The following is a 57,671-nucleotide window of genomic DNA, read 5'->3' as shown; positions in this document are numbered from 1 at the left end:
GTCGGAGCCCGCCTTCGACACGCTGATCGAGCACCTGCGGGCCAACGTGCCCTGCCTCGTCCTCGACGTGCCGCACCAGTGGAACGCCTGGACGAAGCGGGTCCTCGCAGCCTCGGACGAGATCCTCGTCGTCGCCGGCCCCGACCTCGCCAGCCTGCGCAACGCCAAGAACCTGATGGGCGCCCTGAAGCACGGCCGCCCCAACGACGCGCCCCCGCGCATCCTGCTCAACGGCAGCGGCATGGCCAAACGGCCGGAGATCGCGGCGGCCGAGTTCGCCAAGGCCCTCGACGTGCCGCTCGCGGCGACCATTCCCTTCGATCCGGCCCTGTTCGGCACCGCCGCCAACAACGGCCAGATGATCGCCGAGGTGCAGCCCGGTTCCAAGGTGGCCGAGCTGTTCAACGACCTCGCCGCCACCGCCATCGGCAGGGTCGAGACGCGGCGCAAGGGCGGGGGCGCCAGCCTGCTCGAGCCGCTGCTCGCCAAGCTCGCCGCCCGCCGCAAGGCTTCGTGATGCGGGTCCGCAACGATCATGTTCGGTAGACGGCAATCCGGTTCGACCGCCGCGCCTCCCCCCGTCGTCCCGGCGCGGGCGATGCAGCAGCCCACCCCCGCGCCGACCCTCGCGCGCGAGGCGCCTCCACCCACGCGCCAGGCGCCGGTGGTGGTCGAGGCCGCGCGCTCGGACGAATATTACCGCACCAAGAGCCTGATCTTCGGCGCCCTCATCGAGGCGATCGACCTGACGCAGCTCGCCCATCTCGACGCCGAGACGGCGCGCGAGGAAATCCGCGACATCGTCACGGAGATCATCGGGCTCAAGAACATCGTCCTGTCGATCTCCGAGCAGGAGGAACTGCTCGACGACATCTGCAACGACGTGCTGGGTTACGGCCCGCTGGAGCCGCTGCTCGCCCGCGACGACATCGCCGACATCATGGTCAACGGCGCCGGGCGGACCTTCATCGAGGTGTCCGGCAAGATCCAGCTCACCAGCGTGCGGTTCCGCGACAACCAGCAGCTGATGAACATCTGCCAGCGCATCGTGAGCCAGGTGGGCCGGCGCGTCGACGACGCCTCGCCGATCTGCGACGCGCGCCTGCCGGACGGATCCCGCGTCAACGTCATCGCCCCGCCGCTGGCCATCGACGGCCCGGCCCTCACGATCCGTAAGTTCAAGAAGGACAAGCTGACCCTCGACCAGCTCGTCCGCTTCGGCGCCATCTCCCCCGAGGGCGCGGAGGTGCTGAAGATCATCGGCCAGTCGCGCTGCAACGTCGTCATCTCCGGCGGCACCGGCTCCGGCAAGACGACGCTCCTGAACTGCCTGACCGCCTTCATCGAGCACGACGAGCGCGTCATCACCTGCGAGGACGCGGCGGAGCTCCAGCTCCAGCAGCCGCACGTGGTGCGCCTGGAAACCCGCCCCCCCAACATGGAGGGCCAGGGTCAGGTCACGATGCGCGACCTCGTGAAGAACTGCCTGCGTATGCGCCCCGAGCGGATCATCGTCGGCGAGGTGCGCGGCCCGGAGGCGTTCGACCTCCTGCAGGCCATGAACACCGGCCACGACGGCTCGATGGGCACGCTGCACGCCAACAGCCCGCGCGAGTGCCTGTCGCGTATCGAATCGATGATCTCCATGGGCGGGTTCACCCTGCCCTCGAAGACGCTGCGCGAGATGATCTGCGGCTCGATCGACGTGATCATCCAGGCGACCCGCCTGCGCGACGGCTCGCGCCGCATCACCCACATCACCGAGGTGCTGGGGATGGAGGGCGAGGTCATCACCACCCAGGACATCTTCCTCTACGACATCATCGGCGAGGACGCGAACAGCAAGATCATCGGCCGCCACCGGGCGACCGGCGTGGGCCGCCCGCGCTTCTGGGAACGCGCCCGCTATTACGGGCTGGAAGGCCGCCTGGGCGCGGCCCTCGACGCGGCCGAAGTCGTCGAGGGGGCGTGAGGCCATGCCCGACCTCTGGCCCGATCTCGACGCGCTCCTGCCCGGCCTGCCCGTCGCCGCGGGCCTCATGGGCGTCGCCGTCGCGCTGATCACCTATGCCGGCATCGTCGCCCTGATGCCGGGCGAGCGCCGGGCGACCAAGCGCCTGAAGTCCATCGCCGTGACCAACGTGGCCGCGGCCGGGCGGGGCGGCGGCGTGAACCGGCGCGATCAGGTCGCCAAGACGCTGAGCGAGATCGAGGCCAAGGCCAAGGGCGCGGCTAAGGTCACGCTGGAACTGAAGATCGCCCGCGCCGGCCTCGACTGGACCAAGAGGACCTACTGGACCTTCGCCGGCATCGCCGGCTTCGTCTTGGCATTCTTCCTGTTCCTCCTCACCGACAGTGCGTTCGCGGCCCTCGGCGGCGCCTTCTTCGGCGCCTGCGGCCTGCCGCCCTTCCTGCTGCGCTGGCTGCGCCTGCGCAGGGTGGCGAAGTTCAACAAGGAACTGCCCAACGCCGTCGACGTGGTGGTGCGCGGCATCAAGACCGGCATCCCCGTGGGCGATTGCTTCCGCATGGTCTCCCGCGAGGCGGAGGAACCCCTGCGCGGCGAGTTCCGCACCATCGTGGAGACGCAGGCGCTCGGCCTTTCCCTCGGCGAGGCCGTGGCCCGGCTGCACGAGCGGGTGCCCACCGCCGAGGTGAACTTCTTCTCGATCGTCATCAACATCCAGCAGCAATCGGGCGGCAACCTCTCCGAGGCGCTGAACAACCTCTCGCGGGTGCTGCGCGACCGCGCCAAGATGCGCGGCAAGATCCAGGCGATGAGCATGGAGGCCAAGGCCTCCGCCTCGATCATCGCCGCCCTGCCCTTCGGCGTGGCGGGCATCACCACCCTCACCAGCCCCGACTACATCTCGCTGCTCTGGACCACCGACGCGGGCAAGATCGCCCTGGTGGGTTCGGCGATCTGGATGAGCCTCGGCATCTTGGTCATCAAGAAGATGATCGCCTTCGAGATCTGACGGGGACGGGATGGTCGAGGAGATCGCCGCAAAGCTGTTCGACGCCCGCTTCGTGGGCACGGCGCTGGCCGCCCTCGCGGCGGCGGCGACCGCCTTCGCCGTGGCGCAGCCCTTCCTCGAACCCGACAAGCTCGGCAAGCGGATGAAGCTCGTGAGCGACGAGCGCGAGATCATCCGGCGGCGCGAGCGCGAGAAGCTGACGACCAAGGGCAGCCTGCGCACCGAGCCCAAGGCGTACATGAAGGAGGTCGTGGACCGGTACAACCTGCGCCGCTGGCTCGGCACGGACACCGCCAAGCGCAAGCTGCTGATGGCAGGCTACCGGGGCCAGGGCGCCGAGACCGCGTTCCTGTTCTTCCGCCTCGTGGCGCCGGTCGCCGCGTTCATCGCGGCGGTCTTCTACCTGTTCATCCTGGAGGCGTTCGACGTCTCCTACCTGATGCGCGTCGCCATGACGATCGGCGCCGCCTTCCTCGGCATCAAGGCGCCGGAACTGTTCCTCGTGAACGCCGCCAAGAAGCGCCAGACCGAGATCCGCAAGGCGTGGCCCGACGCCCTCGACCTGACGCTGATCTGCGTCGAATCCGGCATGGCCATCGAGAACGCCTTCCGCAAGGTGAGCACCGAGATCGCGGTGTCGTCCGTGGTGCTCGCGGAGGAGCTGGCGGTGATGGTGGCGGAGATGTCGTTCCTGCCGGACCGGCGCATGGCCTACGAGAACCTCGTGATGCGCACCGCCCTGGATCCGGTGAAGGCGGTGGCGACCGCCCTGAGCCAGGCCGAGCGCTACGGCACGCCGGTCGGGCAAGCCCTGCGGGTGCTCAGCCAGGAGAGCCGCGACCTGCGCATGATCGAGGCCGAGAAGAAGGCCGCCGCGCTGCCGCCGAAGCTCACCGTGCCGATGATCCTGTTCTTCCTGCCGGTGCTGTTCGTGGTGATCATCACCCCGGCGGTGATCCAGATCATGCGCACCCAGTGAGAGCGCGCCGCCCTCAATAGGTGGCGGCGAGGTAGGCGGCGATGGCCTTGGCGTCCGCCTCGCCGACGGGGGCGTGGTAGACCTTGACCATCTTGGTCACCTCGGAGTCCCAGAACCCCGCCCCCTTCTTCGACGGCTGCATGGCGATGTAGTCCACCGAGTGGCAGACCATGCAATTACCCTGCGCCGCCTCGAAGCCGGGCTGGTGCGCGGGGTCGGCGGGCGCCCTCAGCTGCGCCGTGGGTTCGGGCAGGGCGTAATCCTGCGGCGCGGCGGCGAGCGGGCCGCCCAGCGCGAGCAGGAGCGCGACGGATCCGGTCAGTCTCATCAGGCCGCCCTCACCCGGGTCGTCTCGACCACGTTGCGCATGTACCCGGCCGGGTTCCAGCGCGGCTCCATCGGCTGCGTGCCGCCGTCGTTGCCCGTCGCCCGCACCCGCAGGGCGTGCGCGCCGGGGGCCATTTCGACCTCGGCCGTCCAGGTGCGGAAGGCGTAGCGGCCGAGATCCTGGCCGAGTGTCGCCTCCGCCCAGCTCTTGCCGTCGTCGGTGGAGACCTCGACCGCGCGGATCCCCGAGCCGCCGTCGAAGGCGATGCCGCGCAGGGGCAGCTTACCCGCCTTCACCTCCTGCCCGTCCGTCAGGTTCGTCACGAAGGAGCGGACGTTGAACCGCCCGATCGGCACCGTCTTGTCCGCCGCCTTGCCGGGCTCGGTGCAGGCGCAACCGTTGTCCGGGATGCGGTAGGCGGTCTTCATCCAGAAGCCCTCGAAGGGCTTGTCGAGGACGCTCACCGCGTTGAGGTGCTTGACCCAGTAGGTGCCGTAGTAGCCCGGCACCACGAGGCGTAGGGGGAAGCCGTTGAGCCAGGGCAGGTCCTGCCCGTTCATGCCCCAGGCCAGCATCACCTCGCCGTCGCGCGCGTGGTCGAGGGTGAGCGCCTTGGCGAAATCGGGCGTTTCCGGCAGGACCGGCCCGTCGAGCCCCTCGAAGGCGACCTGCACCGCCCCGCCCTTCACGCCGGCCTTGTCGAGCACCGCCTTCAGCGGCACCCCGGTGAAGCGGGCGCAGCCCATGGCGCCGTTGGCGAGCTGCCCGCCGGCCATGCGCGGTTCGAAGAAGCCGCGCGAATTGCCCGAACACTGGTTGACCGCCACCACCTCCACCCCCGGCATCCCCTTGAGGTCGGCGAGGGAGAGGGAGAGCGGGCGCTCGACATGGCCCGTCACGTCGAGGCGGAAGGCGTCCGGGTCGATGCGGGTGGGGATGTCGGCGAGGTGGTAGCGCACGAAGAACGCGTCGTTCGGCGTGATCGCCCCGTGGTCGAAGACCGAGAACGGCGTTTCCAGCTGCGGCGGGCGCGCCGTCATCTGAAGGAGCGGGCGCTTGCCGGGAAAGGCGACCAGCGGACGCTCGCCGTTGCCGAAGGGCAGCATCACGTCCTCGGCGTGAAGGGCGCGGGCCGAAAGGCCCACCCCGCCGAGCCCGAGGGCCATGCCTCTCAGGAGGTCCCGCCTGTCGATCATCGCCCGCTCCCTCCTGCCGCTCATGTGGGCGCCCCGCAGGCGACCTTGCTCCCGGCGCCGGCCTGGCCGTCCCCGGTCTCGGCGAATTCGTCGAGGCGGCGATTCCGCGTCTCGGGGGTGAGAGCCAGGGCCGCCACGGCGATGACGGCGTAGATGCCGTAGACGACGGGAATATAAAACCAATTCCCCGCCACGTCCTGCCCGATGAGCCCGGCGAGCAGCGGCGGCGCGATGCCGCCGCCGAGGATCGCCGACAGGCTGTAGGAGATGCCCGCCCCGGAATAGCGGTACTTGGTCGGGAAGCTCTCCGAGGTCAGGATCGGCGCGAGCCCGTGCAGGATGCCGACGCCGGTCAGGGTGATCACGAATTGCAGGCCGAGCACCAGCCAGACCTGCTGGTGCAGGATGGCGAGCGCGTAGGGCACGGACAGCACGGCCGTGAGGATCACCGCGATGTAGCCGAGCTTCTTCCGGGTCATGAAATCCGCGGCCGGGCCGCTGATCACTACGCCGAGGACGTCGCCGATCCGCGCGATGAAGATGATCACCGCCGTCGTCGCCAGCGGGATGCCGGCCGACTTCATGAAGGAGATGGCGTAGGTGCCGCTGACATAGCCGTCCATCTGCTGGAAGGCGCAGAACAGGGCGAGCAGGAGGATCGGCCGCCAGTGCTTCCGCGTGACGTCGAGGCTCGGCATCTTGGACAATTCGTCCTTGGCCTTCAGCTGCTCGAAGAGCGGTGAATCCGCGAGCTTGAACCGGGCGAGCAGGCCGGGCACCACCACGACCACCGAGAGCAGCATCGCGATGCGCCAGCCGCCGGTCGAGAAGCTGTCGGCCAGGACGTAGAGCACCGCGCTCGCCGCCATCGCCCCGCCGGGGATGCCGAGGTTGGCGAGCGACACCCAGAAGGCCCGGTGCTGGCGCGTGGCGCCGAACTCCGCGAGCAGCGAGGCCGCCCCGCCGAACTCGCCGCCGAGGCCGATCCCCTGGACGATGCGCAGGGTGACGAGCAGGATCGGCGCGGCGATGCCGATCGTCTCGTAGCCCGGCAGCAGGCCGACCATGAAGGTCGTGGCGCCGACGATCAGGATGTTGATCAGGAACGAGGTCTTCCGGCCGGCGCGGTCCCCGAAATGGCCGAATAGGTAGGCCCCGAGGAGGCGGGCCGGGAAGCCGGCGCCGAAGGTCAGGTAGGAGAAGATCAGCGCCCAGGTCGGCGAGATGTTCGGGAAAAAGGTGTGCGGGAAGGCGCTCGCCGCCGCGTAGCCGAAGATGAAGAAGTCGTAGAACTCGACCAGCACCCCCGATGTCGCCGAGAAGGCGAGGAGGGAGATGGTCTTGCGGTCCGTCGCCTTCGGTACGGGCGGTGCGGGCTGGCGCGTGGTCATGGCTCGACATCTCCGGGCTGGCGGTCTCGGCCGCGAGGAGCCCCGGCCCCACCCGTCCTTGCCGGGAGGGGCCGGAGGCGCATGTCGGAAGGCCCCGCGAGTGCGGAGTCTCTGTCAGCGATGTCGGTCTTTGGAATGACGGCGCGTGCGCGCGGGACGGGGGGCCCCGCCGGTGCCGGCTTCTCGCCTCATCGCTCCCTCCCAGGAACGCTTGTGATAAAACCGGCGAGGCCGGTTCGCCTGCCCCCTTTGCGAGGGTCTGCCACTAAGCTGGTCGGGAGGTCTTATATAAGATATCTGACGCAGTCAAGGCAGCGCACGCCGCCCTTCCGACGCCCCCCGAGCCTGCGATGAACGACCACCCCGCCGCGACCTTCAAGCCGGAGCTAAGGCCGCTCTACGTCCAGATCCAGGGGCTCATCACGAAGCGGATCGCGGACGGGGCCTGGAAGCCCGGCGACCTCCTGCCGACGGAGCACGAACTCGCCGCCGAATACGGGGTGAGCCAGGGCACGGTGCGCAAGGCGCTGATCGCGCTGGAGGGCGAGAAGCTGATCGTGCGGCGCCAGGGGGTCGGCACCTATGTCGCCCGGCACGCGCGCGACACCGTGCTGTTCCGGTTCTTCCGCATCGTCACGCCGGAGGGCGCCCGGCTCTCCCCCAAGAGCCGGCTGATCGCGCAGGCGATCCGCCCCGCCACGGCAGAGGAGGCGCGGCAATTGTCCCTTCCCGAGGGCGCGCCCCTGCACGCCGTCACGCGGGTGCGGACGCTCAAGGATGCCCCCGCGATCTACGAGTTCGTCGTCGTGCCGGCCGCCATCATCCCCGTCCTCGACCTCCCGGCGACGGAGGAGATGAGCGAGGAGATGTACGTCATCTACCAGGAGCGCCACGGCATCCTGATCACCCGCGTGCAGGAACGGCTCCAGGCCATCGCCGCCGGGCCGGAGGAGGCGCAGGCGCTGGCCGTGCCGGAGGGATCGCCCCTGTTGGAGATCGTCCGCGTCGCCTTCGACGTGAGTGGGCGTCCCGTGGAACTGCGCATCAGCCGCTGCGACACCCGCGAGAACCGCTACTCGGCCGACATCGTCGACACGGACGGCGCCAGCGCCTGAGACCGCGCCGCCGCCCTTGACCGCCTATTCTTAGGTCTTATACAAGACCGGCGGACCAAGCAGCGGGAGGCACGCAATGGGAGTTCCCCAACTCCTCGTCCACGACCCCAAGGATTCGGTGGGCGTCGTCGTGGTCGAGAACCTCAATGCCGGAACGGAGATGCTGTGCGTGGTCACGCACGACAATTCGGACTTCCGGCTGACGGCGAAGCAGGAGATCCCCATCGGCCACAAGGTCGCCCTGCAGGACATCAAGTCCGGCGACACGGTGTGGAAGTACGGCCAGGACATCGGCAAGGCCGTCGCCGACATCGCCAAGGGCGAGCACGTCCACACCCACAATCTCAAGACGAAGCGTTGGTGAGGATCCCATGAGCTTGCAGGCCGCCTTCGAGCATTCCATGCCCGCCGCCTATGCCGGCGGGGCCCCCGATCAATTCACCACCCAGGCGCTGCCGAGCGGGCGCGCGTCGGAGGATTACGCCGGTGCCACCTTCATGGGCTGGCGGCGGGAGAACGGACGGGTCGGCGTGCGCAACCACGTCGTCCTCCTGCCCCTCGACGACCTGTCGAACGCCTCCTGCGAGGCGGTGGCCAATAATGTGAAGGGCACGATGGCCCTGCCGCACGCCTACGGGCGGTTGCAGTTCGGCGAGGATCTGGAGATCCACTTCCGCACCCTGATCGGCATCGGCTCGAACCCGAACGTCGCCGCCGTGGTGGTGATCGGCATCGAGGACGGCTGGACGTCCCGCGTGGTCGAGGGCATCGCCAAGACCGGCAAGCCGGTGGTCGGCTTCGGCATCGAGGGCCACGGCGACATCGCGACCATCGCCAAGGCGAGCTACGCCGCCAAGCGCCTCCTGCAATGGGCGAGCGAGTTGCCCAAGGAGGAATGCCCGATCACCGACCTGTGGGTCTCGACCAAGTGCGGCGAGTCCGACACCACGACGGGCCTCGCCTCCTGCCCGACGGTGGGCAACATGTACGACAAGCTGATCCCCCACGGGATCTACGGCGTGTTCGGCGAGACCTCCGAGATCACCGGCGCCGAGCACCTGTGCCGCGAGCGCGCGGCGAGCCCTGAAATCGCCGAGAAGTGGTACGCGATGTGGAAAGCGTACCAGGAAGACGTGATCGAGGCGCACAAGACCGACGACCTGTCGGATTCGCAGCCGACCAAGGGCAACATCGCGGGCGGCCTGACCACGATCGAGGAGAAGGCGCTCGGCAACCTCGAGAAGATCGGCCGCGAGTGCCGGTACATCGACGCCCTTCAGCCGGCGGAAGCCCCGGCCAAGGGTCCGGGCCTCTACTACATGGACACGTCCTCGGCGGCGGCCGAATGCGTGACGCTGATGGCGGCGGCGGGCTACGTGATCCACACCTTCCCGACCGGCCAGGGCAACGTGATCGGCAACCCGATCGTGCCGGTGATCAAGATCAGCGGCAACCCGAAGACCCTGCGCACCATGGGCGAGCACATCGACGTGGACGTGACCGGCGTACTGCGCCGGGACATGACGCTGGATGCGGCGGGCGACGCGCTGATCGACATGGTGGTGCGCACGGCCAACGGCCGGCTTACGGCGGCCGAATCCCTCGGCCACCGGGAGTTCGTGATGACGAAGCTCTACCGGAGCGCGTGATCCCATCGCCCCTCTCCCCGCCAGCGGGGAGAGGGGGAGGACACTCCAACCCCCGAAGCGCCATGGCCGACATCCTCACGATCCCGGACGCCGAGATGGTGGTCGCCGACGCCCTCGTCCGGGCGGACACCGCGCCGGGCAACGCCCGGCACGTCGCCGCCGCCCTGGTGCGGGCCGAGGCGGACGGCTTGAAGGGCCACGGGCTCTCGCGGGTGCCGAGCTACGCGGCGCAGGCCAAGGCCGGCAAGGTCGACGGCCACGCGACCCCCACCCTCGCCAAGCCCCGCCCGGCGGTAGCAGCCATCGATGCGGCGAGCGGTTTCGCCTACCCGGCCCTGGCGCTCGCCCTCGACGCCCTGCCCGGCATGGCCCGCGAGAGCGGCCTTGCCGCCGCCGCCATCCGGCGTTCGCACCATTGCGGCGCGGCGGGGCTGTTCGTGGAGGATCTGGCGCGCCAGGGCCTCGTCGCCCTGCTCTTCGCCAACACCCCGGCGGCCATCGCCCCCTGGAACGGCAAGCGGGCCGTGTTCGGCACCAACCCCATCGCCTTCGCCTGCCCCCTGCCGGGGCGGGAGCCGGTGGTGGTCGATCTCTCCCTGTCGAAGGTGGCGCGGGGCAACATCGTCTCGGCCAAGCAGCGCGGCGAGCCGATCCCCGAGGGCTGGGCCGTCGATGCGGAGGGCCGCCCGACCACCGACGCCACCGCCGCCCTCGCGGGCACGATGCTGCCGCTCGGCGACGCCAAGGGCACGGCGCTCGCCCTGATGGTGGAACTGCTGGCCGCCGGCCTGACGGGCGCGACCTTCGCGGCCGACGCCTCCTCCTTCCTCGACGACAAGGGCGGCCCGCCCGGCACCGGCCAGCTCATCCTGGCCTTCGACCCGGATGCTTTCGGGAACGGCGCCCTGGACCGCTTCGCCCTCCTCGCCGCCGCCATCGAGGACCAGCCCGGCGCGCGCCTGCCCGGCCAGCGCCGGCTCGGGCTCCGCCAGAAGGCCGCGCGCGACGGGCTCGCGGTGGACGCCAAGCTCCTGGCCGAGATCGCCGCGATCTGACCCATCCAAGGAACAGAAGATGCCGGACGTCGTCATCACCGAATTCATGGACGAGGACGCGATCCGCGATTCGCTGTCGGGCTTCGACGTGGCCTACGATCCGACCCTCGTCGACAGACCCGACGACCTGCGCGCCGCCCTGTCCGGGGCGCGGGCGCTCATCGTCCGCAACCGGACGAAGGTGAACGCGGCGCTGCTGGCCGCCGGCCCGGCCTTGCGCGTCGTCGGACGCCTCGGCGTCGGCCTCGACAACATCGACCAGCCGGCCTGCCAGGCGCGAGGCATCACGGTGATCCCGGCGACGGGGGCGAACGACGTCTCGGTGGCCGAATACGTCGTCGCCACGGCGATGCTGCTGCTGCGCGGGGCCTACGGCGCCACGGCCGACGTCGCCGCCGGGACTTGGCCGCGCGGGCGGCTGATGGGCCGGGAGATCGCCGGCAAGCGGCTCGGCCTCGTCGGCTTCGGCTCCATCGCCCGCGAGACGGCCCAGCGCGCCGCCGCCCTCGGGATGCGGGTGAGCGCGCACGACCCCTTCCTGCCAGCCGACCATCCGGCCTGGGCGCAGCCCGGCGGCCGCGTCGCCAGCCTGCCCCTGCACGACCTCGTGGCGGAGGCGGACGTGCTCTCGCTGCACGTGCCCCTGACGGACGCGACGCGCGGGCTCATCGACGCGCGGATGATCGCGCGGCTGCCGAAGGGGGCGATCCTCATCAACGCGGCGCGCGGCGGCGTCGTGGACGAGCCCGCCGTGGCGCAGGCTCTGCGGGAGGGCCATCTCGGCGGCGCGGCCCTCGACGTGTTCGACGCCGAACCCCTCTCGGCCGAGGCCGGGGCGGTGTTCGCGGACTGCCCGAACCTGATCCTCACGCCCCACATCGCGGGGGTGACGGTGGAATCGAACGTGCGGGTCTCGCGGATGATCGCCAAGGCCGTGGCCGAGGCGTTGTAGGCGTCACCCATCCTCCCGCAGCGCGAGGCGCCTCACGCTGCGGCGGTGAACGATGGCCAGGATCAGAACGCCGTCGTCCACGCTCTCGTATAGGATGACGTGAGAAGCATGCTCGTGCCGGTGAACGCCCGGCCTAATCACGTCGGCCTTCCGGCCCATCTCGGGATTCTCAGCGAGGAGTTCGAACGCGTGCTCGAGTCCGGCGGCGTAGGCTTCCGCTTGGCGGGCGCCGAACTGCCGGTAGCCGTGAACGGCGATGTCGAACAGGTCCGCCTCCGCTCGCTTGGTGAGGCGGTAGTCACTCATCCGGCGGCGGGTCGCCCTGCACATGCGTCCTGGCGCGCGCGAGGATGTCGCGGACCTTGAGCGCGCTCGGTCCGCTCGCCCGCGACTCGTCCACGATTCTGCGAAGATCCTCGAGGGTCAACTCGGGCTTGGCCCGCCGCTCCCGGTCGCGGCGCACCAGATTACGGACATAGTCGCTCGTGCTGGCGTACTCGCCTTGTCTGATCTGGGCCTCGATCCATTCCTTCATCGGATCGGGGAGGGAGATGGTCATTGTCGCCATGGCGCCCCTCGGCAGCGGCTGACGCTCATCGCGATAAGCGTTTTTCACACATGTTCTTATCACGAAAGCCGAGGCGCTTTAAGCCGCCTCGCGCCAGTCCTCCCCCCGCCGGAAGCGGGCGAAGCGCAGGGCGAGGATCGGCAGGATCAGGAGGTTCAGCACCGTCGAGGTGACGAGGCCGCCGAGGATTACGGCGGCCATCGGACCCTCGATCTCGCGGCCGGGCTCGCCCGCGCCGAGCGCCAGCGGCAGCAGGCCGAGGCCGGTGACGAGGGAGGTCATCAGGATCGGCACCATCCGGTCGGCGGCGCCCTCGAAGGCTGTGTCCCGGTCCCAGGGGCGGCCCTCGCGGGCGACCATCTGCTCGTAATGGGCGATCATCATCACGCTGTTGCGGAGCGAGATGCCCGACAGGGTGACGAAGCCGACGATGGAGCCGAGCGACAGCGTGCCCCCCGTCAGCAGCACCGCCGCGACGCCGCCGACGAAGGCGAAGGGGAGGTTCGCCAGCACCAGGGCGAGGTTCGCCCCCGAGCCGGTGACGATGGCGAGCAGCACCACGATGCCGAACCCGGCCAGCGCCGTGTGGAACAGGAGATCGCGCCGCGCCTGCGCCTGCGCCTCGGCGGCGCCCGCGAAGGTGATGTAGACCCCCGCCGGCAGACGCACCTCCTTGGCGATCTTGCGCTTGGCCGCCGCGACGAAGCCCGCGATGTCCCGCCCGACGACGTTGGCCGTCACCGCCTGCACCCGCTGCGCGCCTTGGTGCTGCACCTGATAGCGGCCGGTGCTCTCGTAGACGTCCGCCACCTGCGACAGCCGGAGGTAGCGCCCGCCCGGCGTCCGAAGGGGCAGGTCGCCGATCGCGCTCAGGCGCTCCCGCGCATGGGCCTCGAGCAGGACGATCACGTTGAACACCGCGTTGCCCCGGTAGGACTGGCCCACTGTGTCGCCCTGGTAGGCGGTGCGCACCGCTTCCAGCACGTCGATGGCATCGAGCCCCCAATGGCGCAGATCGACCTGCCGCAGGGCAACCGTCACCTGCGGCAGGCCGGCGGGGGCGGCCTGCTGCACGTCCCGCGCCCCCCGGACCTCGGCGAGTTCCCGCGCGACGGCGCGGGCGGCGGCCTCGATCCGGTCGAGGTCGTTGCCGACCACGTTGACGACGACCGGCGCCGTGAAGCCGGAGATGACCTCCTCGATCCGCTCCGTGAGGAAGGATTTCAGCGAGAAGGCCGGGCCGGGGAAGCCCGCGATCAGGTCGCGGATCCGTCCCTCGATCCCGCGCTGCGCCGCCCCGCCGAGGCCGGGTTCGAGATCGATGTGGATCTCGCTGTAATGCGGCCCGGCGGTGTCCTCGCCGGCCTCGGCCCGGCCGATCTGCGAGGCCACCGCGCGCACGCTGGGGATGGCCTTCAGCTCGGCGGTGATGAGGGTGCCGAGGCGCTGCGATTCCGTCAGTGAGGTGCCGGGCGCGGCCACCATGTGGAGGATCAGGTGCCCCTCCCGCAGGTCGGGCAGGAAGGACAGGCCGAGGCCGGGCACGAGCGCCGCCCCGGCGAGCGCGGAGACGATCCCGAAGGCGACGACACTACGCGGCGCGCGGCCGGCGCGGCGCAGGAGCGCGAGATAGAGCCGGCGGCTCCAGCGCACGGCGGGCGGGTCGATCGCCGGCCCGGCGCGCCCGGTCCTTCCGCCGAGGAGGACGAGCGACAGCGCAGGCGTCACCGTCAGGGCGATGAGGAGCGAGGCGACGACGGCGGCGACATAGGCCAGCGCCAGGGGTCCGAACAGCCGCCCGGCGACGCCGGTGAGCGCCAGGACCGGCAGGAACATCAGCAGCACGGCCAGCGTCGCGTAGGCGACGGAGCTGCGCACCTCCAGGATGGCGTCGCGCACCAGCCGCGCCCGCTGGCCGAGGGTGGCGCGCCCGGCCTCGCGCAGGCGGCGGGTGACGTTCTCGACGCCGATCACCGCGTCGTCCACCACCTCGCCGATGGCGAGCGCGAGGCCGCCGAGCGTCATGGTGTTGAGGCTCTCGCCCCAGGCTTGCAGCACCAGGGCCGCTGCCACGAGGGAGAGCGGGATCGCCGCCGCGCTGATGAGCGCCGTGCGCCAATCCCCCAGGAAGACGAGGAGCACGATCACCACCAGCCCGCCGCCGAGGCCTAAGGCGAACAGCACGTTGCCGGTGGCGACGCCGACGAAGTCGGCCGGGCGGAACAGGTCCGGGCGTAAGGACACGCCCTCGCGGTCGAGGGCGGGGCGCAACTCGTCGAGGGCGGCTTCGAGCCGGGCGGTGACGGCGAGGGTGTCGACGCCGACCTGCGCGCCGACCATCATCAGCAAGCCGGGCTTGCCGTCGACCAGGGCGGCGCTGATCGCGGGCTCCGGCGCGGCGGTGACGGTGGCGACGTCGGCCAGGATCACGCTGGCGCCGCCCTCGTTGGCGAGCACCGTGCGGCCGAGCGCCTCCGGGGTGAGGGCCTGCCCCTCGGTGCGCAGCACGACGCGCTGGTTCGGCGTGTCCACGAAGCCCGCCCCGCGCACGCCGGTCGCCTTGCGGGCGGCGGCGAGGACGTCGTTGAGTCCGATCTGGTGGCGGATCAGGTCGTCGGGGCGCACCTGCACCTGGAGGGAGCGCACCGCGCCGCCATAGACCGAGACCTGGGCGATGCCCGGCACCGCCTGAAGGCGCGGGCGCACGGTCCAATCGGCGAGGGTGCGCAAGTCCATGGCGTCCCGCCGCGCGGAGGTGAGGCCGACGAGGAGCACCGTGAGGGTCGAGGAGGTGAGCGGCGTCATCGACGGCGCCGAGACGCCCTGCGGCAGGCGCCCCGGCAGGGCGGCGATGCGCTCGTTCACCCGCTGGCGCAGCTGATCGACGCCGCTGCCCGCCCGGAAGGTGGCCGTGACCACCGACAGGCCTTGGATCGAGGAGGAGCGCAGGGTCTCCAGCCCCGGAAGGCCGGCGACCGCCCCCTCCACGATCTGCGTCACCAGCACCTCGACCTGCTCCGGGTCGAGGCCCGGCGCCTCGGTCTGGATCGTGGCCGTGGGCGGGGTGAATTCGGGGAACACGTCGTAGCGCGCCCCGGCCAGGGCGTAGAGCCCGAAGACGAGGAGGGCACAGGCCAGCGCCAGCACCACGCGGGGCAGCCGCACCGAGGCGCCGACCAGGGCCGCCTGAAGGCCCGAGGGCGTCTCCTCAGTCATCGTCGTCGCCGACGACGCGGATGCGGCTCCTCAACTCCTCCGACAGGACCGCCTGCGCGCCGGAGAGGACGATCTCGCTGCCGTCGGGCAGATCCTCCACGACGAAGCTGTCGGCCGACATCGGCGCATCGGGCCGCACGGGGTGGCGCACGTAGGAGTCGTCGCCGAGGCCGCGATAGACCCAGGTGCCGCCCTCGGCGTGGACCACCGCGTCCTCCGGCACCAGCACGCCCGTGGCCGCCTTGCCGGTGGGCAGGAAGGCCATGACGCTCATGCCGGGCAGGAGCCCGCTCTCGCCGGAGACGAGATAGTAGAAGCTCTGGCCCTGGATCCTGGGATCCGTGCGCGTCGCGGGGGAGACGAGGCGGAGCGGCACCCGCACGCTCTGCGGCGGCACCTCCGCGAAGGCGGCTTCCGGCGGCTTCGCCACGGCTTCCCCCGGCGGCAACGTCACCTGCATCAGCAGGTCGTCGCGCTCGATGAGCCGCGTCACCAGGGCGCCGCGCTCGATGATCGCCTTGCCGATCACCGCGCCCCATTCCTGCCGGGCAGTGGCGGCGAGCGTGCGCACCTGCGATTCCGCCGCCGCGACCGCCGCCTGCTCGGTGAGCGCCGCACCCTCGGCGGTCTCGATCTGCGCCGTGGCGACCGCCGCCGCGCCGAGGCTCCGCAGCCGGCGCGCGGCGCTCACCGAGACCTCGGCGCGGGCCTTGGCGGTCTGGAGGGCGGCCACCGCCCCGGCGTAGCTGTTCGTGAGTTCGGTGACGCGGGCGAGGTCGAGGAGGCTGCCGTAGCCGGTGGCCTCGCGCGGATGCGGCTCCGCGGGCAGGACCTTCGTGACGATGCCGACCCGCGCCCGCTCGGCGGCGGTGAGGCGGACGATTGTGCGCCCGTCCTCGACGGCAGTGCGCGACGCGGGCAGCCGGGCGGCGGGGGCCGGCGGGCGGCCGGGCAGGAGGGCGTCCAGGGAGTCGCGCCACCCGGCGAGGGCAGCGGTGGCGCCCGGCCGCGTCATGGCGAAGGCGCCCCCCGCGACGAGGGCGAGCAGCGTTCCGGTGAGCAGGACCGTGCGCGCCTGGCCCAACGCCAATCCCCTTCCCACCGATTGCCGAATCGTCCCGATTCCCAGCCGATACACGAAAACGGCGGCGCTGGCCTACCCGGCCCCGCACGGAGGATCGGGAAACTTGAGCGCAGTCTCGGGGGTAGCCAACCCGAGCGGCCTGCGGGCCGCGTCAGTTTCGGGACCACCGGCCATGCAGCACAAACCCCTCGCGGACCAGACGATCGTCGTGACCGGCGCCTCGTCCGGGATCGGGCTGGCCACGGCGCGGCGGGCCGCCGCCCAGGGCGCGCGGGTCGTGCTGGCGGCCCGCAGCGGCGCGGCCCTCGACCGGATCGCCGCCGACCTCGTCCGCGAGGGCGGGCAGGCCTTGGCCGTCGGCGCCGATGTCGGCGAGCGGGAGCAGGTGGAGGAGATCGCCGCCAAGGCGGTGGCCGAATTCGGCGGCGTCGACACCTGGGTGAACGTCGCGGGGCTGACGATCTACGGCCCCCTCGGGGTGGTCAGCCAGGAGGATCACGAGCGCCTGATGCGCACGAACTTCTGGGGCACCGTCCACGGCTCGCTGGTGGCGGTCGAGTTGATGAAGAGGCGGGGCGGCGCGCTGATCAATGTCGGCTCCATCGCCTCGGACCTCGCCTTCCCCTTCCAGGGCATGTACTCGGCCTCGAAACACGCGGTGAAGGGCTTCACCGACGCCCTGCGCATGGAACTGCGCCTCGACGACGCGCCGATCTCGGTGACGCTGGTGAAGCCCGCCTCCATCGACACCCCCCTCCCCCGCCGGGCGCGCAACTACCTCGACAAGGAACCGATGCTGCCGCCGCCGGTCTACTCGGCGGACGAGGTGGCGCGGGCGATCCTGCACGCCGCCGTGCGCCCGCAGCGGGACATCGTGGTCGGCGGGGCGGGCAAGATGTTCATCGCGGGCAAGGAGTTCGCGCCGGGGGCCTACGACCACCTCGCCGGGCAGATCGCCGCCCTGCAGAAGCGCACCATGGCGCCCCGCCGCCCGGCCGGGGCGCTGCACGAACCGCAGCTCGACGACACCGGCCATGTCCACGGGGACCAGCCCTTCCCGGTGCTGCGCCGGAGCGCCTACACGCGGGCGAGCCTGCACCCCCTCGCCGCCGCCTCGGCGGTGGTCGGCCTCGGCCTCGCCGCCGCGACCCTGCTCCGGTCGGGGCGGCGCTCCTGACGCGCGTCAGCGCAGGGCCGAGAAATCCGTCGGGGCGAGGAAGGTGTTCTCGATCCGCGCCACGATGGGCTTGTCCTTCTCGGTCTCGGCGCGCTTGGCGATCCATTCGGGATCGGCCTGGAAGGCGTTCCACTTCTGCTCGCGATCGGCGAGACTGTCCCACTTCAGGAAGTAGGTCAGGGCGTGGTTGTCCGGCCCGACGAGGGTGGTGAAGAAGCCGACCTGCTCGATCCCGTACTTCTCGAAGAAGCCCATCGTGACGGTGCGGAACCGGTCGAGGAGGGCGGGAAGCCGGGTCGGGGCGCAGTAATAGACGCGCATTTCGACGATCATCGCTCGGTCCTTCGCGAGGGAGGCGGAAGAACCCGGGCGTAGGCGCCGGCCGCGCCCGCGTCAATTTCCCCCGCACCCCCTTTCAGGCGGCGAGGGTGCCGTCCTCCGGCGGATGGGTAAGGTGGGCGAAGGTCGCGATCCGGCTGGGGCGGCCCATCAGGAAGCCCTGCACCGCCGAGCAATGCTCGCCCATGAGGAAGTTCAGCTCCTCCACCGTCTCGACGCCCTCCGCCAGGACCGGCATCCCGAGGCCCCGGCCGAGGCCGAGCACCGAGCGGACGATGGCCGCCGTCTGCTCGTTGGAATCGACGGTGCGGATGAACGAGCCGTCGATCTTGATCTTGTCGAACGGGTAGGCGCGCAGGTTCGAGAGCGAGGAGTAGCCGGTGCCGAAATCGTCCATGGCGATGCGCACGCCGAGGGCCTTCAACTGGCGGAGCGTGAGCTGCGCGCGGGCGGGCTCGCGGATCAGGGCCGTCTCCGTCACCTCGATCTCCAGGCGCTCGGGGGCGAGGCCGGTCTCGCGCAGGACCTCCTCCACCAGGGGCACGAGGTTCGGCGCGTGGATCTGCACCCCCGACACGTTCACCGCCACGGTGAGCGGGCTGGTCCAGCCCGCCGCCTCGCGGCAGGCCTCGCGCAGCACCCATTCGCCGATGGGCAGGATCAGGCCGCTCTCCTCCGCGATGGGGATGAAGACCGCCGGCGAGACCGAGCCGCGGACGGGATGCTGCCAGCGCAGCAGCACCTCGAACCCGATCACCCGGCCCGAGGCGACGTCGCTCTGCGGCTGGAAAACGAGGTGCATCTCGTCCCGCGCCACCGCGTGGCGCATGTCGTGCTCCAGGTGCCGCCGGTCGCGCACCTGCGCGCCCATCGTCGCCTCGTAGAAGCGGTAGGTGTCCCGCCCCTCCGATTTCGCCCGGTAGAGGGCGGTGTCGGCGTAGCTGAGGAGCAGCGCGCGCTCGTCGGCGTTGTCCGGGTAGATCGCGATGCCAAGGCTGGTGCCGGCGGATGGCCCGACCATGTCGCGGTTCTCCGCGCGCAGGGCATCGAGCACCGCCTCCGCGAGGCGGCCCGCCGCCACGGCGTGGTCGCAGGGCATGAGGATCGCGAACTCGTCGCCGCCGAGGCGGGCCATCAATTGGTTCTCGGTCAGGAGCCCGGTGATCGTGCGGGCCACGGTGACGAGGAGCGCGTCCCCCGCCGCGTGGCCGAACAGGTCGTTGACCTCCTTGAAGCGGTCGAGGTCGAGGCACAGCACCGCGAGCTTGCCGCCGGTCGCCGCCGCGAGCTTCATCTCCCGGTCCAGGCGCAGGTTGAAGCTCGCCCGGTTGGCGAGCCCGGTGAGCGCATCGTGGTGGGCGAGGAACTGGATCTGCCCCTCGGCCTTGCGCCGGGCGCGCAGGTCGCGCACCGCGACGGCGAAATGGGGCTCGTTGCCGTAGGTGACGGGGCGGACGATGAGTTCCACGGGGATCGTCTCGCCCCCGGCGCCGCTCAGCTCGGCCTCGATGGGCTGCTCCGGCTGCCCGGTCAGGACGAGCTGCGCCCCGGCCCCCGGCAGGAAGCGCGCCAGCGGCACGCCGCCGAGATCCGAGGCGGGCAGGCCGACGAGGGCGCCGAAACTGTCGTTGCCGTTCACGATGGTCGTGCCCCGGCAGACCAGAAGCCCCTCGACGGCGGCGTTGGCGAGGCTGTTCAGCCGCTCCCGCGCCAGGATCGCCTGCCGGCGCTCACGCAGGTCGAGCAGCAGCGCCGCACCCGCCATCAGGAGGATCGCGACGCTCGCGAGCGCCACGCCGACGCCGAGCCAGCGGGACGGCAGGGCGCTGTCGGTGATGGCGACCGACGGATCGGGCACGATGGTGATCGCGCCCATGGCGGTGAAATGGTGGCTGCAGATCGCCGCCAGGAGCAGGACCGTGCCGACGACCTGCCCAGTCTTCCCCTCGCGCCCCAGCCCCACCTGAAGCGCGGCCGCGCCGAGCACTCCGCCGAGGATCAGCGAGACGGCGACGAGGGTGTGGTCCCACCGGAGGTGGCCCGGCACCTCGAAGGCCGCCATGCCGGTGTAGTGCATCGCCGCGATGCCGCCGCCGAGGACCAGTCCGCCGAGCACCGGCGCCGCCGGCAGCCGCCGCGACAGCGCCACCGCCAGCCCGGCCCCGGTGAGGGCGATGGCGTAGGCGAGGGAGAGGATGGTCAGCCGGGTCGCGTAGCCCGTCGGCAGGCTCGGCTCGAAGGCGAGCATGGCGATGAAGTGGGTCGCCCAGATTCCCGAGCCGCCCGCCACCGCCGCGACGGCGATCCACGCCCCCTGCCAGGGCCTCTGGCTCCGCCGGGCATGGTGAAGCAGGGCGACGCAGGCGGCCGAGGCCAGCGTGCAGATGAGAGCGGCGAGCGCGACCAACCAGAGGTCGTGCTCGCCGAAGAAACATCCCAACACGGTGAGCATCAGGCAACCAGAGGTAGCTTTGTCGTTGCCGCTTACGTTACCTCTCTGACCTTAACTTCCTTTTACGTTCGACACGGTGGCCGGCGCGATCGATGCAAAAAACGTGACGCGTTTTGTCGCGATGCCCCATTCGACCCGCGCTATAGCCTGCGCTCAGGAATGGATCTGCTGAATCACGTTGCGCAGGGTACCGAGTCCGACGATCTCGGTCTCCATCACGTCGCCGGGCTTCAGGAATTCCGGCGGCTTGCGGGCGAAGCCGACCCCGGGGGGCGTGCCGGTGGCGATGATGTCGCCGGGCACCAGCGTGAGGCCGCGCGACAATTCCGAGATGATCCGCGCCACCTTGAAGTACATCTGCTTGGTCGAGGCGTCCTGCTTCACCACGCCGTTGACGCGCAGGAGCAGGCGCAGGTCCGTGGGGTCGATGTCCGAGGCCGGGACGATCCAGGGTCCGATCGGCCCGTGGCCGTCGAGGCTCTTGCCCTTGAACCACTGGCCGCCGTGCAGGGTGCGCTGGATGTCGCGGGCGGTGGTGTCGTTCAGGACGCTGTAGCCGAAGACGTGGTTCAGGGCGTCGGCTTCCTTGATGTTGGTTCCGCCCGTGCCGACGATGATCGCGAGTTCCGCCTCCCAGTCGATCTGCGTCGAGACCTCGGGATTGTAGGGAATCGGGTCGTAGGGGCCGTTCACCGTGTTCACGCCCTTGGTGAAGAACACGGGATGGGCCGGGTATTCGGTCTTGGCGAGGCTGGTCGCCTGCCCTTCGGCGAAGTGTTCGAGGTAGTTCCAGCCCACCGCGTAGACGTTGCGCGTCGGGGCCGGGATCGGCGCCAGCAGGCGCACGGTCTCCACCTTCGGCCCGTCGCCGGAGACGGCGGCGCGGCGCACTAGGTCGAGGGCCTTCGGACCCGCCTCGATCAGCGAGACCATCCGCGTCGTGTCGAGCCCCGGCACGGCGACCTGCGAGAGGTCGATCACGCGCCCGTCACCCGTCACGGCGCCGAGGCGCGCGGCCTTGCCCGCATCGGGGACGAAGGTGACGAGGCGGAGCATGTCACCGCCGCTGGGTGGGATCGGCTGCCCCGGTCCGGTGGCCGGGCTCTGCGCCCTGGCCGGTGCCGCCAGGGCGCCGACGGCGGTGGCCGCCGCGGTGAGATGCAGGAAGTCGCGCCGTGTGCTCATGGAAACCGTCTCCTCCGGCCCACCCTTCGTTGGGGCGGTACCGGAGAAGCTTCTGCCTCGCGCATTCAAAATGCAATGCGCTGTTTCACGTCGGCGCCGGCTCGGCCTCCCGCGCCTTCTCCGCCGGCTTTGCGTCCTCGTCCTTCGCCTTGTCCTTGCTGCCGAGCAGGCGCTCGAAGGCGACGTAGAAGGTCGGTGTCACGAACAGGGTGATGAAGGTCGCCACCACGAGGCCGCCGATCACCACCGTGCCCATGGAGACGCGCGCGTTGGCGCCCGCCCCCGAGGCGATGGCCAGCGGGATCGAGCCGGTGATGAAGGCGAAGGAGGTCATCAGGATCGGCCGCATCCGCAGCCGCGCCGCATCCTGCGCCGCCTTGAGGGCGTCCTCGCCCTGCCGCCGCAGGTCCTCGGCGAAGGAGACGAGCAGGATCGAGTTCTTCGCCGCGAGCCCGACGAGGAGCAGCAGCCCGATCTGCCCGAAGATGTCGAGGTCGAGCCCGCGCAGGGCGAGCGCCCCCACCGCGCCGAAGATCGCGATGGGCGTCGCCAGCAGGATCACGAAGGGCAGGCGCAGGGATTCGTACTGCCCGGCCAGCAGCAGGAAGATCATCAGCACGCCGAGGCCGAAGATCAGCGGCGCGTAGCCGCCCGCGACCTTCTCCTGATAGGCGACGTCGGTCCATTCCACGGCGTAATCCGAGGGGAGCTTGCTCTTGGCCAGCGCCTCGACCTCCTTCAATACCGTGCCGGAACTCGCGGTGGAGGCCACCTCGATGGCGACCTCGATGGCCGGATAGGTGTTGTAGGACAGGACCGCCGTCGGCCCGGTGGTGAACTCCGCGCGCACCAGGGAGCCGATCCGCACCGGCTCGCCGCGCCCGTTGAGGACCGGCAGGGCCTCCAGGTCCTGGATCGTGCGCCGGCCGGTAGCCTCGCTCTGCACGTAGACCTGATAGACGAAGCCGAACCGGTTGAAGAGGTTCACGAAGCTCGACCCGACATAGGTGCCCAGCGCGTCGAACAGGTTCTGCAGCGGCACGCCGAGCTGTTCGGCCTTGGCCCGGTCGATCTCCAGCCGGATCTGCGGCACGCCGTAGCTCGTGGTCGGCAGCGCCTGGCCGACATTGGGGTTCTTGCTCAGCTCGTCGATGAAGGACTGCGCCGCCTCCGCGAGCTTGATCCCGCCCGTGCCGCTGCGATCCTGGATCTCCAGGGTCAGGCCGCTGCGGGTGCCGAGGCCGGGAAGCGGCGAGGGGTTGACCACCCGCACCTTGCCGTCCGGATCGTGCCTAAACTCCTTCTGCACGCGGGCGATGACGTCGTCGGCGGTGGCCGTGCGCTGGCCCCAGGGCTTCAGGATCGGGATCTGGAAGCCGTAGAACGGCGCCACCGCATCCGCGAGGATGCTGCGGCCGATCACCCCGATCGTGTGCTCCGCCTCCGGCATCTCCCGCAGGGACTTGCCCAGGCGCTCCACCATCCTGTCGGTGCGCGCCACCGAGGCGCCCTTCGGCAGGGCGACGTCGGCGAAGAAATAGCCCTGGTCCTCGTTCGGCACGAAGCCGGAGGGACGCTGCATCACCAGCAGCACCGTCACCGCCGCGAAGGCCGCAAAGGCGAGCCCCACGAGGACGACGTGGCGGCTGAGCGCGCCGATCATCGTCGTCAGCCCGTTCGCCGCCTTCTCCAGCGCCCGGTTGAACCAGCGCAGCGGCGCCTTCCAGCGGCTCTGGCGCTTGTCCGCCCCCTCCGGCCGGTGCTTCAGGATCATCCCGCACAGGGCCGGCGTGAGGGTGAGGGAGACCACCGCCGAGATCATCACCGAGATGGCGATGGTGAGCGCGAACTGGTTGTAGAGCTGGCCCGTCAGGCCGGGGATGAAGGCCACCGGCACGAACAGCGCGGCGAGGACCAGCGTCGTCGCGATGACCGGGCCCGCCACCTCGTTCACCGCCTCGCGGGCGGCCGGGCGGGGCTCCATCACCTCGTCCATCAGCCGCTCGGTGTTCTCCACCACGATGATCGCGTCATCGACCACGAGCCCCACCGCCAGCACCATGCCGAGCAGGCTCAGGGTGTTGAAGGAGAAGCCGAGCAGGGCCATCGGCCCGAACGTGCCCACCAGCGCCACCGGCACGGCGATGGAGGGGATGAGCGTCGCCCGCCAGTTCTGCAGGAAGATGTAGGTGACGACGACCACGAGGATCAGCGCCTCGAACAGGGTGTGCACCACCTCGGTGATCGCCTCGCGGACGAATTCCGTGCGGTCGAGGGCGATCTTGTATTTCAGGCCCGGAGGAAAGCGCCGGGCCAGTTCCTCCATCGTCGCCTTCACCCCGTCCATGACGTGGACGGCGTTGGCGCCGGGGGTCTGGTAGAGGCCGAGCGTCGCGGAGGGCCTTCCGTCGAAGCTGGAACGGACACCGTATTGCTCCGAGCCCAGTTCCACCCGCGCCACGTCGCGCACCCGCACCACCGAGCCGTCCGGGTTGGCGCGCAGGAGGATGTTGGCGAATTCCTGCGGCTGGCTGAGGCGCCCCTGCGTCACCACCTGCAACTCGAACGGCGTCGGCTTGCCGTCCGTCGGCGGCTTGCCGAGCGAGCCGGTGGTGATCTGCTCGTTCTGCTGGCTCACCGCCTTGATCACCGCGTCGGGGCTGAGGGCCAAGGCCTCCATCTTCACGGGGTCGAGCCACAGCCGCATGGCGTAGCGCTTCTGCGAGAAGTTCTGGATGCGGCCCATGCCGTCCACCCGACGCAGCGGCTTGATGACCTGCGTCTCGGCCCAGTTCGCCAGGAACAATTCGTCGTAGGGCGAGCCCGGCTCGGCATAGAGCACGATGTTGCCGAGCTGCTGGCGGGTGCTCTTCTGGATCTCCAGACCTTGCGAGCGCACCGAGGCCGGCAGCCGCGCCTCCGCCCGGTTGGCGCGGGTCAGCACCTCGGCGGCGGCGGCGTCGAGGTCGGAGCCGATCTCGAACGTCGCGTCGAGGTTGACGCTGCCGTCCGTGTTGCTGGTCGAGGCGATGTAGAGCAGGTGCTGCGCGCCGTTGATCTCCTGTTCCAGCGGCGTCGTCACCGCGTCGTAGGCCTGCTGCGCGCTGGCGCCGGGATAGGTCGCCTGGATGTTGATGATCGGCGGCGCGATCTCCGGGAACTGCGCGATGGGCAGGGTCAAGCCCGCTACGGCACCGATCAAAGTGATCAGCACCGAGATCACGCCCGCCAGGACGGGACGATCGACAAAGCGGGCGAACATCGAACCTCGCCTGGACAGGGATGGCCGCGAAAGCCGGGCATGCAACGCGATCCGGTTTGGCGTGTTCCCCGTCCTGTTCGACGCGGGGGGTTCAGCGGCGTGCGCAGGGGTGTGAAGGTTGGGCTGGTGGGCGGTGGGCTCGCCCTCGCCCTGGCAGGCGGCGGCTGGTACGCGGCGGGCAGGCCCTCGCCCTCCGCGATGCTGGCGATGCTGCCGGGGGGGCAGGCGCCCGCCAAGGCCGACGAGGCCGAGCCCACGCTCACCGTGACGGTGGTGCCGGCGCACCGGCAATCGGTGCCGATCAGCTTCGTCTACACGGGCACGATCATTTCGCAGCAGGACGCCGCCCTGCAGGCGCGGGTGACGGGCGACGTGACCGCGCGGCCGTTCGAGCCCGGCAGCCACGTGAAGAAGGGGCAATTGCTCTTCCGCATCGACAAGCGCCCCTTCGAGGTCGCCCTCGCCCAGGCCAAGGCCCAGGAGGCGCAGGCCAAGGCACAGCTGCAATTCGCCCAGGCCGAGGTGGACCGCACCGATTCCCTCGCGGACAAGGGCTACGCCTCCGAGCAGCGCCTGCAGCAATTGCAATCGAACGCGGCCTCCGCCGCCGCGCAGGTGCAGGGCGCCGAGGCGTCCATCGCCCGCCAGAACCTCAACCTCGACTACGCCGAGGTGAACGCCCCCTTCGACGGCCGCGCCAGCCTCTCGATCGTCAACCCCGGCGACCTCGTCATCGAGAACCAGACGCAGCTCGTCACCGTGGTGCAGCTCGATCCGATCGACGTGCAGATGGCCCTCTCCACGGAGGATTCGGAGGCCCTGCGCGAGGCGATGCAGAAGGGTCCCGTCGCCGTCGAGGTGCTGGACGAGTCCGGCAAACCGATCCGCAAGGCCAGGATCTACCAGCTCGACAACCGCTTCGACCCCCGCACCGCCCGCCGCCTCGTGCGCGCCCTGCTCCCCAACGAGGACGAGCGCTTCCTGCCCGGCCAGTTCGTCCGCGCCCGCGTGACCCTCGGCACGGAGGACAAGCTCCTCGTGCCCACCATCGCGCTCTCGGCCCGCCTCGCACAGCAGATCGTCTACGCGGTCGATGACCAGGGCATCGTGCGCCAGAAGCCGGTGACGACGGGCGACAGCTTCGGGGAGAACACCGCGATCATCGCCGGCCTGAAGGAGGGCGAGCGGATCGTGACCGACCACCTTCAGGACATGCGCCAGGACCTGAAGGTCGAGGTCCGCGCCCCGCAGGACGCGAGCCAGGGCATGAAGGCCGACGAGACCGGGAGCACGCGCCGTGACTCGCAGTGACGCCCTCCGCCTCGCCCTGGTCGCAGGGGCACTGGCCGCCCCCCTCCCCGCCGCCGCGAAGGGGTGCCGGGTGGACAAGGCGCATTACGCCGCCCTGCACACGGGCATGACCCTCCACCGGGTGACGGAGCATCTCGGCTGCAAGGGGCGCCGCGTCTCCCACCTCACCATCGGGGACAATCACCGGGCGACCTATAGCTGGGCCGGGCACGGCACCTACGGCGCGAACCTGACCCTGACCTTCCGCAACGGCCGGCTCACCGACAAGGCGCAGCTCGGCCTGCGGTGAGCCTCGCGGCCCCTCAGAAGGCGAGGTTGAAGGCGCCGCGCACCCCCTGCCGGTGCGCCCGCTCGCCGACCTCGCCGGTGTAGGACACCGACAGGTTGACGCCCTGCGTGACCTGCGCCCCGATCCCGAGATCGCCGACGAGGCTGTCCTCGTCGAGGGGCACGCCCAGGACCGGGAAGGGGCCGGTTCCCGCGAAGCGCATCGTCCGCACCGGGACCACGTCGCCGAAGGCGTGGCGCCAGCCGAGGGTGCCGGTGGCCTCCACCGCGACGCCGCCGACATCGAAGCCGAACCGCCCGCGCAGGCCCAGCGTCGCGAAGCCGGTGTCCCTCTCGCTCCGGTCCACCGCCAGGGCGGCGAGGCCGCCGCGCTCGGTGAAGCCGTCGGAGGCCACACGCACCCCCGCGAGCCCGGCCAGCGGCTCCAGCGCGGCCGTGAAGCGGTCCGTGACGCTCATCTCGAAGCGGTAGGCGATCTCTCCGAAGGCCTGCGCCGTGCCGGATTCGGAATGGCTGCTCAGCCTGTCCGAGAAGCCGGGAAGAGCCACGAACCGGCTCGCCTTCCCATCGTCCCAGGCATAGGACATCCCCGTCCGCAGGCTGAACCGGCCCCAGTCCGCGCTGCCATAGGCGCCGACGATGGGCGCCTCGGCCGAGGCGGAACCGCCGCCACGCGCGCCCGTGAGCGTCTGGCGCTGGTAGCCCGCGAACAGGCCGAGGCGGCTGCCGGTCCAGATCGAGGCATCGAGACCCGCCAGCACGCCGCCGAGGCCGGATCGGAAGCCCTGCGCCTCGGCGGTGCCGCCGCTCCGGCCCCAGCTTTCGAGACCCGCCACCCAGATCGCCGGGCAATCGCGCCGCGAGGCCTCGGGGCGCCGGGGCTCATCGAGGCAGGTCGCGCTGCCGTCGCCGCGCATCCGGCCGAGGACGATCTCCCGCGAGGCGGCGCTGCCGGCCGCCTGCAGGCCCATCATCGTGGCATGGAGGCTCCCGGACAGGGCGCTGAACGCCGCCCGCGCCGTGGCGGCGTTGGGCAGGCGCTCGGCCGCGGCGCGCAGGGGCGAGGTGGTCGGCATGGCTTCGAGGCTCAGGGCGACGCCGCGCTGGTTGGCGGTGCGGGCCACATCGACGAAGGTGCTCACCCGCTCCACTTCGAGATAGACCTCGTTCGGCCCATAATGGTCGCGCAGGCCGTAGAAGGCCGAGACCATCGTGTCGCCGGTGAGGGTGAAGGTGCCGCTCACGCCCCCCGCCACGTTCATCAGCGTGTAGCGCGTGTTGGGCCGGAACGCGTCCGTGCCGAGGCGGGTCACGGCGAGCATGGCCCCGCTCTCGATCACCGCCCGGCCGCCGATGGTGATCCGGCCCGTGATCGTGCCGGCCGCCGCCAGGGAGACCGCGTAGACCGAGCCCGCCTGCTGCAGGGTGGAGCCCTTCACCGTGAGGCCGTCCGGCGCGAGGGTGGAGCCCGCCCGCGCCACCACGGCCCCCACGAGCCCCGACCCGGACAGGGTCGTGCCCGACAACGCCGTGATCTCGGAGCCCGCCAGCGCGCCGTTCACCCGCAAGCCGCCCCCGACGAGGGTGGTGGGGCCGGCGAAGGCCCCGGAATCCCCGGTGACGACGAGGGTGCCGGCCCCGCGCTTGATGAAGCTGCCGGTGCCGAGGATCGTGTTGGCGAAGGGCGCATCCGTGCCCTGATCCAGCACCAGCGTGCCGGCGTTCGTGATGGCGCCGCTGCCGAAGCTCCCCGCCGACCCGACGAGCGTGCCGGCCTGAATAGAGGTGCCGCCGGTATAGGTGTTGGCCCCCGCCAGCGTGGTCGTGCCGGCCCCGATCTGGGCGAGGCTCCCCGATCCCGCGATGGGGTTGGCGAGGGTGAGCGCATCGCCCCGGTTGACCGCGAGGACGCCCTCGTTCGCCACGGGGCCGGTGCCGAGCGTGCCGCTGCCGGCGAGTTGCACGGTGGCGCCGGGGGCGATGGCGGTGCCGCCGCCATAGGTGTTGGCGCCGGCCAGGACCTGCGTCCCGCCCGTCACCGCGAGGCCGCCCGGTCCGTCGATGCGGCCGGCGAACGTGTCCCGCGCGTTCGTCAGGGTGAGCGTCCGGGCGCCGAGCGTCACGGTGCCGGTGCCCGCGAGCGTCGTGATCGCCGCGCCCGACGCGGTGCCGGCGATGTTGAACGTCCCGTTGTCGACCACGCCGGACGCCGCCGCGATGCTGCCGGTGCCCGCGAGCGCCAGGGTGCCGCCGGGGGCGATGGTGGTCGCGCCGGTATAGGTGTTGGCACCGGTCAGGGTCTGCGTCCCGCCCGCGACGGTGAGGCTGCCCGCCCCGTCGATGCGGCCGTCGAAGCTGTCCTGCCCCGCCGTGATCGTGAGGGGCTGGCCGCCGAGCGCCACCGTGCCGGTGCCGGCGAGGCTTCGGATCGACGCGCCCGAGGCGGTCCCCGCGAGGTCGAGCGTCCCGTTGTCGATGACGCGCGACGAGGCCGCGATGCTGCCAGCGCCCGTGAGCGCAAGGGTCGCGCCGGGGGTGATGGTCGTGACGCCCGTATAGGCGTTGGCCCCCCTTAGCGTCTCCGTCCCGCCCGCGACGGTGACACCGCCCGCGCCGCCGATGCCGCCCGCGAAGGTATCCCGCGCGTTCGTCAGGGTGAGAGTCCGGTTGCCCAGCACGACATTGCCGCCGCCGGAGAGCGAGGTGATCGCCGCCCCCGTATTCGTGCCCGCGATGTCGAACGTGCCGTCGTCGGTGACGCCCGACGACGGCGCGATGCTGCCATCGCCCGCGAGCGCCAGGGTCGCGCCGGGCGTGAGGGTGGTCGCCCCCGTATAGGTGTTGGTGCCGCCGAGGGTCTGCGTGCCGCCCGCGACGGTGAGGCCGCCCGCGCCGCCGATGGTACCGCCGAACGTGTCCTGCCCCGCCGTCACGGTCAGAGTCCGGCCGCCGAGGACGACGGTGCCGTTGCCCGCGAGGCTTCCGACCGAGGCGCCCGCGTTCGTGCCCGCGATGTCGAACGTGCCGTTGTCGATGACGCGCGACGAGGCCGCGATGCTGCCGTTGCCCGTGAGGGCGAGGGTCGCGCCGGGCGTGAGGGTGGTGGCGCCCGTATAGGTGTTGGTTCCGGTCAGGATCTCCGCCCCGCCCGCGACGGTGAGGCCGCCCGTCCCGCCGAGGGTGCCGGCGAAGGTGTCGCGCGCGTTCGTTAGGGTCAGCGTCCGGTCGCCCAGCACCACATAGCCGCCGCCGGAGAGCGTCGTGATCGCCGCGCCCGCATTCGTGCCGGCGATGTCGAACGTCCCGTCGTCGGTGACGCCGGACGAGGCCGCGATGCCGCCGCCGCCTGCGAGCGCCAGGGTCGCGCCGGGGGTGACGGTCGTGGCGCCCGTATACGGATTGGCTCCCGCCAGGGTCTGCGTGCCGCCCGACACGGTCACACCGCCCGTCCCGCCGATGCCGCCCGCGAAGGTGTCCCGCGCATTCGTCAGGGTCAGCGTCCGGTCGCCCAGCACGACATTGCCGCCGCCGGACAGCGAGGTGATTGAGGCGCCCGTATTCGTGCCCGCGATGTCGAACGTCCCGTCGTCGCTGACGCCGGATGAGGCCCCGATGCTGCCATTGCCTGCCAGCGCCAGGGTCGCGCCGGGGGTGATGGTCGTGGCGCCCGTGTAGGGATTGGCACCCGTCAGGGTCTGCGTGCCGCCGGAAACGGTCACGCCTCCCGTCCCGCCGAGGGTGCCGGCGAAGCTGTCCCGCGCGTTCGTCAGGGTCAGCGTCCGGTCGCCCAGCACCACATTGCCGCTGCCGGAGAGCGTCGTGATCGCCGCCCCCGTATTCGTGCCCGCGATGTCGAACGTCCCGTCGTCGGCGACGCCGGACGAGGCCGCGATGCTGCCATTGCTCGCCAGCGCCAGGGTCGCGCCGGGGGTGATGGTGGTGGCGCCCGTATAGGAATTGGCCCCCGTCAGGGTCTGCGTGCCGCCGGTCACGGTCACGCCCCCCGTTCCGCCGATGCTGCCAGCGAAGGTGTCCCGCGCATCCGTCAGGGTGAGGGTCCGGTCGCCGAGCACGACCTTACCGCTGCCGGCGAGGCTCTTGATCGACGCGCCCGCGTTCGTCCCTGCGATGTCGAAGGTCCCGTCATCCGTCACCCCCGAGGAGGCGGCGATGCTGCCGGTGCTGGCGAGCGCCAGGGTGCCCTGGGCGATGGAGGTGCCGCCCGTGTAGGTGTTGGCCCCCGTCAGGATGAGCGTGCCGAGGTCGGATTTGAGCAGGCCGTTGCCGGCCAGCACGCTGCCGATCGTGGCCGTCATGCCCGCGCCGGCCGCGGTGCCGTCGCCGACCCGGATCGGCGTCGCTGCCTGGCTGAGGGTGACGGGATCGCCGACGATCCGGTAGCCATCGACGGCGAACTGGATCCCCGTGACGCGGATCGCCCCCGCGCCGCCATCCACCGTGACCGTGCCGGGCTGCGCCTCGAACAGGACATAGGTGCCGTTGGAGAAGGCCGCGTTCGGGGTCCCGTTGGTGGTGGTCCAGTTGTCGGTGTTGGGCGCGCCGAGCGCGGCCGAGGCGGTCCACACGCCGTCGCCGCCCTGCACGATCCCGTCGTTCTTCACGCCCGCCGTGCCGTCCCAGACGCTGAAGGTCATGCCCTGGCTGTTGATGAGGTTGACCTGTCCCTGCACCGTCGTCTGCAGGGTGTTCGCCGAGCCGGTGGGCATGGTGCCGAGGGCGAGCCCGTTGTTCGTCAGCGTTCCGCCATAGGTGAACAGGCGGTAGACGCCCGCGCCGTAGATGCCGCCCGTCGCCTGGGTCACGTTGAGCGTGCCCGCCAGGGTGAGGTTGCCGCCGACGGCGACGAGATCGTTCAGCGATCCGCCCACGACTCCCGCCTGCCCCAGCTCGAAATTGAGGATCGAGGCCGCCGACAGGACGAGATCGCCCGCGATGGTGAGGGTACCGGGGCTGTTGCCGGCGGCGAGGACGCCGTCCGCGACGCTCACCGAGCCGCCGAGCGTCCCCCCGCCGCCGAGGGTGCCGCCGCTCGCGACACTCACCGTGCCGCCGAGCCGGCCGTTCACGCTGAGCGTGCCGGCGGTGATGTTGGTCGTGCCGGCGAAGGCGGACGAGTCCCCCGTGAGCCGGGTGTTGCCCGCGCCGCGCTGGACGAGGGTGCCGCTGCCTGAGATCGCCGTGCCCACCTCGACGGTGTCGGCGCGGTTCAGGGCGAGGGTTCCGTCGACGGTCGCCGCCCCGCCGAGCGTCCCCGTCCTGCCGCCGTCGCCGATCTGCAGGGTCGCGCCGCGGCCGACGCCGGTCGTGCCCGTGAAGCGGGAGGAATCGCCCGTCAGCACCGCCGTCCCGCGCAGGACGCGGAACGCCCCCGAACCGAGGATCGCGTCCGACAGGGTGGACCTGTCGGTGCGGTTGTAGGCCAGCGTCCCGTCGGCGGTGACGCTGCCACCGAGGGCGCCACGCGTCCCACCGTCGCCGAGCTGCACGGTCGCGCCGTTGGCGATACGGGTGGTGCCCGCGAAGCCGGAGGAATCGCCCGTCAGCACCGCCGTCCCGCCGAGGACTTCGAAGGCCCCCGCGCCGGAGAGCGTGACGGGCAGGGCGGACGTGTCATTCCGGTTGAGGGCCAGGGTGCCGCGATCGACCACGCTGCCGCCCAGGGCGCCGCCGGCGCCCCCATTCCCAATCTGCAGCGTCGCGCCGTTCGCGACGCGGGTCGTACCGGTGAAGCCGGAGGCGTCGCCGGTCAGGACGGCGCCGCCGCTCACGTCGAACGTGCCCGCCCCCGTCAGGGTCGCGGACAGGATGGCGCTGTCGCTCCGGCGGGAGGCCAGGGTGCCGTTGATGGCGACGCTGCCGCCTAGGGCTCCGCTCGTGCCGCCATCGCCGAGTTGCAGCGTCGCGCCGTTGGCGACGCGGGTCGTGCCCGCGAAGCCGGAGGAATTCCCCGTCAGCACCGCCGTCCCGCCGAGGACGTCGAGGGCGCCCGAACCGGAGATCGCGCCGGCCAGCGTGGACGCATCATTCCGGTTGTAGGCCAGTGTGCCGCTGTCGGTGATACCCCCGCCGAGGGCGCCACCGGCATCGATCCGGAGCGTGGCCCCGTTGGCGATCCCGGTCGTGCCCGCGAATCCGGAGGAATCACCCGTCAACGCCGCCGTCCCGCCGAGCACGCTGAGGCGGCCCGAACCGGAGATCGCGCCTGGCAGCGTGGACGTATCGTTGCGGTTGTATGTGAGGGTGCCGTCGGCGGTGATGCGGCCGCCCAGGGCGCCGCCGGGATCGAGCTGGAGCGTCGTGCCGGTGGCGATGCGGGTCGTGCCCGCGAAGCCGGACGAATCGCCCGTCAACGCCGCCGTCCCGCCGAGGATCTTGAAGGCTCCCGAACCGGAGATTGCGCCGGCCAGCGTGGACGCATCGCGCCGGTTATAGGCGAGGGTGCCGTCGTCGGTGATGTTGCCCCCCAGGGCGCCGCTCGTGCCGCCATCGCCGATCTGCAGCGTCGCGCCGTTGGCGAGACGGGTCGTCCCCGTGAAGCCGGAGGAATTGCCGGTCAGCGTCACCGTTCCGAAGTGCAGTTCGACGGCCCCCCCGCCGGAGATCACGTTCGAGGCGGTGATGGAATCGATCCGGCCGAAGGTCAGCGTGCCGCTGTTGGCGATCCGGCCGCCGAGCCGGCCGCCGGTGCCGCCGTCGTCGATCCGCAGGGTCGCGCCGGCGTCGACGGTGGTTTCTCCCGCGAAGGCCGAGGAATCGCCGGTCATGAGAACGATCCCGCCGCGCGTGGTGATTGTGCCCGAGCCGGACAGGGTGCCGGCGAAAGACGACGCGTCGGCACGGTCGAAGGCCAGCGTGCCGTCATTGGTGACGGCACCGCCGAGCAGCCCGCTCCGGCCGCCGTTGCCGATCCGCAGGGTCCCCCCCCTGGCGATGGTGACCGTGCCCGCGAAGCCCGAGGCGTCGCCGGTCAGGGTGCCGGCTCCGGTCGCGACGACTTCGAGCAGGCCCGCGCCGCCGATCGCGCCGCCGAAGACGGCCGTCCCGCCCGTCGCGGCAACTTGCAGGACCGCGCCGTGGGCGACCGTCGCGGTGCCGGTGTAGCCGGAGGAATTATTCACGGCGATAATGCGGCCGCTGTCCAGCGCGAGCGACCCCACCCCCTCGAAGTTGAGGAAAGATGTGGCGGTGCTCGCATACCGGAACTTGCCGTCGACGTGAACGGTCCCGCCGAACGATCCGCTTGTGGCGACCTGCAGGGTCTTGTGACTGTCGATGCGGGCTGTGCCCGCGAAGCCGGACGACGCGCCCGTCAGACGGACGGTGTTCGCCAGCACCTCCAAGGTGCCCGCGCCCGCGAGAATGCCCGCGTAGGTCAGGTCCGGCGCGGTGGTGCCGGTGTCGTTGCCGAATTGCAGCTTTGCCCCGGCGTTGATGGTGGTCGTGCCGGTGAAGCCCGACGGGTCGGCGGTCAGGATCGTCTTGCCCGCCACCAGCGTGATCGCCCCCCCGCCCGACACCTGCGGCGCGAATTCGTAGGCGTCGCCCGTATGGTTGAAGTTGAGTGTGCCGGTCCCGTTGCCGAAGGTGAGAACGGGGACCTGCAACGTCCCCGCCGCCACCGCCGTGGCATTGGGCGCTGCACCGATGTTGATCGTGCCAATGGAGCCGGGGCTCTTGGCGAGGAAGGCCATCGTTGCGGTAGCCTTCCCACCATTGGAAAGCGTCAGCGTGCCCGTTCCCAGGTTGCCGACTGTTAGGCCGTTATTGTTGGTCCAGGTAGAGTTATTCCCGTCAACGGAAGCGTTACCGACCCCATTCACGTCGCCGCCCAAGGATCCGTTCTGAGCGGAAAGAGATCCGCCATCCGTAATAGTCAGTCTTCCGTTACCGCCTGCGCCGACAGTAACGTTGGATGACGCAGCCCAGTTCGAACCGGTACCGTCAATACTGACAGTGCCGCTGCCTCTGATGGCAGAGCCATTAGGTGTAAAGCCGATGTTTGCTTTTGTACTGGAAACTTTTCCGCCACTCATAATATTTAAAATACCAACTTCAAAATATCCAAGATCGATTTCATCTCTAGATGTTAATTTACCGCCGTTTGCAATTTCTACAACGCCCGTTCCGTAAACACCGATGTTTACGATCCCACCGGCCGCTATCTTAGAGTCCACTCCATTGATACCAATGAATCCACTTGACCCAGTATGCTGACCGACGAATAAACTCGGTACGCTCGATTCCGATATATCGAGAGACTGACCACTTCGCACCAGTAATGTGCCGCTATTGTCTTTACCGACAATGATTTGATTGGCGCTTGCTCCAGCAGTCTCAACCACGCTTTGGCGCGTGACATCGATCTCGACAGTATCGACGTTCAGCCTCGGCACGCTGCCTGAACTCCAGTTGCGCGCATCCGCCCAATCGGAGCTGATCGTACCCGTCCATAGGGCAGGCGAGGCGGCATGGGCTGGAGTCAAGGCCGTCGAGGACAGCAGGCAGACGGCGACCGCGAACCGCTGTGCTTGTAGCGGCAGGCTGCGCGACGCCGCAGTTGAAATGGCAAGACGGACGCGTACCGCAAGACGTGCGGGCCCGTCGAACTTCATCCAGCCCATGATGTGATCTGCTCTCACAACGCCATCGAACGCGATGCGACAAGCGCCGACCGCGAGCCGGCCCCTGTCTCCACATGCCGCTTAGCATATGACTCAATGTATTTCAGAGTCGTTTAGGGATAGAACGATGATCATCCGACCCATTTGTTGCGCCAATGTCACGATAAATTTCCTATATACATCTAAAGTCTCCATCACATCCCTACTAAATCTGCAAAATCGGCATTCATCACAAAAAACTCAGACAGTAATAATGTAGATCAGTTTTCTAATTTACGCGCTATCGGATAAAATATGAAAACTGTCGAATATTCGATTTCCTTTCAACGCCACGGCGCCCAGCAAGCCTTGCATGAAAACTCAGCTCCGCCGCAATTTCCTCATCGTAGCTATGAAGCAATATGATCGGATCGGGCGAAATCAAATCAAAGCTTTCTAGACCCCTGCCCGCCCCGATCAACACGGCAGGCGCAAAATGTTACAATTCGTATGGATTTGAGCGCCGAGCACCCGTATGATACTTATCGAGATGCATGGCTTGGCATCTAAATGGCCGGTCAACTCCGCACATGTTGCTGAGCAACCTTAGAAAAAACTGAAAATATTTGAATATTTACTTTGTATTCTCAAACATATGAAGCCAAAGGTTAGCTGACGAATGATGCAATCCGGGGCCGATCTACGCGTTCTGTTCTACGAAGACCCTCTGACCGACAATGCCTCGTTCTTCCGGTGGTCGGCCCATCTCGGCTGCGATGCACCCTGGCTTCGGGCGCTGACGCGAGATGGCCATGACGCGCGAATGCTGGTTCACGAGCGTTTCCTGCCGGTCACGCGAAAGGTCGGCATCCCCCGTCACGCCGTGATCACGATCAGCGAGGACGAGCTCGTCAACCGGCTCTGGAACCCGCATGGCGATGTGAACACCCTGCTGCATCGTCATTTCGATCCGCTGTCTGCGGACGCCGTCGAGGCGCTGGCCGACAGCCTGGACCGGCCCGCCGCCCTGGCCACGCGAGCGCTCTTGGCAGACGCGCTGGAGAAGGCCCTTGGAGATTTCCAACCGGACATCATCATTACTTGGTGTCCGGCGCCTCATCTGCGCGTGTTGTTTCCGAATGCGCTCATCCTCCATAAAGAAACGTCGATCTTCTCACGACCGCCCCTTCCCCTGACCTACACGCTCGATCCGCGCGGTTTCCACTTCTGGTCGGTCCCGGCTCAGCCGACCGAGCCAGCCTCGACGAGCGATCAGGCGACAATGGACGCCACCCGCGAGCTACGCTCGGCCCTGGAACTCGCCTACCGCCTCCAGGACGCGGCTTTCTCGGAAATCGAAGACCACATCGGGACCTACGAGACCTCGCTGCTGGTCGTCGGCCACGAGAACGGTGCGTTCTTCTTCGACGCGAGCTGTTCCTACCGCTCGCAGGTCCACCAACTGCTCGACGTTCTCGAGAACGCTCCGCCGCATTGGGCGGTCGTGGCCAGTGAGCATCCCGATTGCCGCCGGATGACCCCGGCCGAGAAGGATTTCATCAAGGAGCGGCATCCGAACTTCATTCCGATCCCCGAAGCGCTGGCCCCCCTGTGCTCGGGGCAGAGACTCGCCCGCCGCGTCGATCGGGTCGCGGCCGTCAGTTCCAGCGTCGGCCTTCATGCCCTGTTCTGGGGCACGCCACTCCATGCGCTGGGGCACAGCCACCTGAATCGCTTCGCTGCCGGGCAGGGGGTCGCCAGTTTGGCGGAAGGCTCTCGCCAGAATGCGTTCACCGACGGGAACGCGGCCTGGTGGGCTTTCCATTACAGCTACCCGAACAGCCTCGCGGAGAAGCCCGGATGGCTCTCCTCGCACCTGCGCACCAAACTCGATCATTGGCAGGCGCACGGGGTCGTCGGCTACTTCGCCGAGCCGATCGCGGACATGGACGAGATGCGATCCCGGCTCACGGGCCGGTCTGTCGAGGCGATCCACGCCCGACTCGGACCGCCCCTGGGCCTGTCGACAGTCCCGGACCGGCTGGATTTCACGAATGCCGCGTGGTTCGGCCCAGGCTGGGCTGCCGCGGAAACGAACGGTGAGCTCGTCTATCGCTGGACCACGTCTCGGGAGGCGGAACTGATCCTCCCGCTGCCCGTCGGACATGACGTCCTCATCACGATACAGGTGGGCACGCATGGCAGCTGCTCCGGGCAGACGGCGGAGCTTCGCCTGGGAGACCTCACTCTCGCGGCCGAACAGGTCGGCCTCGACGGCGCGGCGCGGCTGACGGCGCGCCTGTCCAGGACCTTGATCGTCGATCCCGCGACACGGCTCGTCGTCCAGGCGCAGGACCTCGCCCCGCCTTCGGAGGGGGCCACCCCGCTCGCGCTCATTTCGACCTCCATCACGATCGAAGCGGCCCCGCCCCTGCCGTCGCGACCGGCGATCGGCACGCACGTACCGCCACGGCATTCCGTGCTGATCCCGACCCTGAACGGGCGCCAGACGTTGGAGGTGGTCCTGCCCGGCCTCCTGTCCCGGATTCCGGACGGCGTCGAGGTTGTGGTCAGTGACAACCACTCCGAGGACGGCACCTGGGAGTTCCTCAACGGCCTAGGCGACGAACGGCTCACCGTCCTGCGACCTCCGGAGCGCGTTGATTACGCGAGCAACGCGGACTGGGCGTATCGCCATGCCCGAGGTGAATGGCTGGGACATCTCGGCGACGACGACCAAATCCTGAGCTCGCGCTTCGCGATGATCGACCACGTCGCATCGCATTCCGACGCCGAGATAATCTACGCGAATCGGATCCGGTATTACTGGCCGAACTTCATGGCCCTGGAACTCGCCAATACTCTCGATAGCGCCACTTTCAGCGATACTGTCGTCTTGATGGAAGGCGACGATGTTGCGCGCCGCAGCATCAACTCCGGGAATGTCCGGCATACCGGCGCCGTGGTCCTGCATCGCAACCTCATCCGGCGCGTTCGGGCCGCGATGGGCGGCCGCTTCATGGTGCAGCGGCTCGGTGAATATCTCGGCTACCGCGTTGCGGCGGGATTGTCGGCCGGCGTAGCCTTCGTCAACCGGCCGATCGTCGTCATCGGCCGTCACGACAAGAGTATCGGGACGTCGATGCATCACGACAGCGCCGCGGGCACGGCCTTCGGGACGGATCTGGAAAGGGATATCGGCTCCCATCACCAGGGGACGGGGTTCCACTTCCTGGGGCAGCAACCCTTCTCGTTTGAGGCCGCGCTCGCGGCGGCATCGACCCTAGCGCCCCGCATCGGGCCCTGTCCGATCGATTACGCCCTCTGGCGCGAGCGGGTCGTCGCCGACCTGGCCAGCCAAGTCGCGAAGGGCAGGATCTCCCCGGATGCCGCCGCCGGCATTCAAGCCGCGGGGGACGCCGCGCTGGCCGAAGCCATCGGGACCCAGACGGCCTCGCCCGGCCCGATCGGTACACCCGTGCCGATCGAACCGAGTTGGGGGTGGCGCGGACGGCTCGGCGGCGGACGGATCGGAGCTGCCTCCATCACGGAAGTAGGCGACTGGTTCGAGGACACCTTCGCCCTGCGTCAATCCCCGACGTCACTCGGCTTCAAACGCAGCGACGAGGTGCCCGTATCCTGGGTGGACGCGTAGCGGCGAGGGCGCGTCAGGACGCTGGGGCCGGAGGATCGTAACCGAGGATCACTCCGGTCTTCACCATCCGTTGCGACGAGCCCTTGCGCCGCCACAGGCGATCCATCGCGGGCTCGCCGTCGTCCACCGTCGCGAGGAGCGAGCGCGAGGACGGCGTCACGCCAGCAAGCGCAGGGGCATCCGTCACAGGGCCGTCGCGATGAGCCCTGGGCGCGCCGTAGTCCCGCCCCTCGGCCAAGCCGAATTCCAGGAAATGCATCAGGGGGTTCACCCCGGCCTCGCGAACGTCCGGGTTGGCGTGCAGGTACCGCGACAGGCTGAACCCCAAGGATGGGTCGCGCCCTTCCTTCCAGCCGTATTCGAGGAAATGCGCCTGCGGATCGCGGCCGGTCGCCTTCACATCCGGGTTGTTGGCCAGGTAATACGCGCGATCGAAGCCGGGAAGCGCCGTGACTGGTGCAGGCGTCTTCCGTCGCAGCGACTTGAGAAAACCCAGCATCGGTACCGCCTTCCGTGAATGGCCGAGCCTGCGGCCTCACAGAGCGACTGCGTTCTCCGTTGGGCCAGCAAAATCCGGCGCGCGCGCCGGATGAGATGTCGAAAACGCTGGAATGCAGCGCCACACTTAGTCCGGCCTGCTCCGGCGCACCATGATGCTGTGCAAGAGCGCGGAGAGTTTTCTCGGATCGAGAATGCTGCCGTCGGCGGCCACGACCGGCTCCGCGGACGCGAAGTCGAGCTCGACGTGCCAGGACGCGTCGGGATAACCCACCGCCGGCAAGGGCAGCACGACCGTCTGGCGATTGCCTGTCAGGGTGACCTCGCTGCACCGGACGCCGTTGACGGACACCGTGCAGCGCTGAGCCTGTCCATCGTTCGCGGCCCGGCCCGTCATGTCCAGGACGAGTTCGGCCGCGCCATCTTCTACGCCATCGATCTGGAGAGCGAGCGCGGCATGCGTCCCGTCGATCCAGATGGCCTCCGGCTCCGCCGTCGAGAATCCGTCGATGAGCAGGGGTAGTCCGGCAGCGCCGGCCTTGGTTTCCAGCACCTCGTCGAGCTTGACCCGAGGTGCGGCGCACACCACGGCGAAATCGGCGAGGGCGATGCTGAGGCGTCGTCCGTCGAGGACGGCGCCAGTCGCGTCCTTGATCGGCTCCGGCCAATCGGGAACGATCGCAATCTTGAAGTCCTCGCTCGCCCCGACCAGCTTCGGCGGCAGCGGGAAACTCAACGTCCGGCGGGTCTGGTCGATCTCGGCATAGGCGAGCGGCAGATCGTTCAGGGTGACGGTGAAGCCCTGCCGCTGGTACCCGCTGACGACCGGGCGCGCCCAGCAGGTCAGGCGAAGGCTCACATTCTCGCGGTAATCGGCAAGCTGGAAACGGATCTCTGCGGAATCGTCGTCGATCCAGACATGCTGCCCCTCCGGCCGCGAGAAGCCCTTCCCGAGGTAGCGCAGGCCGTTGCCTTCCGCCGCGACGCGATAGAGGCGGTTGGGCTGCACCAGGGGCGCCGCCGCCGTCGGCAAGGCATAGCGCTCCCACTGCACGGGCGATGGGGCGAGCGCCGCCGAGACCGGGATGGCGTGGACGCGCATCGCCTGCCAGGTCCGATCCCCCGTGACCGAGTCACGGATGAACTGGTGCTGCTGCTCCGCCGGGACGACCGGTTGCGGACGCTTCCAGCGTTCGTGCGCGAGCGACACGTAGGTGGCGTAATTGGTCTGGCCGACCTGGCCCACCAGGAGCGCCTTCAGACCCAGAAGGCCGGCCTCCTCGCCGTCGAGCAACGCCATGGTCTCGGGGCGTATGTTTCGACCGATCTCACGACGGAAGACGAAGCGTCCGCCATGGATGCTCCCCGTCACGTTCAGGAGCGCCTCATGCTGCGTGAAGGCCAGTTCCTCGATCCGCCGTGCCGTGCGGTCGTTCTCTGCCGCTTCCTCGACCAGGAGGCCGGACGCGGCCATCGATGCTCCCGGCATGCGGACCAGCGCCGTGGCGGTCGTCACGAGGTGATCGCTGAACCAGTGATCGTCACGGCCCAACACGGCGAAGAACTCGGTCTCGATGGCGCCGAGAAGGGCGTGCAGCACGGGGCCGGTCCCCCGCAGGCGCTGCGCCGACTTCGTCTGGAAATCCGCGAGACCGTAGAAGTCCCTGCTTTCCATGCGAATCGACCGCAGGCGCGGCCGGTGCTCCTCGATCAGCCCGGCTACGTCCTCGGCCAGCCGCCGGTCGCAGACGCAGACGAGGTCGATCGCAACGCCCTCCTGGCGCAGCACGTTCTCCAGAACCGTGCCGAACTCCTTCCGGCTGGTCTGCGTGTAGAGCAAGATCACGGTGACGTTCGGTACTTCACCGGCCTCCGGGAGCAAGGCGTTGCGCTTGTTCCGGTCGCCATGCGTCGCGACGAGCGTTTCGAGACTGCGCTCGAGGCTGAACATCTCGGCCAACCGCTGCTGGCCGATTTGAGCGCGCCGCTGCCCCTCCTCGGGATTGCGCCGGATGCTGATGATGAGATCCCGAACCAGATCCCTTAATTCGGCCGAGTCGAGCCGATCGTCGTCGATGACGTAGACGCAATCCGAGAAGTATTTGTCGATGATCGGATGCTTGTTGGCGATTACGACCGTGCCGGCGGCGAGGCCCTCGAACAGCCTGTTGCTCATGATGCCGGATTGCTGGTGGGCCTTCGACGACAGCGCGAGGCAGATACCGGCCTCGTTGAGGCGCTTGACGACGCTTCTCCCATCGAAGGGAATCGGCCCCCGGTAGGTCTTGAACCCCTCCCAGGGACGGCCGCCCTGGAACACGTCCGGGCCGTAGATCGCGATCAAGTCCTCTTCGTCGAGGGTTTCGAGAAGATCGTGATGCCGGCCCTTGGGGCCGCCGAGCCGCTCCCAATTGATGCCGATGTAGAACAGCTTGGACGATTCGGTGATCGTGGGCGGAAGATACGGTTCGGGCGGGGAATGGAACAGCTTCGGCAGGTCCGCGACCGGCCTTCCGAGACCCCGAAAGAGATTCAACGCGTGGTTGTCGGCGAGGTCGGAGTCACACGACAGGGCATCGTTATGGCTCACGAGCTTCATGACCGACTTTTCGTAGCCGAACATGAAATAGAATTCTAATGGATTCCAGAGCGCAGAATAAGAAGGTATATCAAAGAGTCGTGGAGATTCGAAATGCAGAGAAATAACGAAATCGTATTCGCTCCGATCGATCCGCGGGTCGGATGCGTCGACGTTCTTGAACGTTGACCAGATCGGATATCCGTCGTTGTCCACGATGGTCACCCGCGCGCCGATGTTGGCGGCGGCGATACACAGACGTTGAACGACTTCATATTCCGCGTTCTTGACTTCCGGCCAGGTCAAGATGACCGCGAAAGTTGCCCGCGATAGGGGGGACGCAGAAATCATCGAAGCTCCGTGCTCAGGATGCGGCCGTCGTGGTGCGTCGGAGGGCGACGATCAGCTCCGCACGCGACCCAGATTTTCATGGTACCAATTCAGGGTCTCGGACAGGCCATCCTTCAGCTCGGTCCGCGCCACGAAGCCGAGTTCCGAGAGGCGCCCGATGTCATAGGCGCGGCGCAATTGTCCCAGCGGCTTGTCCGCATCCCACGCGTAGGTCGCCTCGGGAACGAGGCCCGCCAGCGTCTCGACCAAGGTGCGGATCGTAATGGAACGCCCCGAAGCGAGGTTGTAAACGCCAGATCCGGACTTCATCAGCAAAAGAAGGCCGTCCGCAGCGTCGCGCGAATACAAGAAATCGCGTGTCGGGCTGCCGTCCCCCCACACGGAGACGGGCTCCTTGTTCCGGCTCTGGACGAACTTATGAATGAGGGATGGGATGACGTGACCGTGCTCCGGATCGAAGCGATCACCCGGCCCGTACAGGTTGGTCGACAGGGCCATCACATAGTCCATACCGTATTGCAACCGGTAGCTTTCCAGCTGCATCAGCAGGCCACGCTTGGCGAAGGCGTAGAACCGCTCGGAACTGTGCGGCTGTCCGGACAGAACGTCGTCTTCGCGCAGGGGCATGGGCAGGCCGTCGGCATACATCGCCACCGTACCCATGCCGAGGAATCGCGTCGCGCCGACCGCCCGCGCCGCCTCGACCACATTGCAATTGATGAGTGTGTTGCGCCGGAAGATGTCACCGGGGTAGGCCATGTTGCCGCCGACGCCGTAAACCGCGCCCGCCAAATGATAGACCTGCTTTGGCCGGCAGGATTCGAACAGCTTGAGCGTGTCCGAAAAATCTTCGAGATTGCAATCCCGGCGAGATGCTACCGCGACAAAATCCGTACCTTCCGCCTCAAGTGCCTGGACGAGCGCATTGCCCAGCACGCCACCGGCACCAGTTACGAGTACGTCTGCCATACTGATCTCCACCTTCTAGCGAAACATCGTGCCGCAATGGATTTATTAAAACGCCCGAGGTAACAATTCATATAATCCGATGGCAGTATGAATACTCGAAGGTTACTTGCAGTCGATACGCCAAAGGTTGACATTTGACCATAGCTTAGGGCCAATCATTGTTGCACGAATGCACTAGAATGGCCCTTGATGCCGCTTCGGTATGGAGAAATCAACCGTTGGCACAGCCCCCTCCGGAAGAGGCATGCATTTTGTGCGCCCCCCTCTGTTGCGTGCTCGCACAACAGTGATGATCCTGATGTTTCCGAGGGCGAGCTGGCCGCCGCACAGACACGATGGGGGCACTTGGATTGTTGTCAGATGCGTCAATCCCGATGCGCTCGCCGCTGCCGCCGCCTGCATTAGAAATAATTCCTAATCCTGCGAGGGTGACCGTCCCTTGCCTCAATCTTGTGACAATCTGACAAAAAAGAGGCTATCGCTTCGCCGATCACGCCCCTTCGCCCAATCGAGCCGCGTAAATCAGGCTGGATTCGAAACCCGACACACTGTCAAGATTCTGCGCGCACTGGCTTATCGCCGTCCGGGCCGCCCGCGATGACCTTCGAGCCGTGCTCGTTAGCCTTGATCGGGGCAGTTCCGGTGTGTAGATCTCGCGCCTTCGTTGGCGGTCGGTCGATGCGGGGCAGGCCCCGAATCTGCATGGAGCGGCGGTGCTGTCTTGCTTGCTTCGCCCTCCAAATTCCTGCATTCGGCCTCGCGGTGAAACTCGTCTGGTCGCCGCTGGCGCGGCCTGCTCGATCCGGGCCACCCTGTACATCCAACCGTGAGACGTACGATGAAGGCAGTCATACTGGCGGGTGGTCTGGGAACGCGGCTGGGCGAGGAGACGGGATCGCGTCCCAAGCCCATGGTCCTGATCGGCGACAGGCCGATCATCTGGCACATCATGAAGATCTACAGTGCCTACGGAATCAACGATTTCGTCGTGTGCCTGGGCTACAAAGGGTACGTGATCAAAGAATACTTTGCCAACTACTTCCTGCATACGTCGGACGTCACTTTCGATCTGGCCAACAACAAGCTGACGGTCCACCATAACACGTCGGAACCGTGGCGGGTGACGCTGGTCGATACCGGCGAAAGCAGCATGACGGGTGGCCGCCTTCTGAGGGTGAAGCCTTATCTCGAAGGCGAAGACATCTTCTGCATGACCTATGGCGACGGCGTATCGAACCTGAACGTGACGGCGCTGGTCGATTTCCACCGGCAGCACGGCGGGATGGCGACGCTGACGGGTGTCCGTCCGCCGGCACGCTTCGGCGCGCTCACCCTGCGGGACACGCTGGTGGACCATTTCGAGGAGAAGCCGGTCGGCGACGGATCCTGGATCAACGGCGGCTTCTTCGTCTGCGGCCAGGGCGTGTTCGATTACATCGAGGGCGATGAGACCGTCTGGGAGCAGCAGCCGCTCCGGCGCCTCGCCATGGACCAGCAATTGCACGCGTATCTGCACGACGGCTTCTGGCAGCCGATGGATACGCTGCGTGACAAGATCACGCTCGAGGGTATGTGGGAGGGCGGGAAAGCCCCGTGGAAGGTGTGGTGATCATGAACCCTGATTTCTGGAACGGCCGCAAAGTCTTCCTGACGGGGCACACCGGATTCAAGGGTTCCTGGCTCTCGCTCCTCCTGTCGGATTGGGGCGCCGAGGTCCATGGCTACGCCCTCGAAGCCGTGGAGGAGTCGTTGTTCCGCCATGGCGCCATCGGGGATGTCATGGCCTCGTCAGAGATCGCGGACATCCGCGACGCCGACACCCTGACGGCGGCGCTGCGCCGGAGCGGGGCGGACGTCGTGTTCCACATGGCCGCGCAGCCCCTCGTGCGCCTGTCGTACCGGGACCCGGTGGACACCTATGCCACCAACGTCATGGGCACGGTCCATCTCCTCGAAGCCTGCCGGCGGGTGGAGCACGTCAAGGCCGTGCTCGTCGTCACCAGCGACAAGTGCTACGAGAACCGCGAATGGGCGTGGGGCTATCGCGAGAACGAGGCCATGGGCGGCCATGACCCCTACAGCAACAGCAAGGGGTGCGCCGAGCTCGTGACCGCCGCGTACCGCGATTCCTTCCTGCGCGGCGCGCATGTGAATGTCGGCTCCGGGCGGGCCGGCAACGTCATCGGCGGCGGGGATTACTCCGAGGACCGGCTCGTGCCCGACCTCATCCGGGCGGTCACGGCCGGCGAGAGCGCGCAGATCCGCAACCCCGGCGCCATCCGGCCCTGGCAGCATGTGCTGGAGCCGTTGTCGGGCTATGTGGTGTTGGCCGAGCGTCTGGCCGCTTCCGATGGCGCCGCCTTCGCCGAAGGATGGAATTTCGGTCCGAGTTCGAGCGGGGATCGTAACGTCGGCGACGTGACGGAGGCCCTCTATCGCCATTGGGGGGCGGGCGCCTGGAAACGCGATGAGGCGGCCCAACCGCACGAGGCCCATTACCTCAAGCTCGATTCCTCGAAGGCCCGCCTCCGGCTCGGCTGGCGCCCGCGCTGGGATTTCGAGGATACGATCGCCCGGACGACGGAGTGGTACAAGGCTCGGACCGAGGGTCGCAACATGCGGGACGTGACGCGGCATCAGATCACAAGCTACCTTGCGGCCCCTGGCATCTAAGGAAAGTCAATGCAGACGGACGACGCTACCGCACTCGACGCCGACGCCCTGCGTGCGAAGATTCTCGAGCTGACGGCGCAGTACGCTCGGATTGCCCATGCACCCAAGGCCTTCGAGCCGGGCGTGTCCGCGGTGCCGGTGTCGGGCAAGGTCTACGGCGAAGCCGAGATGATGAGTCTCGTGGACTCGTCGCTCGACTTCTGGCTGACGACCGGACGCTTCAACGATGCGTTCGAAAGCCGCTTGGCCGCCTTCATCGGCGAGCGCCGCAAGGTGCTCACGGTCAATTCGGGGTCATCCGCAAATCTCCTCGCGCTGACCGCCCTGACCTCGCACCTGCATCGCGACCGCGCCCTGAAGCCGGGCGACGAGGTCATCACGACCGCGACGGGCTTCCCGACGACGGTCAACCCGACGCTGCAGAACGGCCTGGTTCCGGTCTTCGTGGATGTCGATATCCCGACCTACAACATCATGCCCTCGCGCATCGAGGAGGCCGTGACCGACCGGACCCGGGCGATCATGGTGGCCCATACCCTGGGCAACCCGTTCGACCTGGGCGAGGTGATGCGCGTCGCGAAGAAGTACAATCTTTGGGTGGTCGAAGATTGCTGCGACGCGCTCGGCGCAACCTACGACGGCAAACCCGTCGGGACCTTCGGCGATGTCGGAACCCTGAGCTTCTACCCTGCTCACCACATCACGATGGGCGAGGGCGGCGCGGTCTTCACCGGCCAGTCGCTCGTGCTCCGCGCCATGGAATCGATCCGCGATTGGGGGCGTGACTGCTACTGCCCGCCGGGCGTGGACAACACCTGCAAGAAGCGGTTCGGCTGGAAGCTCGGCACGCTGCCGCACGGCTATGATCACAAGTACACATACTCCCACCTGGGGTATAACCTGAAGATCACCGACATGCAGGCGGCGGTCGGTCTGGCACAAATGGACCGGCTGGACTCGTTCATCGACATTCGTCGGCGCAACTTCGCCTATCTCAACGAAGTCATGGCGCAGTTCCAGGAGTACCTGATCCTGCCGGAGGCGACGCCGCGCAGCGAGCCGTCGTGGTTCGGCTATGTCCTGACCCTGCGTGACGGAGCGCCCTTCGACCGCGACGACCTGGTGAAGTTCCTCAACGAGCGGAAGATCGCGACCCGGCTCCTGTTCGGCGGCAACCTCATCCGGCAGCCGTACATGGAAGGCCGCAATTATCGGGTCGTCGGGGACCTCACCAACGCCGATACCATCGTGAACCGGACCTTCTGGGTGGGCGTCTACCCGGGCCTCGGCCGCGACCAGATCGACTACATGGCGGACATGTTCACAGCGTTCTTCCGGCAAGGTGCCAGGGCGAGTCGCTGATTCGGCGAATGTCCCTGAACGATGCACGTCCGACGAATGTCCCGCCGCACCAGCGGCGGGCCCTCCTCACAGGGGCGACCGGCTATGTAGGAGGATGGCTTCTCGCCGAACTCCTCCGCAGCGGGTGGATCGTTCATACATTGGGACGGCGGGCGGGTGATCACTCCGGCGTGACCACCCATCTCTACGATGGCGGCATCGCCTCGGTCTCGCGCGCCGTGGAAGCCGCCGCCCCCGACGTCGTCTTCCACCTCGCCTCCGCCGTGGCCATCGACCATACGGCCGATGGCGCAGCCGAGATCCTGGCCGCCAACATCACGTTCCCGACGCTGATCTTGGAAGCCATGGCGGCCCTCGGGTACCGCAACTTCGTCAACACCGGCACGTCCTGGCAGCATTTCGACGGGACGGACGCATACAATCCGACCAACCTCTATGCTGCCACGAAGCAGGCGTTCGAAGATGTCGCCCGCTACTACGTCGAGGCAAAAGCCTTCAACGTCCTGACGCTGCGGTTATTCGACGTCTACGGCCCCGCCGATCCACGGCGCAAGCTGCTACCCTACCTCGTCGGCGCCGCGTTGCGGAACGAACCGGTCTCTCTCTCTCCCGGTCTGCAGACGCTCGATCTCGTCCACGTCAGCGATGTGACGTCCGCCTTCCTTGTGGCCGCCGAGCGGCTCCTGGCCGCCCCCCGTGGCATGGAAGTCTTTCTGGTCCGCTCCGGTGAAATCGTCTCGGTCCGCGACTTGGTGGACCGGATCGCGACGGCCCTGGGCATGACGGTCGATGCGAAGTTCGGAGGGCGCCCCTACCGTGATCGTGAGGTCATGAAGCCCTGGGATGCCCATTCTACCTTGCCGGGCTGGTCGCCCAAGGTCGACCTCGGTTCGGGTCTGCGGCAGTTGGTTGCCGTCGCTCGGCAGCAGGCCTCGGACGACGGCACAGTCTGAAATGTCTCTTGGCTGAGATCTCAGAGACTCTCATCCAAAGTTGCGAGAGATACGTTGTCGATCATAGCCAATAGCCCGGAAGCAATCGCTCTTTTGAAGAGTGTTGGGATTCCAGCGCTCATCCATCAAAGCGATAGCCTGTTGAAGGGTGATGTTGACTTTGATTTTGGGACGGTTCTTCCCCTCCTCCATACGGCAGCCAATCAGTATCGCGGCGAGGGGCAACACGCGGAAGCGAAACCGGTTTTCGAGCGTATCCTGCGTCATGTGCCGTCCGACTTCAATGTGCGGGCGGTGCTCGCCGAATATGCACTGCAAAGCCACGACCACAATACATTTACCGATATACTGACGCCCGCCATACCGATGCTCTTGGAGAATCCCGTCTTGCACGGAGGAATACTGGGTCAGTATTGTCGCCATGCGTTTGCACGCCACGATTTCGGCTCTGCGCTCGCCATCTACAAGGCGATCGGATCGTCCCAGAGCCTGCTCGACGGAGGCGACGAGAGCGCGATTGCCATTCTGGATCGCCTCGAGCTGCTCAAGACGCTGGCCGCCTCCGACCTCGTCGAGGTCAATCTGGGGAACGATCAGGTCGGAACGGAGCCCCTTCTGATCACGGCGCTGTTCGCCCTCGACGAACACGATCTCATGACTCGGGTCGCTCAGGCCGATCGTTCCGCGACCGACGGGGTCGGCTCAAACGCCGTCCATCTGGCATGGGTCGCGGCGCAGGTTGCCGCGGCGCATCGATGGGGGCGAGGCTATCGCGCCGCCTGCCGTCTGGTGTCCCGGCTCCTCGCCTCCACCCGCGATGCCGAAGCAGCCATCGCGCGATTGGAGGCATCGAACGCGTCGGGCCCCGTCCTCCATGCCCTTCTGACCGGCGCGATGGCGAAGGATGGGGTGTCCGGGCACCGGCGGGATGCCCTTGCTGCCCTGCGTCGTTCCCAGGCCGTGTCCCTGCAGCCGGCCACTGGATCCGACGATCTCGCGGCATCGTTGGCGACGTTCGGCGCCAGACCGACGCTGGAGACAGCCGAGGCCGTCTGGCAGGCGTCCTACGACGCCGCGGACTTCGGACGGCTTCTGGCCCATACGCCCTGCGGACGGCATGACGACCCTCTGTCCCCGCACGCCTCCGATCCGTTGCACGACCGTTGGCACGCAGCCTTCAGCGTCTCCAGTCTCGGGGCTCCTGCCGACGATAGCCCGGCTGTTTGGTACTTCATCACGTGGCATGCCGAGGTCGAGCGCCTCTTCCGCCTGTTCGGAAGCCTGTCCCGAGCCGCGAACACCTATGTCATCTCGGTCGGTGGCAGCGAGCCGATTGAACGCTTCCCCCAGGTATCGGCGCTCATGCTGGCGGGGGATGTGCATCTGCACTATCGCCCATCCGTCAGCTGGGGCGGCCAGAAACTCCTGTTCCAGAATGTCTTCGACATCCTGGAATGCTTCAGCGCCCGCACGGACGACGACGCGGTCTTCCAGATCATCTGCAACAAGACCTATCCGCTCGCCGGCCCGATCGAATTCGCCAAGCAGATGGGCCAACCCGGTCATCGGGAGATCTACGCGAAGCGTCGCTACTCGGTGCCGCCGCCGGCTTGGCACATGGAATGGCCGGACGCCATGGTGACAGAGCTTCCGACCGTTTACAATCAAGCCCTCGACGATGTCTTTCGGAACGCGAAGCTCGATCGCTTCTCAGACCTCGCGAAATTTCCGATGATTTACGATTCGAGCGATTTTCGCTTGAATATGTCCGCCTTTAACTTCTCCCCTCGGGCTGAGATATTCGAAGGGCAGTACAAGGGCGGCGGACAGCAGTACATGATCGCGGGGCACTCCGCCGACATGCGCTGGATGTCCTTCGGTCGCCTCACCCACTTCATCGATCTGATGAATGAAGCGGGGAGCACATATTCGCGGCGCATGCATCCGCGCGTGATGCAATGGGCTCACTCGGTTCTGGTCAAGCACAAGATGAGGACCGGCGACCCGTTCCTGCTGATGAGCCGTCGCTTCGTCGACACCATCCTGCACAACCCGGATTGCAACGAGCTGTTTGCGGCGAGCGATCTTGGATTTGCGCCGGAGATGAACTTTTTCGACACCATCGCATACACGCCAGAGTATGGGATGGGGAACGAGGTCCTTCATCACTATTTTCGAACCGAAACGAACGTTGGCGCAGAGAAGGATATTCCTGCGGCGACGTTCGCGGCCGACGTCCAGAAGCTTCTCTTCATGCGGAAGATGGAGCCGGACCTGTCCGGGCCGTTCATTCAAAACTTCGCGGAACGCTGCGACGAGGAACGGGGAGCCGCAACGTCGTTCCTCGCCGCCTCGGCCGAAGCGCCGTCGGTGCGGGCGTGCGTGCCGCCCACCCTGTTCGATCTGCTGGGGGCGGATCTGGCGAACCTGCGCATCCGCCTGCGGGATCTGCGCGGGACGCCGCACTTCCTGGGGCATTTCGGACCGGATGGCCGCTTGGTGCACGCCGACGGGACGGTCGCGGATGGATCCTGGTCGGTCACCGATTCGAGTCTGTCGATCACGTTCCCATGGGGAACCAAAACTTACGAGCAGATCGCAACCGACGGCTCCCTCTTGATCCTCCCGCCGTCCGAGATCGTATCCGTTCGCAACGGCTGGAGCCTGTTCCTCGAGATCGACCTGGGAGATCTGCTCGCGCGCCGCGCCGGCCGCCTGGTCCTCGACAACGCCCTGCACCCCTCGGCCGAAACGTCATGGGTGGCATCGCGCTCGTGGGAGATCGCGCTTCTCGCAAGCCTGGAGCACCGGGATCCCCATGGTTACCCGGCGGCGTTCTCGCGGCCCGGCGTGGAGGTGATCGATCTTCGCGGCGACGCCGGACACGAGATGGCCCTGTGTGCCGTCGATGCCTATCCGATGCTGAGCCGTCTTCACTCGGTCAGCTTCGCGGACGGCCGGGCCGTCTGGGTGTGGGGGCGGGCTTCCGCCGAGTGCCACGAGGCCTGGCCCACGGCGGAGGCGAGGAGGCCCGAGATTTCCCTGTCGGCCGAGGATCTCATCGGGTCCTGCCGGATCGATACGATCCGGGGCGTCGAGACCGTGATTTTCCTGGAGGGCGGCGTGCTGGCGTCGGAGAGCCGGTCGCCCATCGGACATTGGTTCGTCGAGAGCGGCGCCGTCTGGCTTCTCGGTCTGCCGGGGTTGATGATAGCCCGTGCGACGCAGTTCAAGCGCGTGGGGGACGTCTGGTCGGCGTCCGGGTGGGGCTGGAGCGCCCTCGGAAAGGCCGATTCGTTCCGGGCCGCCTGGGGTTCGGGGGAGACCGCGACCCGACACTGACACGGTTCGGCCCATCACGCCCGCAGGCGCCGCGGGTGATGGGCCGTTCCTCATTCACCGACCGAGGCCGCAGGTGCGATCCAGCCTCATGCGCCTCAGGATGGAGAGACCCGGTTGGGCAGGCCCATGTTTCCGCGCAACGTCGTCGTCGACATGCGCTGCCTTCAAGACCCCAACTACGCCACGCGCGGCGTGGGACGGCATGCCCTAGCGCTCCTGCGGGCGGCGCCGGGCGACGTGCGGCTCGTCGGCCTCACCGATCCGAGCCTGCCCCCCTTGATCGACGAGGCACGGGACTACGTCACCGAGACCCATCCCAACGCCTATGCCGCCATTCGGGCCCTGGACGATCCGGACGAGCGGACGCCGTTCGTGTCCCTGTCGCCCATGACGCACGATCCCCTGTTCGCCGCGCGGTTTCTCTCCGGTGCCACGCGGCTGAGGGTGGCGGTCGTGTACGATTTCATCCCGTTGAGATGGCCGGAGCGCTATCTCCCGGATCCGACCGCCCGCCTCGCCTACGCGAACGCGCTGCGGTGGTTGGCGCGCTGCGACCTGTTCGCCCCGATCTCCGTCAGCGCGGGCGACGACCTGATGTCGACCCTGCGGGCGCCGGCTGCCGCCATCGCGGTGACGGGGGCTCCGCTCGATCCGCATTTCGAGGCCCCCGTGACACGCGGGGGCGCGCGTCGCCGGCATCTCCTGGTTGTCGGCGGGGCGGATCCCCGCAAGAACCCGGACCTCGTCGTGCGCGCCCATGCCGGCTCGCGGGCCTTGCAGGAGGCCGGCATTCGCCTCGTGGTCGGGGGGCAATACCCCCCGGCCGAAGCCGAACGCCTCAAGAGCATCGCGAGCGAGGCCGGGGGGCGTCCGGACCTCGTCGCGGTCCCCGGCGCCGTGTCGGAGGAGGCCCTCGTCGCCCTCTATGCCCAAGCCATGGCCATCGTCTGTCCGTCCTTCGACGAAGGGTTTTCCCTTCCGGTCGTGGAGGGCATGGCGGCCGGGGTTCCCGTCTTCGCCTCCGACATCCCGGCCCATCGCGAATTGGTGCGCGATCCGGCGCTGCGCTTTCCGCCGGACGACGCGGACGCCCTCGCGCCCCTCCTGGAGCGGGTGGCGAGGGATCCCGCGTGGGCGGACTCCGTGGTCGCCGGGCAAGCCGGGATCTGGCCGCGCTTCCGGGCCAAGGAGGTCGGCCGCCGGTTCTGGGAGGCGGTCGAGGCGGGCCTCGCCGGACGCCCATACTCCCCTCCGACCGCGAGACCCCAGAGCCCGGCGGTGGCGCGGGGGGCCCTGCCCCGCGTCGCCCTGCTCTCGCCCCTGCCTCCGGACCGGTCCGGCGTCGCCGACTACACCGCCGCGACCTGCGTGGAACTGGGTCGAATGGTCGATCTCCACGTCTTCTCGGAGACACGACGCCTGGAGCCCGTCGCCGGGGCGACGCTGCATCCGTTCAGCGCCCTGCCAGCGGCCGCGGCCGGCTTCGACCGCGTCATCCACGTCGTCGGCAACTCGCACTTCCACCACCGGACGTTCGACACCCTCCTTCGGTTCGGGGGGGCGGCGATCGCGCACGATGCGCGCATGCTCGGCTTCTATCGCATCCTCCTCGGCCTGCCGCGCGCCCTGGCCGCGGCCTCCGCTGAGTTGGAACGGCCCGTGCCCGAGTCCGAGTTGAACGAATGGATGGCCGATGAGGATCGCCTCAAGGCGCTCTTCCTCGACGAGATCATGGATGCCGCCTCGCCGATGATCGTGCATTCGGCGGTGACGGCCGGGCGCCTGCAGGCCCGGCGGGGCCGCTCGCCGGTGCTGATTCCGTTCAGCGTCTATCGCCCCTGGTCCGGTACCGACCTCGCGCCGGAGGCGCGGGCCGCGGCCCGGGCCCGTCTCGGGCTCGCGCCCGGCGACATCGCGATCGTCACCCTGGGCCTCGTCGATGCGAGCAAGGCGCCGGACGAATGCCTGTGGGCGCTCGACCTCCTGCGCGGCTGGGGCGTGCCGGCGCGGCTGAGCTTCGTGGGCCAGCCGACCACGCCGGAGATCGGCGAGCATGTGCAGCGGCTCGCCGCCAAGCTCGGCCTCAGCGACCATGTGACCTTCGCCAGCGACTATGTCTCGGAGGCCGGGTATCGGGATGCCATCGCCGGCGCGGACGTCGCGATCCAGCTTCGGACCTACAATCTGGGGGGCCTCTCGGGTGCGCTGCTCGATTGCGCCTCCGCCGGCACCCCGACGGTCGCCAACCGAGGCTTGGCCGATGCGATCGGCGTCCCGGACGCCTACGTGACGTCGATCCCCGATGCGCTCAGCCCCGTGCTCCTCGCGGAGGCCATCGCGGACCTTCTGGAGGCCCAGCGGGGCCGGTCGGCGGCCGCCATGCGCGAGGCCGCGCGCGTCGCCTTTTGCGAGGAGCGGAGCATGTCGACCTATGCGGCCACCCTGTGCCGCAGCCTCGGGCTCGAGGTCGAGACCCGGCCCGCCCGCGTCGCACGGAGGGTCGCGTGACCCCGGTCATCATGGACTGCACGGAATTGCTGCGGAATCCGATCCGCACCGGCATCCAGCGCGTCGTACGGGAGCTGATCCGCCACTGGCCCGCCGACGGGCCGCCCCTGCACGTCGCCCGCTTCCAGCCGGGGCGACCCGCCCGCCTCTGCCCTGTCCCCGCCTCCGTCATCGACCTGTTGACCGACCGCGATCCGCAGGCACTGTCGTTGTCGAGCGAGCAGCTCGCCGCCTTGATCGATCATCGCCAAGGACTTTCGGAGGGAGTCGCCCTTCCGGAGAAGTCCATCATCTTCGTTCCGGAATTATTCTACGACGATCAGCGCAGCGTTTTCTACCAGGGCTTGGCCAAATCCGGCCACAAGGATCTGGCGATCCTGTGCTTCGACTTCCTTCCATTCCTCGCGCCGAATCTGTTCTCGTTGAAGACAGCGGCGCATCTGATGCATTACATCATGGCCGTGCGCAGCTTCACGCATGTGGCCCATATCAGCGCGGATACGCGGCATGACTTCGAGACGAGGATCATGCGCGGGTCCGCTCCCGCCGGGGGCATCGTCCTGCCCCTCGGGGCGGACGGCATCGGTGTCGAGCGTCAATCCTGGCGCGCCGACCGCCGGGGGTTCCTGGTGGTCGGCTCCATCGACGGGCGGAAAAACCAGCGCCTGATCACGGAGGCGTTCACGACGCTGAGGTCGCGCGGCCACGAGATCGATCTGACGATCATCGGACGCGCCTTCGAGAATCAGGACCTCGCGTGGTTGCGGGAAGCCGAGCGCGTTCCCGGCTTCCGGTGGATCCCGAACGCGGCCGACAGCACCATCGCCGAAGCCTATCGGCAGGTGCGGGCCACGATCTATGTCTCGGGGGCCGAGGGATATGGATTGCCCCCCGTCGAGAGCCTCTCGGTCGGCGTTCCCGTGATCGCCCCCGCCGCGATGCCGAGCCTAAAGGGCCTGCCCCCGCTGGGACAGATCAGGATCGACCCCGTCGGCGTGGACACCATCGCCGAGGCCATGCTGGAGATCATGAAGCCGGGCGTCGCCGAACGGCTCTGGACCGAAGCGGCTCGCCTGCAGCTGGCGAATTGGCGGGATTTCGGACAGGCGGCGGCGGCATGGCTGGGCGAGCGCTGCCAGCCCCGCGCAGCCGGACCGAAGCGCGGCCGTTACGGATCGCGCCTCAGCGCCATCCGCAGGTCAGATGCACGGGGCCCGTTCCGGCCTCCAGGCGCGCCGCGAGATCGCTCCAGCTCCGGACCGGCGTCGGATCCGTCTCCGGCTCGATGACGGCGATGGTGCCGAAAATCTCGGCCAGTGCCCGATAGAGATCCCCACGCTGCCCGCCGTCTTCGGAACCCGAGGACGTGTATTCGACGATGACGGTCGGCTTGAAGCGGTGCAGCGTGTCCTCGGCACCGCGCAGGACGCGGATCGCCGACCCCTCCGCATCGAGCTTGATCAGATCGAGCCGGTCGAGGTCCCGTGCCTTCACCCAGGCGTCGAGCGTCGTGGACCGCACCATGCCCACTTCGGCGTGGAGCGTCGGCGCGGCGAGAGCATCCGCCGGCGCCAGGGCGCGGAGCCGGCTCTCGACGGCCGCGGCATCCAGGGCGGTTTCGGTCACGTAGGAGAAGGCGGCGAGCTCGGGCGCCCACCCCACGGACAGCACCGCTTCGCGATCCCAGAGGGCGACGCCGACGACCTCGATCGCCGCCTTCGGGCTCGGCAGGGCCGCCACGTTACCGAGGAGGCGAGCCCGGTTCGCCGCCACAGCCTCGAACGCGAACACCCGTCCCGTCGAGGCGATGGCCGCCAGGGGCAGGGTGATGGCGCCGATATGGGCGCCGATGTCGAGGCAGGTCCCATCCGGGCGGACGCTGTTCGCGATGTGACGCTGGACATGGGGTTCCCAGGCCCCTCTCGACGAGACCAGGGCCGCGCCGACCGAACGGTCGCCGGGCGCGTAGGCGATCTCGATGCGGTGTCCGTCCGGCAGGAGCAGAGGCGCGAGGGCGTCTCCGGGATTCGGCGGCGTGGTCCGGTAGGCGGCCTCACTTGCCGATCGCGGGATGGTCTCGAACGCCAAGGTCAGCAGGCTGCGCTCCATCTCCTCGGCGAGCCCCCGCAACGCGCTACCGCCGCCGTCGCTCCGGGCCTGGCGCAATTCCTCGTCGCGCTGGATGAGTTGGCGATGCTGAATCTGGATATGGGCGTCCCGGCCCGCGAGCTCCTCGTACAGGGCTGCAATCTTGGCCTGCATCTCCCCGATCTCACGATCCTTCTCGATCAGCCGGCGATGCTGGGTCTGGCTTTGGCTGACGGCCTTGTACGCGCGGACGCCGGCGCGCAGCGTCTTGGTCGCGGCGCGGCGCGGCTGAAGCAGGACCGCCTTGAGTCCGTACACGCTCACTTTCATTCCGCTTGCGTCCTCAACCTCGTCCCGACCGGGCATGCCGGGTGTCGGTCGGTGGTACCGGCTCCCGTCTCATAGGTCGAACGCCGGCTGCATCTCAAGGACCGGGCTCATCGGGTCCGAAGCCGGATGGTTGCCGCTGCGCCCTGGCGGGTCTACACGCCCCCGCTCCGGTGGAGTCAGGGAGCGGCGATGGGCGACGACATGGTTGCCATCCTGATGGCCCTGGCGACGGAGAACGCCGAGCTGCGGGGCCAGCTCGCGCAAGCCCAGGACATGCTCGTGGAAACCGCCATCGACGCGGGCAATCTCCACGCCCTGATCGAGGCCGTTCAAATCGAACGAGATGCGTGGCAAGCTGAGGCCGAAGCGCTGCGGGCGCGACTCGCGCGGTCGGCATGACGCTCCACGGCCATGGAGGGCATCATGGGCCTACTCGCCTTCATCCTCATCGGCGGTCCCTGGGTGGCCGTGACGGCCTGGCTCTGGCTTCAGGCGGGGGGCGTCGACGCCTGGAATCAGGTCGTCCACGGGGCGCCGCCGAACGGCCGCTGACCTTTTCACCGCAGGACAGCCGCGGACACGCCTGCTAAGGCAGCGCTCTCCCCGCACGCGGCCCCGAGGCGTTCGCGACACCGCACGGTCCGCAGCGGGTGAGCACGCGACGACAGGCGGATGCGAGCCAGTTCCTCCCATCCTGCCCGTGAGGCCTCGGCCGGGCGGTCGCGTGAGGGTCGGCGTGGCGGGGGAGCTGGACACCGCACGCGCCGGCCCACGGCCCGCATCACGTTTGCCAAGTCTTAATCCCGAACGATTGCGATTACACTTCGGTAACCAGCGTCGATCTTCGAAAACGCTTCGATCTCTCAGCAAATCTCCTTCGGCGGCCAGTGTGTCTGTTCAGCTACAGTCAGGTTTTAGGCAATGATATAGGAAGGGCTCAACCACGGTTTTGCTGAGGACAGCCACCCTATGAAGACGCTCATCGCCTCCCTCGCCGCCTTCACGGCCCTGACCGCCGCCGCTTCGGCCGCCGACCTGCCGCGCCGCGCCGCCCCGCCGCCGATCTTCACCCCGGTGCCGGTCTTCACCTGGACGGGCTTCTACGCCGGTTTCAACGCCGGTTACGGCTTCGACGCCTCGTCGAACTCGGCCAGCACGGTCATCGGCGTCTCGCCGGCCAACCGCATCTTCGCGACCGGCAACGCCCTGCAGAGCGGC

The 57,671-nt window shown here is 68.5% G+C and carries 38 protein-coding genes and 2 pseudogenes (1 of these 40 running past the window's edge); 23 read left to right on the top strand and 17 right to left on the bottom strand.

What is annotated here, in order from left to right; genetic code table 11:
- The 4 genes in view from MKK52_RS01080 to MKK52_RS01065 are tightly spaced (at most 18 nt apart) and all read left to right on the top strand, a layout consistent with a single transcriptional unit that may run on beyond the window.
- A protein-coding gene (locus tag MKK52_RS01080) for a CpaE family protein (RefSeq protein WP_243951901.1) crosses the window boundary here: on the top strand, nucleotides 1–517 show its 3' end. It extends 737 nt beyond the left edge of the window; the window shows 517 of its 1,254 coding nt (coding positions 738–1,254); the start codon falls outside the window, past its left edge; it ends in the stop codon at nucleotides 515–517.
- 18 nt (nucleotides 518–535) lie between these two features.
- Nucleotides 536–1,972: a CpaF family protein gene (locus MKK52_RS01075; RefSeq protein ID WP_243951900.1), complete on the top strand. Its 1,437-nt coding sequence runs from the start codon at nucleotides 536–538 to the stop codon at nucleotides 1,970–1,972.
- A 4-nt stretch (nucleotides 1,973–1,976) separates the two neighbouring features.
- Nucleotides 1,977–2,978 (top strand): type II secretion system F family protein, encoded by a 1,002-nt coding sequence (locus tag MKK52_RS01070; protein WP_243951899.1) that lies wholly within the window; start codon nucleotides 1,977–1,979, stop codon nucleotides 2,976–2,978.
- A 10-nt stretch (nucleotides 2,979–2,988) separates the two neighbouring features.
- Complete coding sequence (locus tag MKK52_RS01065) at nucleotides 2,989–3,957, top strand: type II secretion system F family protein (RefSeq protein WP_243951898.1); 969 nt, start codon at nucleotides 2,989–2,991, stop codon at nucleotides 3,955–3,957.
- 13 nt (nucleotides 3,958–3,970) lie between these two features.
- On the opposite strand, the gene MKK52_RS01060 is transcribed toward MKK52_RS01065, so the two are convergent.
- Genes MKK52_RS01060 through MKK52_RS01050 form a run of 3 tightly spaced genes read right to left on the bottom strand, consistent with a single transcriptional unit; the run spans nucleotide 3,971 to nucleotide 6,872 of the window.
- On the bottom strand, nucleotides 3,971–4,285 hold the full coding sequence (locus MKK52_RS01060) for a cytochrome c (protein ID WP_243951897.1): 315 nt from the start codon (nucleotides 4,283–4,285) through the stop codon (nucleotides 3,971–3,973).
- Entirely contained in the window at nucleotides 4,285–5,481 is a 1,197-nt protein-coding gene (locus MKK52_RS01055) for a molybdopterin-dependent oxidoreductase (RefSeq protein WP_243951923.1), read from the bottom strand. The genes MKK52_RS01060 and MKK52_RS01055 overlap by 1 nt, the downstream gene beginning before the upstream one ends.
- A 20-nt stretch (nucleotides 5,482–5,501) precedes the next feature.
- Nucleotides 5,502–6,872, bottom strand: coding sequence for an MFS transporter (locus MKK52_RS01050; RefSeq protein ID WP_243951896.1), 1,371 nt, complete (start codon nucleotides 6,870–6,872; stop codon nucleotides 5,502–5,504).
- 350 nt (nucleotides 6,873–7,222) lie between these two features.
- On the opposite strand from MKK52_RS01050, the gene MKK52_RS01045 reads away from it, so the two are divergent.
- The 5 genes from MKK52_RS01045 to MKK52_RS01025 all read left to right on the top strand — a co-directional run bounded on the left by MKK52_RS01045 (nucleotide 7,223) and on the right by MKK52_RS01025 (nucleotide 11,643).
- Complete coding sequence (locus MKK52_RS01045) at nucleotides 7,223–7,987, top strand: GntR family transcriptional regulator (RefSeq protein WP_243951895.1); 765 nt, start codon at nucleotides 7,223–7,225, stop codon at nucleotides 7,985–7,987.
- Between the two features lie 76 nt (nucleotides 7,988–8,063).
- The gene (locus MKK52_RS01040) at nucleotides 8,064–8,351 is read left to right on the top strand and encodes a UxaA family hydrolase (protein ID WP_243951894.1); all 288 of its coding nucleotides are present in this window, start codon (nucleotides 8,064–8,066) and stop codon (nucleotides 8,349–8,351) included.
- Between the two features lie 7 nt (nucleotides 8,352–8,358).
- Entirely contained in the window at nucleotides 8,359–9,636 is a 1,278-nt protein-coding gene (locus MKK52_RS01035; RefSeq protein WP_279597567.1) for a UxaA family hydrolase, read from the top strand.
- Nucleotides 9,637–9,698: 62 nt separating this feature from the next.
- Complete coding sequence (locus tag MKK52_RS01030) at nucleotides 9,699–10,691, top strand: Ldh family oxidoreductase (RefSeq protein WP_243951893.1); 993 nt, start codon at nucleotides 9,699–9,701, stop codon at nucleotides 10,689–10,691.
- A gap of 19 nt (nucleotides 10,692–10,710) precedes the next feature.
- Nucleotides 10,711–11,643, top strand: a complete 933-nt coding sequence (locus MKK52_RS01025) for a hydroxyacid dehydrogenase (protein WP_243951892.1) — start codon at nucleotides 10,711–10,713, stop codon at nucleotides 11,641–11,643.
- Between the two features lie 3 nt (nucleotides 11,644–11,646).
- Here MKK52_RS01025 and MKK52_RS01020 read toward each other — a convergent pair whose 3' ends face one another.
- The 4 genes from MKK52_RS01020 to MKK52_RS01005 form a co-directional block, all read right to left on the bottom strand.
- Nucleotides 11,647–11,949, bottom strand: coding sequence for a type II toxin-antitoxin system RelE/ParE family toxin (locus MKK52_RS01020; protein ID WP_243951891.1), 303 nt, complete (start codon nucleotides 11,947–11,949; stop codon nucleotides 11,647–11,649).
- On the bottom strand, nucleotides 11,942–12,211 hold the full coding sequence (locus MKK52_RS01015) for a type II toxin-antitoxin system ParD family antitoxin (RefSeq protein ID WP_243951890.1): 270 nt from the start codon (nucleotides 12,209–12,211) through the stop codon (nucleotides 11,942–11,944). Before MKK52_RS01015 ends, MKK52_RS01020 begins: the two co-directional genes overlap by 8 nt.
- A gap of 78 nt (nucleotides 12,212–12,289) precedes the next feature.
- Nucleotides 12,290–15,427 carry an efflux RND transporter permease subunit gene (locus MKK52_RS01010; protein WP_243951889.1) on the bottom strand — a complete coding sequence of 1,046 codons (3,138 nt, stop codon included), beginning with the start codon at nucleotides 15,425–15,427 and terminating at the stop codon, nucleotides 12,290–12,292.
- On the bottom strand, nucleotides 15,420–16,442 hold the full coding sequence (locus tag MKK52_RS01005; protein WP_409564597.1) for an efflux RND transporter periplasmic adaptor subunit: 1,023 nt from the start codon (nucleotides 16,440–16,442) through the stop codon (nucleotides 15,420–15,422). Before MKK52_RS01005 ends, MKK52_RS01010 begins: the two co-directional genes overlap by 8 nt.
- A gap of 241 nt (nucleotides 16,443–16,683) precedes the next feature.
- On the opposite strand from MKK52_RS01005, the gene MKK52_RS01000 reads away from it, so the two are divergent.
- Nucleotides 16,684–17,688 (top strand): SDR family oxidoreductase, encoded by a 1,005-nt coding sequence (locus MKK52_RS01000; protein WP_243951888.1) that lies wholly within the window; start codon nucleotides 16,684–16,686, stop codon nucleotides 17,686–17,688.
- A gap of 6 nt (nucleotides 17,689–17,694) precedes the next feature.
- On the opposite strand, the gene MKK52_RS00995 is transcribed toward MKK52_RS01000, so the two are convergent.
- The 4 genes from MKK52_RS00995 to MKK52_RS00980 all read right to left on the bottom strand — a co-directional run bounded on the left by MKK52_RS00995 (nucleotide 17,695) and on the right by MKK52_RS00980 (nucleotide 24,926).
- Complete coding sequence (locus MKK52_RS00995) at nucleotides 17,695–18,021, bottom strand: NIPSNAP family protein (protein WP_243951887.1); 327 nt, start codon at nucleotides 18,019–18,021, stop codon at nucleotides 17,695–17,697.
- 82 nt (nucleotides 18,022–18,103) lie between these two features.
- The gene (locus MKK52_RS00990; protein WP_243951886.1) at nucleotides 18,104–20,479 is read right to left on the bottom strand and encodes an EAL domain-containing protein; all 2,376 of its coding nucleotides are present in this window, start codon (nucleotides 20,477–20,479) and stop codon (nucleotides 18,104–18,106) included.
- A 153-nt stretch (nucleotides 20,480–20,632) separates the two neighbouring features.
- The gene (locus tag MKK52_RS00985; RefSeq protein WP_243951885.1) at nucleotides 20,633–21,664 is read right to left on the bottom strand and encodes a fumarylacetoacetate hydrolase family protein; all 1,032 of its coding nucleotides are present in this window, start codon (nucleotides 21,662–21,664) and stop codon (nucleotides 20,633–20,635) included.
- A gap of 85 nt (nucleotides 21,665–21,749) precedes the next feature.
- A complete protein-coding gene (locus MKK52_RS00980) occupies nucleotides 21,750–24,926 on the bottom strand; it encodes an efflux RND transporter permease subunit (RefSeq protein WP_243951884.1) in 3,177 nt (1,058 codons plus the stop codon).
- A 99-nt stretch (nucleotides 24,927–25,025) separates the two neighbouring features.
- On the opposite strand from MKK52_RS00980, the gene MKK52_RS00975 reads away from it, so the two are divergent.
- Entirely contained in the window at nucleotides 25,026–26,237 is a 1,212-nt protein-coding gene (locus tag MKK52_RS00975; protein WP_243951883.1) for an efflux RND transporter periplasmic adaptor subunit, read from the top strand.
- Entirely contained in the window at nucleotides 26,224–26,526 is a 303-nt protein-coding gene (locus MKK52_RS00970; protein WP_243951882.1) for a DUF3862 domain-containing protein, read from the top strand. Before MKK52_RS00975 ends, MKK52_RS00970 begins: the two co-directional genes overlap by 14 nt.
- 13 nt (nucleotides 26,527–26,539) lie before the next feature.
- On the opposite strand, the gene MKK52_RS00965 is transcribed toward MKK52_RS00970, so the two are convergent.
- Together MKK52_RS00965 and MKK52_RS27180 are read right to left on the bottom strand one after the other, a co-directional pair.
- A complete protein-coding gene (locus tag MKK52_RS00965; protein WP_243951881.1) occupies nucleotides 26,540–34,237 on the bottom strand; it encodes an autotransporter-associated beta strand repeat-containing protein in 7,698 nt (2,565 codons plus the stop codon).
- Nucleotides 34,238–34,255: 18 nt separating this feature from the next.
- A pseudogene (locus tag MKK52_RS27180) lies at nucleotides 34,256–34,579 on the bottom strand (autotransporter outer membrane beta-barrel domain-containing protein); the annotation flags it as partial.
- Nucleotides 34,580–35,825: 1,246 nt separating this feature from the next.
- On the opposite strand from MKK52_RS27180, the gene MKK52_RS00960 reads away from it, so the two are divergent.
- Nucleotides 35,826–38,801, top strand: a complete 2,976-nt coding sequence (locus MKK52_RS00960; RefSeq protein WP_243951880.1) for a glycosyltransferase — start codon at nucleotides 35,826–35,828, stop codon at nucleotides 38,799–38,801.
- Between the two features lie 13 nt (nucleotides 38,802–38,814).
- On the opposite strand, the gene MKK52_RS00955 is transcribed toward MKK52_RS00960, so the two are convergent.
- The 3 genes from MKK52_RS00955 to MKK52_RS00945 form a co-directional block, all read right to left on the bottom strand.
- Entirely contained in the window at nucleotides 38,815–39,300 is a 486-nt protein-coding gene (locus MKK52_RS00955) for a hypothetical protein (RefSeq protein ID WP_243951879.1), read from the bottom strand.
- Between the two features lie 126 nt (nucleotides 39,301–39,426).
- Nucleotides 39,427–42,228: a glycosyltransferase gene (locus MKK52_RS00950; protein ID WP_243951878.1), complete on the bottom strand. Its 2,802-nt coding sequence runs from the start codon at nucleotides 42,226–42,228 to the stop codon at nucleotides 39,427–39,429.
- 51 nt (nucleotides 42,229–42,279) lie between these two features.
- The gene (locus MKK52_RS00945) at nucleotides 42,280–43,197 is read right to left on the bottom strand and encodes an NAD-dependent epimerase/dehydratase family protein (RefSeq protein WP_243951877.1); all 918 of its coding nucleotides are present in this window, start codon (nucleotides 43,195–43,197) and stop codon (nucleotides 42,280–42,282) included.
- An 838-nt stretch (nucleotides 43,198–44,035) separates the two neighbouring features.
- Here MKK52_RS00945 and rfbF point away from each other — a divergent pair.
- From rfbF to MKK52_RS27070, 7 genes are all read left to right on the top strand, one after another.
- On the top strand, nucleotides 44,036–44,806 hold the full coding sequence (rfbF, locus tag MKK52_RS00940; RefSeq protein ID WP_243951876.1) for a glucose-1-phosphate cytidylyltransferase: 771 nt from the start codon (nucleotides 44,036–44,038) through the stop codon (nucleotides 44,804–44,806).
- 2 nt (nucleotides 44,807–44,808) lie between these two features.
- Nucleotides 44,809–45,870 carry a CDP-glucose 4,6-dehydratase gene (rfbG, locus tag MKK52_RS00935; protein WP_279597566.1) on the top strand — a complete coding sequence of 354 codons (1,062 nt, stop codon included), beginning with the start codon at nucleotides 44,809–44,811 and terminating at the stop codon, nucleotides 45,868–45,870.
- 9 nt (nucleotides 45,871–45,879) lie between these two features.
- Nucleotides 45,880–47,232: a lipopolysaccharide biosynthesis protein RfbH gene (gene rfbH, locus MKK52_RS00930; protein WP_243951875.1), complete on the top strand. Its 1,353-nt coding sequence runs from the start codon at nucleotides 45,880–45,882 to the stop codon at nucleotides 47,230–47,232.
- 8 nt (nucleotides 47,233–47,240) lie between these two features.
- Nucleotides 47,241–48,185: an NAD-dependent epimerase/dehydratase family protein gene (locus MKK52_RS00925; RefSeq protein WP_243951874.1), complete on the top strand. Its 945-nt coding sequence runs from the start codon at nucleotides 47,241–47,243 to the stop codon at nucleotides 48,183–48,185.
- A 54-nt stretch (nucleotides 48,186–48,239) separates the two neighbouring features.
- Nucleotides 48,240–51,527, top strand: a complete 3,288-nt coding sequence (locus MKK52_RS00920; RefSeq protein ID WP_243951873.1) for a hypothetical protein — start codon at nucleotides 48,240–48,242, stop codon at nucleotides 51,525–51,527.
- Nucleotides 51,528–51,641: 114 nt separating this feature from the next.
- Entirely contained in the window at nucleotides 51,642–54,035 is a 2,394-nt protein-coding gene (locus MKK52_RS00915; protein ID WP_243951872.1) for a glycosyltransferase, read from the top strand.
- Entirely contained in the window at nucleotides 54,032–55,324 is a 1,293-nt protein-coding gene (locus tag MKK52_RS27070; RefSeq protein ID WP_243951871.1) for a glycosyltransferase, read from the top strand. The genes MKK52_RS00915 and MKK52_RS27070 overlap by 4 nt, the downstream gene beginning before the upstream one ends.
- Here the strand turns inward: MKK52_RS27070 and MKK52_RS00905 are convergent.
- Nucleotides 55,218–56,447, bottom strand: a complete 1,230-nt coding sequence (locus tag MKK52_RS00905) for an FkbM family methyltransferase (RefSeq protein ID WP_243951870.1) — start codon at nucleotides 56,445–56,447, stop codon at nucleotides 55,218–55,220. The two genes, MKK52_RS27070 and MKK52_RS00905, sit on opposite strands and share 107 nt — an antisense overlap.
- A 195-nt stretch (nucleotides 56,448–56,642) precedes the next feature.
- Between MKK52_RS00905 and MKK52_RS00900 the strand changes: the two genes are divergently transcribed.
- The 3 genes and pseudogenes from MKK52_RS00900 to MKK52_RS00895 all read left to right on the top strand — a co-directional run.
- Nucleotides 56,643–56,852: a hypothetical protein gene (locus MKK52_RS00900; protein ID WP_243951869.1), complete on the top strand. Its 210-nt coding sequence runs from the start codon at nucleotides 56,643–56,645 to the stop codon at nucleotides 56,850–56,852.
- 24 nt (nucleotides 56,853–56,876) lie between these two features.
- A complete protein-coding gene (locus tag MKK52_RS26820) occupies nucleotides 56,877–57,005 on the top strand; it encodes a hypothetical protein (RefSeq protein ID WP_279597565.1) in 129 nt (42 codons plus the stop codon).
- 417 nt (nucleotides 57,006–57,422) lie between these two features.
- Nucleotides 57,423–57,671: pseudogene (locus MKK52_RS00895) on the top strand (porin family protein); the annotation flags it as partial.

Origin of the sequence: Methylobacterium sp. J-067 (assembly GCF_022829465.1) — a bacterium.
Classification (GTDB): domain Bacteria; phylum Pseudomonadota; class Alphaproteobacteria; order Rhizobiales; family Beijerinckiaceae; genus Methylobacterium; species Methylobacterium litchii.
The sequence above is the reverse complement of the archived record's forward strand: the minus strand, read 5'-3'. Positions and strand labels throughout refer to the sequence as shown.

What these genes read in the sequence shown, in the direction of transcription:
- MKK52_RS01075 (WP_243951900.1), top strand. Translation starts at nt 536, where the DNA reads ATGTTCGGTAGACGGCAATCCGGTTCGACCGCCGCGCCTCCCCCCGTC.
- MKK52_RS01030 (WP_243951893.1), top strand. Translation starts at nt 9,699, where the DNA reads ATGGCCGACATCCTCACGATCCCGGACGCCGAGATGGTGGTCGCCGAC.
- MKK52_RS01000 (WP_243951888.1), top strand. Translation starts at nt 16,684, where the DNA reads ATGCAGCACAAACCCCTCGCGGACCAGACGATCGTCGTGACCGGCGCC.
- rfbH (WP_243951875.1), top strand. Translation starts at nt 45,880, where the DNA reads ATGCAGACGGACGACGCTACCGCACTCGACGCCGACGCCCTGCGTGCG.
- MKK52_RS26820 (WP_279597565.1), top strand. Translation starts at nt 56,877, where the DNA reads ATGGGCCTACTCGCCTTCATCCTCATCGGCGGTCCCTGGGTGGCCGTG.
- MKK52_RS01050 (WP_243951896.1), bottom strand. Translation starts at nt 6,872, where the DNA reads ATGACCACGCGCCAGCCCGCACCGCCCGTACCGAAGGCGACGGACCGC.
- rfbF (WP_243951876.1), top strand. Translation starts at nt 44,036, where the DNA reads ATGAAGGCAGTCATACTGGCGGGTGGTCTGGGAACGCGGCTGGGCGAG.
- MKK52_RS01060 (WP_243951897.1), bottom strand. Translation starts at nt 4,285, where the DNA reads ATGAGACTGACCGGATCCGTCGCGCTCCTGCTCGCGCTGGGCGGCCCG.
- rfbG (WP_279597566.1), top strand. Translation starts at nt 44,809, where the DNA reads ATGAACCCTGATTTCTGGAACGGCCGCAAAGTCTTCCTGACGGGGCAC.
- MKK52_RS01055 (WP_243951923.1), bottom strand. Translation starts at nt 5,481, where the DNA reads ATGATCGACAGGCGGGACCTCCTGAGAGGCATGGCCCTCGGGCTCGGC.
- MKK52_RS01005 (WP_409564597.1), bottom strand. Translation starts at nt 16,442, where the DNA reads ATGACGCGGCCGGGCGCCACCGCTGCCCTCGCCGGGTGGCGCGACTCC.
- MKK52_RS01065 (WP_243951898.1), top strand. Translation starts at nt 2,989, where the DNA reads ATGGTCGAGGAGATCGCCGCAAAGCTGTTCGACGCCCGCTTCGTGGGC.
- MKK52_RS00900 (WP_243951869.1), top strand. Translation starts at nt 56,643, where the DNA reads ATGGGCGACGACATGGTTGCCATCCTGATGGCCCTGGCGACGGAGAAC.
- MKK52_RS00985 (WP_243951885.1), bottom strand. Translation starts at nt 21,664, where the DNA reads ATGAGCACACGGCGCGACTTCCTGCATCTCACCGCGGCGGCCACCGCC.
- MKK52_RS01040 (WP_243951894.1), top strand. Translation starts at nt 8,064, where the DNA reads ATGGGAGTTCCCCAACTCCTCGTCCACGACCCCAAGGATTCGGTGGGC.
- MKK52_RS01010 (WP_243951889.1), bottom strand. Translation starts at nt 15,427, where the DNA reads ATGACTGAGGAGACGCCCTCGGGCCTTCAGGCGGCCCTGGTCGGCGCC.
- MKK52_RS01020 (WP_243951891.1), bottom strand. Translation starts at nt 11,949, where the DNA reads ATGAGTGACTACCGCCTCACCAAGCGAGCGGAGGCGGACCTGTTCGAC.
- MKK52_RS00980 (WP_243951884.1), bottom strand. Translation starts at nt 24,926, where the DNA reads ATGTTCGCCCGCTTTGTCGATCGTCCCGTCCTGGCGGGCGTGATCTCG.
- MKK52_RS00960 (WP_243951880.1), top strand. Translation starts at nt 35,826, where the DNA reads ATGATGCAATCCGGGGCCGATCTACGCGTTCTGTTCTACGAAGACCCT.
- MKK52_RS01025 (WP_243951892.1), top strand. Translation starts at nt 10,711, where the DNA reads ATGCCGGACGTCGTCATCACCGAATTCATGGACGAGGACGCGATCCGC.
- MKK52_RS00995 (WP_243951887.1), bottom strand. Translation starts at nt 18,021, where the DNA reads ATGATCGTCGAAATGCGCGTCTATTACTGCGCCCCGACCCGGCTTCCC.
- MKK52_RS01070 (WP_243951899.1), top strand. Translation starts at nt 1,977, where the DNA reads ATGCCCGACCTCTGGCCCGATCTCGACGCGCTCCTGCCCGGCCTGCCC.
- MKK52_RS00990 (WP_243951886.1), bottom strand. Translation starts at nt 20,479, where the DNA reads ATGCTCACCGTGTTGGGATGTTTCTTCGGCGAGCACGACCTCTGGTTG.
- MKK52_RS01035 (WP_279597567.1), top strand. Translation starts at nt 8,359, where the DNA reads ATGAGCTTGCAGGCCGCCTTCGAGCATTCCATGCCCGCCGCCTATGCC.
- MKK52_RS00925 (WP_243951874.1), top strand. Translation starts at nt 47,241, where the DNA reads ATGTCCCTGAACGATGCACGTCCGACGAATGTCCCGCCGCACCAGCGG.
- MKK52_RS00950 (WP_243951878.1), bottom strand. Translation starts at nt 42,228, where the DNA reads ATGATTTCTGCGTCCCCCCTATCGCGGGCAACTTTCGCGGTCATCTTG.
- MKK52_RS01045 (WP_243951895.1), top strand. Translation starts at nt 7,223, where the DNA reads ATGAACGACCACCCCGCCGCGACCTTCAAGCCGGAGCTAAGGCCGCTC.
- MKK52_RS01015 (WP_243951890.1), bottom strand. Translation starts at nt 12,211, where the DNA reads ATGGCGACAATGACCATCTCCCTCCCCGATCCGATGAAGGAATGGATC.
- MKK52_RS00955 (WP_243951879.1), bottom strand. Translation starts at nt 39,300, where the DNA reads ATGCTGGGTTTTCTCAAGTCGCTGCGACGGAAGACGCCTGCACCAGTC.
- MKK52_RS00965 (WP_243951881.1), bottom strand. Translation starts at nt 34,237, where the DNA reads ATGGCCTTCCTCGCCAAGAGCCCCGGCTCCATTGGCACGATCAACATC.
- MKK52_RS00945 (WP_243951877.1), bottom strand. Translation starts at nt 43,197, where the DNA reads ATGGCAGACGTACTCGTAACTGGTGCCGGTGGCGTGCTGGGCAATGCG.